The organism is Propioniciclava flava (assembly GCF_004126535.1).
Lineage (GTDB): Bacteria > Actinomycetota > Actinomycetes > Propionibacteriales > Propionibacteriaceae > Propioniciclava > Propioniciclava flava.
In genome coordinates this window covers 115343-171621 of sequence record NZ_PPCV01000001.1, presented here as the reverse complement: position 1 = coordinate 171621, position 56279 = coordinate 115343, and the positions used below count along the sequence as shown (strand labels likewise).

The window sequence follows — 56279 nt, the reverse complement described above, 5'->3', positions numbered from 1 at the left end:
TGTTTGCGACCATCGTTGTCGGCAGTATCGTCTTGGCCTTCATTCTCCTCGGCTGACGCGCCACCGATGCGCTGGGCGAGGGCTACGCCCAACGCTCCCGTGATCGTCATGGCCACCCCGATCCCTCGGAGCGGAAGGTCCGCGTCCGGGGACGCCTGGGTTGGCGTGCTGGGCTCCGGTGTCGAGGCTGAGCTGGGCAGTGGTGAGGCGCTGTCGGCAGGTGGCTCCTCGGGAGTTGCTGGGGGGCCAGCCAGCCGACGCTGAACATCGGGAAGCAGGCGGGTGGCCACAAGCGGGTACAGGGCGTCCCCGGGGCAGGCTGTGAGCGACATGTCGCGATGCCCGGCGATCGGTGCCGTGGTCACTGTCGCCCCGGCGGGCCAGCGATTCGACCCGCGCGAAACGAAGCTGACGGTCTCGTTCATGGCGAGCCCATCCCTGTTCGCCAACCAGGTCAGCAGGCTGGTCATCGCCTCCAGTGCGAGGTTCGTCGGAGCCTCGTGCGTGAAGTCCCCGACGAAGCACACCAACTCGGCGAAGCCTTGCGAACCACCGGTCGCGTCACCACGCACTGGCCCCGCGATACTCCCGGCCCGCCCCTCCCAGATCGTTCCGTAAGGGTCGACGAAGAAGTTGTACGCGACATCGGCCCATCCCCGTTCGCGCCCGGTGTGAAAGGCGTAGATGCTGCGGAGTCTGCGTGTGATCGCCTCCGGTGCATCCGCAGGAGTCTGCGTGTGATGGACCAGCAGGAATCGGACGTCACGCTCGGGCTCCAGGGCCCGGGTCGGCGCCAACCCCTGGGCCCACGCTTCCCGGGGTTGGATGTCGGGTGCGCGAGGTGCGGCACTCGCCGTCGGGGCGGCCCACAAGCTCAGCGGGAGGAGCGCTCCCGCGGCCAGGAGGTCGCGCCGTCGCATCGTCACCGCGCGCCTTGGATCTCCCGCGGGTAGCAACGGGCACCACGCGGGATGCCCATACGGTCACAGACGGTGTAGGCGTCCGCCTGCGACCCCAGCCCTGTCACAGCGATGGCGAAGAAACCTGGATTCAGGCCTGCCAGACCGTTGGTGTCCACAGCCGACACGGTGAAGCCTGCCTTGCTGAGATCGGAGGCCCGCGCCACGGCCGCCTCTGGCGCCGTCCCTTGCTGCGGCAACGAATCCAGCACCGTCACCCAACTACGTGCGGGCAGTTCGCGAACAATGCCGGGAACGTCAGCGCTCGGGGTGGCTGACGGCGTGGCGCTGGGGGTCGCCGACGGTGACGCCGACCCCTTCGTGGACGAGGGACGCGGCGTCGCCGAGGGGGCAGAAGCGGACGGGGAGGGTGCCGGACGAGCCGAAGCTGGACCGCCCAATGCGAACCATGCCAGGCCGAGCACGAGCACGCCGGTCAGCACGCCTAAGGCGCCGCCCAGCCACGCATTGCCTCGCGGTTGCGGCGGTACGGAGTAGGTCACGCCACCAATCTAGACGACACGCTGCAGCCAGCCGTACTCATCAGGCGTGCGGCCGTACTGCACGTCGAGGACCGCGTTGCGGATCTGCAGCGTCGTGGCGAATCCCTGACCCTGCGGACGGTACTCGCCCTTGTCGGTCACGAACCCCGAGATCGGGCTGATCACGGCCGCCGTCCCACAGCAGAAGGCCTCGACGAACGTTCCGTCCGCGATCCCCGAGAAGACCTCAGACGCCGACAACCGGCGCTGCTCTGGCTTGAGACCCAGGGACTCACCCACGGTCAGGATCGAGTCGCGGGTGATGCCGTCCAGGATGGTGCCGGTCAGTGCGGGCGTCACGAGTTCGCCGTTGGCTCCGACGAGGAAGACGTTCATGCCGCCCAGCTCCTCGACGCGGTCCTTTTCGGACGCCTCGATGAACATCACCTGATTGCAGCCGTGCTCATAACCCTCGTACTGGGCGATCAGGCTTGCCGCGTAGTTCCCGCCGCACTTGGCCGCCCCGGTACCGCCGATGCCTGCCCGAGCCCACCGGTCGGTGACCCAGATGTCGACGCCCGTCACGCCTTGCGCGAAGTAGGGGCCCACCGGCGACGCGATGACGTAGAAGGTGACTTCCTCGGCGGCGCGCACTCCCAAGAATGCTTCGGAGGCGATCATGAACGGACGCAGGTAGAGGCTGTGCTCGCCGGCTGCCGGAGGCACGTAGCGCGCGTCGATGGAAACCAGTTCGCGCGCCGCGTCGACAAACAGATCCGTGGGCAGTTCCGGCAGCATGAGCCGGGCGGCCGACGTCTGGAACCGCCGTGCGTTGCGCTCGGGTCGAAACAGCCACACCGAGTCGTCTTCGTGACGGTAGGCCTTCATTCCCTCGAAGATCTCTTGGCCGTAGTGGAGGACCGCCGCGGACGGGTCCAAGGCGATCGGGCCATACGGCACGATCTTGGCTGAATGCCAGCCCTGCCCCTTCGTCCACGCGATCTGGGCCATGTGGTCGGTGAAGTAGCGGCCAAAGCCCGGATCCTTGACGAGCTCGGCCACCTCCGCATCGGTGCGGGGCGAGGGATTGGGCGAGATCTCGAACGTCACGGACATGTCCGACAGGGTATCGCGCACGGCGTTTCCCGGGGCGGGAAGACCACCCTGCGACCCACGCGATGACGGCCCGAGCAGCGAGACAGATTCGTCCACGGACACTCTCCCTCCCTAGGCTGACTCCATGACCGACACCGTTGCCGCACCGCGTCCCACCATCGCCGTGATCGGGGGCGACGGCATCGGGCCCGAGGTCGTTGCCGAGGGCGTGAAGGTGCTCAAGGCCGCTGCAGGGGCCGACGCCTTCGAATACGTCGCCTACGATCTGGGCGCCGAGCGCTGGCAGCGCACCGGTGAGGTTCTCCCCGACAGCGTGTTGGCAGAACTGGCTGGGGTCGACGCGATCATCCTCGGGGCGGTCGGCGCCGCTCCCGGCAGCACCGCCATCCCGTCAGGTCTGCTGGAGCGCGGCCTCCTGCTCAAGCTCCGCTTCGCCTTCGACCACTACGTCAACCTGCGTCCCTCCAAGCTGTACCCCGGTGTCGTGACTCCGCTGTCTGACGCGGTCGTCGCGCGCGGGCCGATCGACTTCACCGTCGTCCGCGAAGGCACCGAAGGCCTCTACGCGGGCGTGGGGGGTTCTTTGGCCCGCGGCACGTCCGCCGAGGTCGCCAACGAGGTCTCGGTCAACACGGCCCGCGGTGTCGAGCGTGTCGTGCGCGACGCCTTCGAGCGAGCCATGCGCCGTCGTAAGAAGGTCACGCTCGTGCACAAGCACAACGTCTTGGTCAACGCTGGCGGCCTGTGGAACCGGATCTTCACCGAGATCGCCGCGCAGTACCCCGACGTCACCACCGACTACCTGCATGTGGACGCCACCATGATCATGCTCGTCCAAGACCCGCAGCGCTTCGACGTCATCGTCACCGACAACCTGTTCGGCGACATCATCACCGATCTGGCTGCGGCCGTGACCGGCGGCATCGGGCTGGCAGCCTCGGCCAACATCAACCCGACGGGAGCCTTCCCCTCGATGTTCGAGCCGGTTCATGGTTCCGCCCCGGACATCGCAGGCCAGGGCATCGCCGACCCGACCGCCACGATCTCCTCCATGGCGCTGTTGCTGGATCACCTGGGCCGTCCGGCCGAAGCGGCCGCCATCGAGCGGGCCGTGGACGCCGACGTTGCTCAGCGTGGCACCGCCGCTCGCAGCACCTCCCAGATTGGGGATGCGATCGCGGCCCGCGTCGCGGGCTGACCCTCGCAGGGCACGCGGTTCACCCCTGCGCGGGTGAACCGCCCTCGGGCGTGGTGGCCGCGTCTCGGGGGGCCCACAAGCGCGCGGGCGCCCCGAACACCTTCGCCCTGATCCACCACGACGCCTCCACGAGGACGGCGGCCACCAGCCCCATCACCAGGCCGGTGCTCATCATGGCGCTGTTCGAGGTGTCCAGTTGGAACAGGTGCGCCGTCCAGGGCATGAGGAAGATCGCGACATAGGCGGCGTAGGCGGCCGCCACGAGCGCGATACGGCTCCACTGGTAGGGGCGCGCCACCACGGACAAAACCCAGGTCGCCCCGACGATCAAGCAGGCCAAGGTCGCGGTCGACACCTGGGTGGACTCTGGGGTGCCAAGGTGGTGTCCACCGCCGAGGATCAGGTAGGTCACAAACGTCGTGACCGCGACGATTCCTCCGGCAGGCAGCCCGATCCGCATCACGCGCTGGACGAATCCGGGTCGCGCACGCTCGTTGTTCGGCGCCAAGGACAGCAGGAACGCCGGAATGCCGATCGTGAACCATCCCGTGATGGTCACGTGGATCGGTAGGAACGGGAAGGGCACGCGCCACAGCACGACCAACAGGGCAAGGATCGCGGAGTAGACCGTCTTGGTGAGGAACAGGTTCGCCACGCGCTCGATGTTGCCCAGCACGCGGCGCCCCTCCCCCACGACGCTGGGCAAGGTGGCGAAGCGATCGTCCAACAAGACAATCTTGGCGACCGCTCGCGTCGCTGGTGCACCCGAGCCCATCGCCACGCCGAGATCGGCGTCCTTGAGCGCGAGCACATCGTTGACGCCGTCGCCCGTCATCGCGACGGTGTGTCCACGTTGTTGCAGCGCAATCACCATGGCGCGCTTTTGATCGGGGGTGACGCGACCAAACACGTTGTGGTCGGCCACGGCCTCACTGAGCTTCTCCGGGGTGTCCAGCGTGCGGGCGTCGACCGGATCGCCGGTGATGACCCCCAGCGCCGAGGTCACCGCGCCGACGGATCGGGCGTTGTCCCCGGAGATGACCTTGACGGTGACGTCCTGGTCGCGGAAGTACTCCAGCGTCGCGCGGGCATCGGGGCGCACGCGCTGTTCCAGCCCCACCAAGGCGACCGCCTCCACGCCACCCGGGGCGTTCTCGCCGGTCACCGTGTCGCTCTTTCCCAGCAGCAGGACGCGCAGGCCGCCGGAGGCAAGCTCCTCGGCTTGTGAGGCCACCGCCCCCGTGGCGAGGATGTCGGGGGCCCCCAAGACCCAGCTTCCCTGGCCCTCGAACTCGACGCCGGACCACTTCTTGGCCGAGGTGAAGGGCGCCCGCTGCGTCGGCGTCCACCGCTGGCTCGGTTCCCCGACGGCGTCCCCGATCGCCGTCAAGGAGGCGTTGGGGTGCGGATCGGCGGCCATGAGGTTGGCCAACACGTTGTGCACGGCAGGTTCGGGCGTCTCCGCCAGCGGGATGATCCGCTGGCATCGCATCCCCTGCTCGGTGAGGGTGCCCGTCTTGTCGGCACACACGACGTCGACGCGAGCGAGACCTTCAATCGCCGCGAGTTCTTGGACGAGCACCTTTTGGCGTCCCAGCCGGATCACGCCCAGCGCGAAGGCCATGGAGGTGATCAACACGAGGCCCTCGGGCACCATCGGAACGAGGGCTCCTGCCATGCCCAGCAGCGCGTCGTTCCAGGCGACACCCGGCAGGGTCAGCTGCACGACGATGGTGGCCAGCCCGACGGGGATGAGCAGCCACGTGATGAAGCGGAGGATCTTGTTGATGCCTGCCTGGAGTTCGGAATGCACCAACGTGAACTTGGATGCCTCGGCGGCCAGTTGGGCCGCGTAGGCGTCCGCCCCCACCTTCGTGGCCCGATAAAGCCCGGAGCCAGCCACCGTGAAGCTCCCCGACATGACGGAGTCGCCGACATGCTTGGCCTCGGGGTCGGCTTCGCCGGTCAGAAGGCTTTCGTCGACTTCGAGGTAGTCGGCGCTGATGATCTCTCCATCGACGACCACTTGATCGCCGGGGGCGAGTTCGATGATGTCGTCCAAGACGACCTGCTCGCGCGGGAGACGTTGCGCACCCTCGGCTCGGTGCACCAAGGGTTGCGCCTCACCGACAACGGCGAGCGAATCGAGCGTCTGTTTGGCTCTCAGCTCTTGGATGATGCCGATGGCCGAGTTGGCGATGATCAGGAGCCCGAACGCCGCATTGATCCACGAACCGGTGGTCAACACCACGACAAGCAGCACCGCGAGGATGGCGTTGATCCGGGTGAAGACGTTGTCACGAACGATCTGGCCAACCGTGCGTCCGCTGCGGGAGGGAAGGGTGTTGACCCGTCCATCGGCGACGCGCTGGGCCACCTCGGCAGCCGTCAATCCTGGGGTCTGAGTATCTGGCACGCAGGCAAGAATGCCAGACCGCTCCCAGCCTCTCTGGGGCTCACCCACACCACTCTCTGAGAGAATCCCGAGAAGTTGCTTTGGTTTTTCTCAGACTTTGGCTTAGGCTGGCGCTGCAACCTCCTCTAGACGGCCTCGGCCGGGGGGATACCGCTCGAAAGGAAAACCATGAACCACACTCCGAAGCGTCTGCTCGCGATCATGGCCACCTCGGCCGTCGCTGTTGGCGGATCCGTCGCTCTGGCGGCCCCGGCTCACGCGGACGTCTGGGACTCGGTCGCCCAGTGCGAGTCCGGCGGCAACTGGGCCATCAGCACGGGCAACGGCTACTCCGGTGGTCTCCAGTTCAGCGCTTCCACCTGGCGCGCCTACGGCGGCACGGCCTACGCGCCGAGCGCTGCGCAGGCAACCAAGGCCCAGCAGATCGCCGTGGCGAAGAAGGTGCTGGCAGGCCAGGGCGCCAACGCGTGGCCCGTGTGCTCCAAGAAGGCTGGCCTCTCCAAGGGCAATGGTGGGGCCTCCGACGGCACGGCCGACGTCGCTGCCCCGCAGCAGGCTCGCCCGGCCGCGGTCGTCTCGACCCCCAAGAAGGCGCCCGCCAAGGCAGCCACCACCAAGCCGGCTGCTGTCAAGGCCACCACTGCCAAGCCTGCCGCTAGCACGAAGCAGACCAAGGCGACCACCGCCAAGCGCGCCACGACGGTCAAGGCGACCGCCACCGCGGGCAAGCGGTTCATCACGGTCAAGGCCGGGAATACGCTCAGCGAACTCGCCGCCGCGAACGGCATCGACGGTGGCTGGCGCGCCCTGTGGAGCCTGAACCAGGACGAGGTCTCCAACCCGCACCTCATCTTCGTTGGCCAGCAGTTGGCCATCGGCTGATCGATCTTTCGCGATGGCGGGTGCCCTGTGGGTGCCCGCCATCGGTGCGTCTGCGCAGTGATGATCTGCCTCGCACCGACGATGAAGGGGGCCCGGACAACGTGTCCGGGCCCCCTTCATCACACCAGTTCGACGCCTCAGCGAGCGGCGGTGCCTTCGACGTAGTCGTCATCGTGGCTCTTGACCCACGCCATGAGCTTGCGCAGTTCGCGACCCGTGGCCTCGATCGGGTGCTTCTCGGCCTGCTGACGGAACGCCGTGAACTCGGGGGCGCCCGCGTCCTGGTCGTCGATGAAGCGCTTCGCGAACGCGCCCGACTGGATGTCGGACAAGACGCCCTTCATGTTCTCCTTCACCTGCGCGTCGATGACCCGCGGGCCCGACACGTAGTCACCGAACTCAGCGGTGTCGGAGATGCTCCAGCGCTGCTTCGCGATGCCGCCCTCGTACATGAGGTCGACGATCAGCTTCAGCTCGTGGAGGCACTCAAAGTAGGCGACCTCGGGCTGGTAACCAGCCTCGACGAGGGTCTCAAAACCGGCCTCGACGAGCGCGGAGACGCCACCGCACAAGACGGCCTGCTCGCCGAACAGGTCAGTCTCGGTCTCCTCGGTGAAGGTGGTCTTGATGCCACCGGCACGCAGGCCACCGATCGCCTTGGCGTAGGACAGGGCCAGCGGCCACGCGTTGCCCGTCTCGTCCTTCTCCACAGCGACGATCACCGGGACGCCACGACCCTCGACGTACTCGCGGCGGACCAGGTGGCCCGGCCCCTTGGGGGCAACCATCGCGACATCCACACCGGCGGGCGGCGTGACGTAGCCGAAGCGGATGTTGAAGCCGTGGGCGAAGAACAGAGCATCGCCGGGCTGGAGGTGAGGCTCGATCGATTCGGTGTAGATCGAGCGCTGGTGCTGATCAGGGGCCAAGACCATGATGAGGTCGGCCTCGGCGGACGCCTCGGCGACCGTCAGGACGCGGAAGCCCTCAGCCTCGGCCTTGGCGCGGCTCTTGGAGCCCTCCTTGAGCCCGATGCGGACGTCGACGCCGGAGTCGCGCAGGTTCATCGCGTGCGCGTGACCCTGGGAGCCGTAGCCGATGACGGCGACCTTGCGCCCCTGGATGATCGACAGGTCGGCGTTGTCGTCGTAGAACATCTCTGCCATAGCGGGAACTCTTCTTTCCATTGTTGATGGGTCTTCGTGCGGGTGGCTCACCACCCAGGATGAGGCGTCGGCTCGCACCGGCGCCTCGGGGGTCAGTAGGCGGACGGCTTGAGCCGCTCCCCCCGGGTCGAGCGATCGGTCAGCGACTTCGACCCGCGCGCCATGGCCACGAGGCCTGACTGCACCAGTTCTCGGACGCCGTAGGGATCCAGCATCTCCAAGAGAGCTTCGAGCTTCTCGGGGCTTCCGGTCGCCTCGATGACCATCGACTCGTTGTGCACGTCCACCGTCTTACCGCGGAACAACTGCACGATATCGATGATCTGGCTGCGCGCGACCGGGTCGGCCTTCATCTTGATCAAGATCATCTCCCGGCGCACCGCAGTGTCCTCGAGTTCGACGATCTTGATCACTTCGACGAGCTTGTTGAGTTGCTTGGTGATCTGTTCCAAGACGGCGGGCGCGCTGGCACCCACCTGGACGGTGATCCGGCTGAGTTCGGGACGCTCGGTGGGGCCGACCGCCAGCGACTCGATGTTGTAGCCGCGTCGGGCAAACAGCCCGGAGATGCGGGCGAGCACGCCGGGCTTGTTCTCGACCAGGACGCTCAGGGTATGGGTCTTCACAGGATCTCTTCCTCCCACTCGGGCGCCAGATCCCTGGCGATCAGGATGTCGTCGTTGCTGGTGCCTGCGGGCACCATCGGCCAGACCATGGCGTCCTTATGGACGAGGAACTCCACCACGACGGGGCGATCGTTGATCTCCATCGCCTTCTTGATGACCTCATCCACTTCCTCGACGGTCTCCGCGCGCAGCCCGACAGCCCCCATCGCCTCGGCGAGCATCGGAAAGTCGGGAACCCGACGACTCTTCAGGTCAGTGTTGGAGTAGCGCGCGTCATAGAAGAGGGTCTGCCACTGGCGGACCATGCCGAGGCTCTCGTTGTTGATCACGGCGATCTTGATCGGGATGTTGTTCAGCGTGCAGGTGACCAGTTCCTGATTGGTCATCTGGAAGCACCCATCGCCGTCGATCCCCCACACCGTCTGCCCCGGAACGCCCACCTGGGCGCCCATGGCCGCAGGCACGCAGTAACCCATCGTCCCGGCGCCACCGCTGTTGAGCCAGCGCCCCGGCTTTTCGAAGGGCAGCATGTGCGCGGCCCACATCTGATGCTGGCCCACCCCCGCGACGTAGTAGGCGTCCCCGGCCAGTTGCCCGAGGCGCTGGATCACGTACTGAGGGCTCAGTTCGCCGTCCTTGGTGGGCTCCGGATGCGGCGCGTAGCGCTCTTTGAGGCCTTGCAGGTAGCTCACCCAGGGTGCGCGATCGGCCATGTCTTCGCCTCGTAGCACCCCGTTGAGGGCCCCGATCACGAGCTTGACGTCGCCCACGATCGGGACGTCCGCGTTGCGGTTCTTGCCGATCTCAGCCGGATCGATGTCGGCGTGGATGATCGTCGCTTCGGGCGCGAAGCTGTCGAGGCGTCCGGTCACGCGGTCATCGAACCGTGCACCCAGGGTGATCAGCAGGTCGGCTCGCTGCATCGCTGCCACCGCCGAGACTGTGCCGTGCATGCCCGGCATGCCCATGTGCAACGGGTCGCTGTCGGGGAAGGCGCCGCGCGCCATCAAGGTGGTGACCACGGGAATCCCGGTGATCTTCACCAACTCGGCCAGTTCGTCATAGGCCTGCGCCTTGACGACGCCGCCCCCCACGTACAGCACGGGACGGCGCGCCTCACGAATGAGCCGTGCGGCCTCGCGGATCTGCCGCGCGTGCGGGCGCACCGTGGGCTTGTAGCCGGGCAGGTCAATCTCGGCGGGCCACACGAACGGTGCGCTGGAGGCGAGTGCGTCCTTGGAGATGTCCACCAGGACTGGCCCGGGGCGCCCCGTGGCGGCAATGTGGAAGGCGGCCTTGACGGCCCCCGGGATGCCCGAGGGGTCGGTGACCAAGAAGGAGTGCTTGGTGATCGGGAAGGTGATTCCGCGAATGTCGGCTTCCTGGAAGGCGTCTGTGCCGATGGCGGCAGAAGCCACCTGCCCGGTGATAGCTACGATCGGGACCGAGTCAAGGTAGGCGTCGGCGATCCCGGTCACGAGGTTGGTCGCCCCGGGGCCCGAGGTGGCCATGCACACGCCCACCCGCCCCGTGGTCATCGCGTAGCCTTCGGCCGCGTGGGCGGCACCCTGCTCGTGACGCACCAGGATGTGCTGAATCAGCTCGCTTTGGCCCAGGGGATCGTAGGCCGGGAGGATCGCGCCACCCGGAATGCCGAACACGACCTCGACCCCGAGCCTCTCCAACGATTCGACCAGCGCTTGGGCGCCGGTCAGGATCTTGGGCTGCTGCTCTTGCGTCATCGTGATCATCCCTCCGATCGGTTCGGTGTGCTCAGTTGCCTCATTGCAAAGAAAAACCCCCGTCGCCGAAAGGCGTACGAGGGAGCGCGTCGTAGACGTTTCCGTCAGGCGACGCGCTTGCGAACTACGAGAGCCGACATATGCACGTGGTGAGCATAGCGCCGTCGGGGGTGCTATCCGAACCCCGGACGCCCGATGTCTCGCATCGTGGAAGCCGCACCGGGAAAGACCCTCGGATGGCGCGACGCGATCTGGCGCCGAAGCGCGGCCCGGGATCGCCCGGCCGGTGGAGCCTGACGGCCCGGTATGTGCCACTCCCCCTCGGCGGGCCAGGGCCCGCGTCAGTCAGTGAGCCGGGCGGCGACGGCGTCCAGGTCGGCGTCCCCGGTGCGCTTGAGAAGGGCCCCCATGCCCGGATCGTCGCCGTAGCGAGGGATCAGATGGACGTGGAGGTGAAACACCGACTGTCCCGCGTCCGCACCCACATTGGAGAGCACGTTCATCCCGGTGGCGCCCAGCTTGTGAGTGAGAAGGTCCCCGGTGGCCGCGATGGCCGGAGCAATCGCCGCCAGCACGTCAGGGGCGGCGAGGAGATCGGTGACGTGCGTGCGGGGCACGACGAGCGTGTGTCCCGTCTTCAAGGGCTCCATGTCCAAGAACGCGATCGCCGCGTCGTCGGCGTAGACCTGCCGACTCGGGATCTCACCCGCGACGATGCGGCAGAAAATGCAGGTCGGATCGATCATGACAACGCCCCCTGGGTACGCACCTCGAAACCGGCCTCGGCGAGACCGGCCTTGACCTCCGCGATACTGAGCGTGCCGTAGTGGAAGACGGACGCCGCCAGCACGGCGTCGGCGCCCGCCCGGGCGGCATCAACGAAATGCCCCACCGTTCCGGCACCACCCGACGCGATCAGCGGGACGCTGACGACCGAACGGACCGCGTCGATCATCTCCACATCGAACCCGGCGGTCGTGCCGTCCGCGTCCATGGAGTTCAGCAGGATCTCCCCCGCCCCCAGGTCGACGGCCTGCCGTACCCACTCCAGGGCGTCCAGGCCAGCGGAGCGGCGTCCGCCGTGGGTCGTCACGCCATAACCGGACGGCTGCCCGGCCTCTCGTCGAGCGTCCAAGCTGAGCACGAGCACCTGATTGCCGAACCGGTCGGCGATCTCCGCGATGGTCTGCGGGCGAGCGATCGCGCCCGTGTTGATGCCGATCTTGTCCGCCCCGCAACGCAGCAGCCTGTCGACATCGTCCGCGCTACGGACCCCTCCCCCGACGGTCAGCGGAATGAAGACCGTCTCGGCGGTTCGGGTCACCATCTCATCGGTGGTGGCTCGGCCCTGCGACGACGCGGAGATGTCGAGGAAAGTCACCTCGTCCGCACCCTGCTCTCCGTAGGCCCGAGCGAGGGCGACAGGGTCACCGGCGTCGCGCAGGTTGGCGAAGTTGACGCCCTTCACCACCCGACCTGCGTCCACGTCGAGGCAGGGAATCACGCGGATGGCAACGCTCATGGGCACTAGCCTATCGAGGCATGCGGCAACCCCCCCTGCATCGCGCCTCCGTGGTCCTTTGCGCCCCGCTCCAGTGCTGGGCCGACCCAGACGGTCAGGTGGCGCCCAGCCTGATCAATGGCGTCTACGTCGCCGATACCCGGGTGGTCTCGGCGCTGACCTATACCTGTGCTGGGCACGAGGTGGAGTTCCTCAGTTGCGAGGAACTCGGTGGGGCGCAGGCAACCTATCGGTTCGTGATCCGCACGCCTGAGTGGGGAGCGGACCCCGCACTTCTCCTGACTCTCGTACGGACGCTGAGCCCCACGGGATTACGTGATCGCCTCGTGCTCACCAACTCTGCGCCCGAGCCGATCAGCTTGCGCCTCGACCTCGCTCTCGTGGCGGACGCAACGGCCATGGTCGACATTCGGCAAGGCTTGCCGGGCGGGCGCCCCATCCTGGATGCCGCGGGTTGGTCCTGGCGCGAGGGGACAGGTGCCCGTCTCGACCCAGGCAGGGCTGAAGTGTCCAGGACAGATGGCCGGTTCTCCCTGCAGTGGGAGATGAACGTTCCCGCGCGCGGGCAGGTGCAGGAGGAATGGCATCTGGAGACCCGCGAGCCTGAGACGCCGTTTGGGCCCGCGTCCGTCACGTTGACCGCCCCCTCGGCGGGTGACGATGCCCTGGGACACCTGCTAGGGACGGCTTGGGCCGACATGAACGCTCTGCTGATGGCGGATCGGGACGCCCCCGGTGACGCCTTCTTGGCAGCGGGGGCGCCGTGGTATTTCACGTTGTTTGGGCGCGACTCCCTGATCGCAGCACGGATGCTGTTGCCGTATCACCCTGATCTCGCCTACGGCACGCTGCGAAGCCTGGCCCGCCGACAAGGGGTGATCGCCGAGGCGTCCTCGGCGCAGCAACCCGGCAAGATCCCCCACGAAGTGCGCCGCGAGGCACTGATCTTGAGTGAGTCCCATCGTGGCGAGGCGCCCACCATCGCGCTACCACCGGTCTACTACGGGACCATCGACGCCACCTGCTTGTGGATCATGCTGGTGGGTGATCTCTTCGACGCTGGTCACGCCATCGACGAGTTCACCCCCGGGCTCGAGGCCGCCTTGAGGTGGCTGGCCGACGACGCGGACGCCGACGGCGACGGCTTTGTGGAATACCGCGACCAGGCGGGAACCGGGTTGGTCAACCAGGGATGGAAGGACTCCTCGGATTCGATGCGGTTCCGGGACGGTTCTCAGGCACAGGCCCCCATCGCCCTCGCCGAAGTCCAGGGCTACGCGTATGCGGCGGCGCAGGCCGCAGCACGCATCCTCGAGCACAGGGGCGATACCGCGCGCTCCGAGCAGTGGCGATCCTGGGCGGGGGCGTTGGCGCAACGGTTCCGAGAACGCTTTTGGGTACGCGACGACCTTGGCCCCTACCCCGCGCTCGCCCTCGACAAAGACAAGCGACCCGTCGACGGTTGTGCCTCCAACATGGGTCATCTCTTGGGTACGGGCATGCTGAACTCACAGGAGGCCCGCCACGTCGTTGAACGGTTGCTCCATCCGCGCATGTTCACCGGCTACGGGATCAGGACGCTCTCCAGCGACAACCCCGGATATGCCCCTTTGGGCTATCACGTGGGCTCGGTCTGGGCGCACGACACGGCTCTTTGCGCCGACGGGATGCGGCGTGAGGGGTTCGTGACGCAAGCAGCGGTCGTCGCGTCAGGCCTGCTGCGGGCAGCAGAAGGCTTTCACTACCGGTTGCCTGAGCTGTTCGGCGGCCAACCGGCGCCTGGTCATGCGGTTCACGGGGAGCCCGGCGTGTGGCCGCCGGTCCCCTACCCCGCCGCGTGCCGCCCTCAGGCGTGGTCCGCGGCGTCAGCTGCGATCGTGTGGGGTCTGGTGAGCACGGCCCGCACACCCCACCCTCAGTCGTCCTCGTCGTAGGCGGCGCTGACGACCCCACGCCGCAACAGGTCGATGGCATCACGAGCGCGGGTGCGCACCACGCCCGCACCGGCCGCGTCGGCGAGTTGCCCCAGCAGGTCAATCACCATGCGCATCGACCGCACGAAGTCCCCGGCCGTGAGGTCGTTGTCCGCGAGGACGTCAGCCAGGTCGCGGCCCGACGCCCACGCGTAGGTGGCCTCCGCGAAGCCGATGTCGGGCTCGCGGGACGCGTCCAGCTTGTGATCACGCTCCATCAGCGACAAGTCTCGCCAGATGTGCCGCAGTGACGATTGGGCGATCTCGGTGGACCGGTTCGGCATCCGGGATGGACGCTTGGCATCCGCCCCGCGCGACTCATAGGTGAGGCTGCTCGCCACCGCCGCGAGTTCCGCGGGATCCAGTTCGTCGAAGAGCCCGGCGCGCATGCTTTCCGCAGCCACCAGGTCAAGCTCGGAGTAGATGCGCGCCAGCATCGACCCTGCCGGGGTCACCTGCTCCGCGTCGTCGGTCAGGTACCCCAGCCCGGTCAGCACGGAACAGATCTTGTCGAAGCGCACCGCGATGGTGGTGGAGCGACGTTCGACTTGGCGGCGAAGATCGGCGGTATCGCGTTCGAGTCGCAGAGCCTTCTCCGCAGCCCTGGCGTGTTCCTCCCGGTCGGGACAGGTGTGACACGGGTGGGCCTGCAGGGCCGAGCGAAGCTGCGTGATCCGCTCCTGCGCCTCCGCGTCCATGGCTGCGGCCACATAGCGCGAGGGCCGGGTGTCCATCCCCGCCAACTTCGCCAGGAAGGCCGCCCCGAGATTGCGTCGATCCTTCGCCTGGCGCGGATCGAAGTGCTTGGGGATACGCATGCGGGCTGCGACCACCGGCGGTGAGGGGAAGTCGTGCACGCTGAGCTTCTTCAACTGCCGTTCCTGCGTCATCACGGTCGGGCTCGGGTTCGCTCGATCACGGCGGACCCCTGGATCAACAACGACAGCCCACCCCTCATGTCGCCCGGCGGGGATCCCGATGATGTCTCCAGGGGCCAACTCCAACAAGGCGGAGAGGGATTCGGCCCGTCGATCGGTCCGTCGGCTACGTGCAGCGTCCGCCTGGACCTGGCTCACGTCGGCGCGCAGACGGGCGTACTCCTCAAAGTCGCCCTGCTCGCACGAGGCGTCGGCCCACAAGGCGGCGATCTTGTCGTTGTTGCGGGCGATCGCCCGAGCGACCCCGACGACGGAGCGGTCGGTCTGATACTGCGCAAACGATTGCTCCAGCAGCCCGCGGGCGCGCTCGCGCCCCACCCGCCCGATCATGTTGACGGTCATGTTGTAGGTCGGGGTGAAGGACGACCGCAGCGGGTAGGTGCGGCGCGAAGCCAGCCCCGCGACGTGCCGCGGGTCGATATCTCGTTGCCACAGCACGACAGCATGACCTTCGACGTCGATGCCGCGACGCCCCGCCCTGCCGGTGAGCTGGGTGTATTCCCCGGGGGTGATGTCGACGTGCGCCTCGCCGTTGTATTTGACGAGTTTCTCCAGCACGACACTGCGCGCGGGCATGTTGATGCCCAAAGCAAGCGTCTCGGTAGCGAACACCACCTTGACCAAGCCTTCGACGAACCCCTGCTCCACTGCCTCCTTGAAGGCGGGCAGCATGCCCGCGTGGTGGGCGGCGATCCCCCGCCTCAGGCCCTCACGGAAGGTCGCGAAGTCCAATGCTGCGAGATCCTCGGCGCTCAGGTTCGTCGCCACGGTGTCGGCGATGGCATCGAGACGCGCCCGCTCGGCGGCTGACGTCAGGCGAAGGCCCGAGTGCAGGAGTTGACCCACGGCCTGATCGCAGCCAGCCCTGCTGAAAATGAAGTAGATCGCTGGCAGGAGCCCTTCGGCTTCGAGCTTTTCGACCGCCCCGTCGCGGCGTGGGACCAGATTCGGGCCTCGATCACCGCGTTGCGCCGCGTTGCGTTCGATGCGATCCCGGGTCCGGCGCCCTCGGCGATGGCGGCTGTCGTCACGAACGAATCTGCTGTCTTGCTTGGCCAACTGCACCAGTTCGGGGTTGACCTCGCCTGCCACCGGGACGTCGGAGGCCGTGGGGGCCTCCTCGCTGAAGAGGTCGTAGAGCCGTCGACCGGCCATGACATGCTGAAACAGCGGGACCGGTCGGCGTTCACTCAAGACGACACGGACGTCACCGCGAACCTCCGCCAGCCAGTCACCGAACTCCTCGGCGTTCGACACGGTCGCGGACAGGGACACGAGTTGGACATCGGGTGCGAGCCCGATGATGACCTCCTCCCAGACCGCCCCGCGGAAGCGATCAGCGAGGTAATGCACCTCGTCCATGACGACGAATCCCAGATTGCGTAAAGCCGCGGACCGCGCGTAGATCATATTGCGCAGTACCTCGGTAGTCATCACGACGACATCGGCATCAGGATTGATCGAGGTGTCACCGGTGAGCAACCCGACATGCGAGGGACCGAACCGCTCGACGAGGTCATGGAACTTCTGGTTGCTGAGTGCCTTAATGGGGGTGGTGTAGAAGCAGCGTCGCCCCTGGCGCAAGGCCAGGAATACGGCGAACTCCCCCACGACCGTCTTTCCCGCACCGGTCGGAGCAGCAATCAAGACCCCGGCACCGTCCTCGACGACCGCGCAGCCGTCGCGCTGGTAGGGATCCAACGTGAAGGAGAATCCGCGCGCGAACTCCGCGAAGGCGGGGCCGGGCCCGGGGATGAGCGGTGCCGCGGAGTCGTTCTTCCCCCGACTCATGCGCTACCACCACGCTGAACGGCGCCGGTACCGAAAACCCTGAGTGCCCCCGGTGCCGCCGTGCAGGTCAGGGGTGGACGCCCCAACGGTTCCCCGTCGGCCATCCCGTGCAACTCGGGTGCATCCACCACAACGGAGGTGGCGCGAAGGTACTCCAGCGCCGGATGCTTGACGAAGTTTCGGCCTCGCAGCCGAGGGAAGAGCGTCAGCAGTCGCCCACGCGACACGGGATGCACGATGGTGACGTCCAACAGGCCGTCCGTGAGGTCAAAGCGCGGGGCGATGCGAATGCCTCCCCCGAAGTAGCCCGCATTCGCCACGGCAACCAACATGGCATCCAAGACCCGCTCACGCCCGTCGATCACCAGCCGGTAGCGCAACGGACGAAACTGCCGAAGCTCCGCCAGGACCGCACCCAGATACGACAACGCCCCCAGATCCACGCCCGCGTTGTTGGCCCGGAAGTTGACCCGCTCGTCAAAGCCCGTCGAGACAACACAGCCGACGAATCGGCGTCCGCCACCGTAGAGCGCCCCCGTGACCTCGGTGAGGTCGATCGCTCGAGTGTGACCGCCGATGATCGCGGCCAGCCCGTCACGCCAGTGCCGAATCCCCAAGCTGCGAGCAAAATCGTTGCCGGTCCCCGCGGGCAGGATCCCCACAGGAACGTCGGTCATCGCGGCCGCGTTGAGGCCGATATGCGCCATTCCGTCGCCCCCGACCACGGCGAGGCCTTCAGCACCATCGGCCACGGCGGCTGCACACGCCTGGGCCGCGTGTTCGGCAGACTCAGCCAAGATGGTGCGCGGTGTGATGCCCGCCTGGGTGAGGCTGGCCTCCAACCGAGGGGTGAGGAGGCGTCCGCTGCCGTGCCCGGCCTCGGGGTTGACCACCAGGGTCAGCGTCCTCATGCGGTAACCAGATCTGATCCCAGCCGCTTGGCTCGCCGCTTGTCATTGCCCCGGCAGATCGCCTCGGCGATGACGTACAAGAGCATCATCGGCAAAGCCAGTGCCAGCATGGAGAAGGGGTCGCCGCCGGGGGTCGCTGCGGCGCCGAAGACCGCACACCCAAACAGCGCGTACGGCCTGGCCGAGGCCAGCGCCTTGGCTGAGAGAACACCCATGAGGTTGAGCGTGACCAAAATCACCGGCAGCAGGAACCCGATCCCGAACACCAGCATGAGTTGCATCATCAACTTCAAGAAGTCGTCGATGTAGACCAAGTTGAGTGCCTGGATCGTGTCCGGCATGAAGCCCAGCATGACGATCACCGCTTGCGGCAAGATGAAGTAGCCCAAGACGACCCCGGCCAGGAACAACGGAACCGACGCGCCCAGGAACAGCAGCGCGAACTTCTTCTCCTTGGCCAAGAGCGCCGGCGCCAGGTAGGCCCAAACCTGGTAGAGCCAGATTGGGCTGGTGAGCACCAGCCCGCCCACGGCGCTCACCATCAACTGGAGCATCAGGGGCGCGACCACACCGGACAGCGCAGCCTGGACCTCCAGCCGAGGATGCGACTCGTTGATGGCGAGCCGTGCCTGCTCGTAGGGCTGCAGCAAGAAGGTGTAAAGGGGCAGATAGAAGATCCAGCACACGATCAACCCCACGGTGATCACCAGGGCGCAAACGATGATCCGATAGCGCAGTTCGCGCAGGTGATCGGCGAGCGACATCACCCCGTCAGGCGTTGCCTTCGGGGGTTTCAGCCAGCCCAGACTCAGGCGGGCCATGGAACCTTAGGCCTGGTCGCGCTTCTCGACCTGAACCGGCTCAACGACTTCCGCGTCCACGACGTCGGCGGACGCGGTGGGCGTCGCGGTGGCCGTTGGCAGGCTCCCCTGCGCAGCGGCGTCACGCTTGGCCTTCTCTTCATCGACCTTGATCTGTCGCGTTTCGTCCTTGAACTCGCGCAGCGCGCGTCCAGCGTTCTTTCCGGCCCCGGCGAGGCGAGAACCGCCGAAGATCAAGAGCGCCAAGACGATCAGGATGACCCACTCCCAGCCCTGCATGTTGAACGGCATAGCTTCTCCTTGTTAAGTGACGAGCCCAGTCTAGGCGTTGGTGGCGGCTGTGCCAGGGATGCGTTGCGCATCGCGTGGCCCGGATTTCAGACGCGATGATTCCGCGGTGAGTGCGGCGGCGTTCCTTGTCAGCAAGGAAACCTCTGCCTGGAGCGCGGCGGCTCGACGGCGTAGTGCGCGCGCAAAGGCGAATACCCCCACCCCCGCAAGCACCGTGGTGGCGACCACGATCCACAGCCACATCACCGCTGCACCTTATACCCCGCCGATGGCCATCACGCGTCCTCGACATCACCGCCGCGACCCTGGCCATCCAGCGCCTCACGGGCCGCCTCGATAGCCGACCTTGCCGCCTGGGGTGGGTCCACCCTCACCACCGCAGGCCCCAAGCGCAGGAGAAGGCGGCGAAGCCAAGCCGGGTCGGCCACCAGAAGCTGCACCCGGGTGATGCCATCGTCTCGTTCCTCGACCGCCACAGTGGGGTGGTACTCCACGATCCACCGGCCGGCCGGAGTCACATCCACGACAACGCGAGCGGCCTCGGGGCGGTCATCGAGCCACCCGCTGCCCAACGCCGGAGGTTCCCCGTGGTCGCCGACCGGGTCGGACATCAACGTCACCTCGGAGACGCGATCCAGGCGATAGGTCCGCCAATCGTTCCGATCCCGCGACCATGCCGTCAGATATCCGTATCCGTCCCGGGTCGCCAAACTGGCTGGCTCCACCACCGGATGCGTCGTTGAACCTCGGGAGGCACCGTGATAGGTCAGGCGCACCGTCTGACCTGCACCCAGAGCGCCCGCCAGGGCCGCACGCACGGCCTCCTCGCCCGCTTGAAGGCTGACACCAATCCGGTGATTCGCCCCGAAGACCGCCTCCAATTTCGCCCGCGCGGAGGAGACCGCGGGAGCCAGATCGGAACCCGCCATGTCTTGGATAGCGCCCAACGCGACGATGAGACTCATCGCTTCCTCCACACTCAGCCGCAGCGGCCGGGACAGGAAGTCCGCGTTGTCGAGCCTGATGCGTCCCTCGGCCAGGGCATCCATGTCGACCTCGATCAGGTCACCGGGCATTCCGCCCGGCAACCCGCAAAACCAGAGCACCTTCAAGTCAGCCACAAGCTGCCGTGCCGGAACATGAAACACCTGGGCGGTTTGCTCAAGGTCGGCGTCGGGGTGCGCTTGAAGGTACGGCACCAAGGCCAGCAGCCGGGCGACCTGACTAGAGGAGGTCATCGCCATGACGCCACCGCTTCCAGGTGCGCCGTGACGGCTGCGACGAGCGAGGCCGGTTCCAGCACGATCACGTCGGATCCGTAGGAGGCGATCTCCCCCGCGTCCGAACTCGTCTTGATCCGCCAGCCGGAGAATCCCGCAGGCACGTCGACGGTGACCGGTTCGGCGAAGCGGACCAGCTCGTGGGCGGCCCCGTCGCGCACGGCCACGATCGCTTCCTTGTCTCGCTTGGCGGCCAGCGAGGCCACATGCCGGGCGACCTCGGCCGGATCGGGGGCGCTCACCTGCCCCGATGCCGTCGAGGGCACACCGTCGATGCGCGACACCTTGAAGGACCGCCCCGCAGCCCGGGTGCGGTCATAACCGATCAAATACCAGGCCCCGTGGTGGGACAGCAACCGCCAGGGCTCCACCACGCGCGCGACGCCCTTGTAGACGAAGGTGACGGGGCGAGCGGCCACCGTGGCCCGCCACAGCGACTCGAAAGCAGGCTCACGCGCGGCTACGGACGGCGCGAAGCCCGCCACGCGCTCCACATCGGGGTCGAGCCCCGCCGCACGGAGCTTGGCCAGCGCGGTCACCGCGTCGCCCTCGCGGCGGGCGTCGTCCCACACGCTGGAAGCCACACCGAGCGCAGCGAGTTCTGCTGGCGAGAAGTCGATTTCGGGCAGTTCGAAGTCACGGCGGCGGATCCGGTAGCCGAGTTCGTCGGGGAACAGGGTGGAGTTGGATCCCGTCTCCACGGGAACCCCCAAAGCGCGCAACTCGTCCTTGTCGCGTTCGAAGGTGCGTTCAAAGGCCGCGTCGGAGAGGCCGTGGTAGCCGGTCACCATCTCCCGGATCTGCTCACGCTCGACGAAACGGCGCGCCATCAGCAGGCAGATGGTGAGGTTCATGATCCTCTCGGACTTCCGCGCTGACACGTGATTAGGCTACTCAACCCGACGCCGCCCGTGCGGTGGACGCGCCACGACCAGTGGCGAGGCGGGGGTCACGGTGGACTAGATTCCCCCTCGGATCAAGCTGAAGGCGAGGGAAAGGGGATCCATGTCCGGGAGGTTTGCCCCCAGCCCCACCTCGAACCTGCACCTGGGGAACCTGCGCACGGCGCTCGTGGCCGCCCTGATGGCCCAGGCGTCCGACGTCGGGTTCCTGGTCCGCATCGAAGATCTTGACGTCACCCGCGTCGCCGCGGCGGGTGACATCGCCACGCGACAGGTGGAGGATCTGGCCGCGCTCGGTCTCCGTTGGGACGGCCCTGTCGTTCGTCAGTCGGCGCGGCTGGAGTTGTATCGCGCGGCCATCGACTCGCTGCCTACCTATGAGTGCTTTTGCACGCGTCGCGAGATCGCCGAAGCGGCGTCGGCCCCGCATGCCGACGGGTACCGCCCCTACCCAGGGACCTGTCGCAATCTGAGCGCCTCGGAGCGCGCCGCTCGTCGCGACGTTAGGCCACCCGCTCTCCGCGTGGATGCACAGGGGGCGTGCGTCACCGTGCACGATCAGTGGGCTGGAGCGGTGTCGGGGCTCGTCGATGATTTCGTGGTCCGCCGCAACGACGGCGTCTACGCCTACAACCTGGCCGTCGTCGTGGACGACCTGGCCCAGGGCGTCACCCAGGTCGTGCGGGGAGAGGATCTCTTGACCAGTTCCCCTCGCCAGGCGTGGCTGGCTCGACGGCTGGGGGGTAGGGAGCCTCTCTACGGGCATGTGGGGCTGGTCGTGAACGCGGCCGGGCACCGGCTCGCCAAGCGCGATGGTGCCGTGACGTTGGAGGATCTCGCCGCGCGAGGCATCTCAGCCTCGGATGTCCTGAGCCTGCTGGGAGCATCGCTGGGGCTGAACCACCCCGGGGAGCCGGTGACGTTGCTGGAACTCAACCGTCGGTTCGACCCCGCGGTGAAACCCCCCACCTGGGTGTGGTCACGCGACGCCTGAGCCTCGCCGAACCATAGTTCTAGATGCCGTCCCAGTCGGCAGGCGCTTCCATGCGCGCGCGCAGACCGGCGCGCTGGATGACGCGCTGGATCGTCAGATCGCGCTGCTCGATGCGCGGGACGAAGTTGATTTGTTTGAGGCCTTGATCCTGGGCGGCCGACTCGAAGACGAAGTGACCGTAGCCGAGCAACTGCCCCGGCAATGTTTGCCGCACCGAGATGTCGAGGATGCGGGCGATCGGCATGGTGGCCATGTGCTGGTCCACGATCCCGTGGACGCGGAACACGCGCATGTTGGTGATGAGGAACCGGTCCATGAACTCGGCGTGGATGCGATAGAACCCCACGGATGCGGCCCCCAACGCGGCCACCAGCGCCACCCACCACCCGGGGCCCAGCAGCGGCATCAGCAGCGAGAACCCGATCCCGGCCACGACGAGCAGGCTGGGTAGGACGTAACACACCCAATGCTTGCTGACCTCATCGACGATGAACTCACCCTCGTCGACCAGAAGCCGCCGCGACGCCTCCGGACGCAGGAAGCGCGACAGCGACACCATGTCAGCGCGCCAGTGAGTCGAAGAACCGCCCGATCGAGTCGAAGATCCCCAACAGGAACCGGACGAACTCGGCGGCCGCCTCGGGTCGGGTGTACAGGTAGAAGATCGCGAACATGGCGATGAGCGCGAGCAGGATCGTCTTGATCCATTTGCCCATGGGTCCTCCAGGGGGAAGTTCTGGCTTCAGCAGTGCTGGACGCGACCTAGTGTGCCGCACCCGCACCGACACGGCCCAGCGGCACGCCGGGAACGTCACCTTCCCGGGGACATCCCTCGCTGCCCCGGGCGGGAGACCTCCCGGGCGCCAGCGCCTGAGAATTGGCCTGAGCAAACGGGCGAGGTGTGCCCGAAACGGTCTGGTCTGTGCCACGCTTGAGGTATGGAAAACACCGACCTTTTCGTCTGTATCGATCACGTCGGTCTCGCCGTCCCCAACCTCGACGAGGCCATCGAGTTTCACACCAACGTCCTCGGCTGGCGGCTTCTGCACCGCGAAAGCAACGAGGAGCAGGGTGTGGAGGAGGCCATGATCGGCACCGGCGAGCAGCTCTCCCAAAACGCGCAGATCCAGCTCCTGGCACCGCTGAACGAGAACTCCACCATTGCCAAGTTCCTCGACCGCAATGGTCCGGGCATGCAGCAGCTCGCCTACCGTGTCTCCGACCTGGACAAGGTGTGCGCCACGCTGCGCGAGCGCGGCGTGCGTCTCCTGTTCCCGGAGGCCCGGCGTGGCACCAACGACAGCCGCATCAACTTCTGCCACCCCAAGGACACCGGCGGCGTGCTGCTGGAGCTCGTCGAGCCGAACAAGAACGCTGCTCACTGACGAACGTCCCCGATACGGGCCCGTCCGCACTAGCCTTGTGTGCGGGCGGGCCCGTCGCAGGCCTGGACGATCAGGGGCGGCAGTAGCATCGGCCCCAACACGACACGCACTTCCCGCGGAGAGGATGGACCGTGACCCAGCAGCAAGAACCGCACGGCCTGGATTTGTTCGATGACAACGCCAGCGCAGTGCGCGGCTTCCCCAACGCCATGCTCGGCTACGACAAGAAGGCCGTCGACGACTACATCCGCGACATGGAGCGGCAGCTCACGCTGGCCCGCCATCAGTTGCGCGAGGTGCAGCACGAGTTGACCGCCGCCAATCTCCGGGTGGACGACACGGATTTCAGCAAGCTGGGGGCACACACCGCCAACCTGCTCAAGGTTGCCGAGGCACAGGCCTCCGACCTCATGGAGCGCGCCCACTCTCGCTCGGCCGCGCTGATTGAGCAGGCGAAAGCCGAAGCGGATCGGATGCGGGATGAGGCGTCGGCCACCGCCGAGGACGCGCGGCAGGAGGGCATCGCGTCGCTGCGCGTCCTGCGTGAGGATCTTGACCGGCAGACCACTGAGGAACTGAAGGCAGCGCGAGTGGAGGCCGAGGGTCTGCGCGAAGCCGCTGACCGTCACCGCGAGGCAGTGCTGGCAGACGCCTCGAATCAGGCCTCCGCACTCCTGGCGGACGCACGGCGCGAGATTGACCAACTCCTGGCCCAGGCACATCGCGAGGCTGCCGACGTCCGCGCCGCCGCGGCCCAGGAGCGCGAGAGTGTCTTGTCCGGGCTCCAAGAGGAGCAGGCAGCGTTGACCGAGCGCCTTCGCGTGACGTCGGGCGACGCGGCGCGCGCCTCTGAGGAGCTGCAAGATTCACTGCGCCAGGCCTCCGAAGATCTCAGGGGGCGCCAGCAGGCCGCCTACGCCCAGGCGGAGGAAACCAAGGCTGCCGCCATCTCGGAGGCTGCTGGGATTATCGCCCGCGCCAAGGTCGAGGCAGAGGCGCGGCTGGCGTCCGCCGACAATGAGATGGCCGCCCGCAACGAGCGGCTCAAGCGAGAGCAGCGTCACCTTCGTCAACGCAAGCAAGCGCTGCTTTCTCAGCTCGCTCAGCTGTCCACCTTGGCGATCGAGACGGCGGAGGAGTTCCCCGAGGACGAGGCCACTGGCCCCATCCCCGAACTCGTCGCAACCACCTCCACCGAGACGTCGCTGGAGCCCATCGTTTTGGGTGAGGGCATTCCCGCCGAGGGGATTGCCGAAGGCGGCACGTCCCCCGATACCGGCGAGGGCGATCCCGCCGTGGTGGAGGTCGAAGGCACCGTCGAAACATGGTCGGATGACACCCACGAGCACTCAGGCTCGTGACCCCGGCCCCCGACGACAGCTCCGTCCCCGCAGCAGGCTCCTCCGAATCTGAGCCTGCTGCGACCCGGCCGGTTCCGCCCCGTAGCGCGGCCTCAGCACCCGAGGCGCCACGCACCCCTCCTGGGGATGCTCCCCGACGCTGGTGGCGTCGCCTCCGGCGTGGGTCGCAGGCCACCCCACCAGACCCACGACCGGATCCTGCGCTGGATCAGGCGCCACCGCCGCTCAGCCTGCAGTACCGCAACCCCTTCCAGATTGGCTTCCTCGTCACCTTGGGCGGCCTGCTCGCCTTCGGGATGCTGGCGGCGCTGTCGGCGCTGCAGAGTGTCGTCCTCATGGGGGTCTTGTCCCTGTTCCTGGCCCTGGGCCTCAACCCGGCTGTGGAGTGGTTCACGCGTCGGGGCGCTCCCCGTGGCCTCGCGGTCGCCATCGTGGCCCTGACGCTGGTCGCCTTGCTGGTGCTGGGCGCCTGGGCGGTCTTGCCTTTGCTGACCGAGCAGGTCAACGCGCTGGTGCTGAGCTTCCCCGCCTACCTCCAAGGCCTCCGGGAGAACCCCTCCGTCGCGGATCTCGACGCGCAGTTCCAACTGATCAACCGCGCCAGCCAGGCACTCACCTCAGGCGCGTGGGTTGAGGGCATGTTCGGCGGGATCCTCGGTGCGGGCGTGGCGATCGTCAACGTGCTGTTCAGCGCCTTCGTCACTCTCGTGCTGACCTTGTGGTTCCTCGCCTTCCTGCCGGGTATCAAGAACACGATCTATCAGCTCGCTCCGGCATCGCGTCGCCCCCGCGTCCGCTACCTGGCCGGTGAGGTCTTTCGCCGCATCGGCGGCTACATGTCGGGATTGTTCCTCGTTGTGTCGCTTGCGGCCGGCTCAGCCTTCATTTTCCTCAACCTGGTCGGCTTAGGGTCCTACTCCCTCGCGCTGGCTGTGGTGGTGGCGGGCTTCGCCTTCATCCCGCTAGTCGGGCCGACGATCGCCATGCTCATCGTGGCGGTGGTCGCGTTTTCCACGAGTGTCACCACCGGTGTCATCACCGTCGTCTTCTTCCTGGTGTACCAGCAGATCGACGCGTACTTGATCCAGCCTCGCATCTTCCAGCGATCGGTAAACGTACCGGGCCCGCTCATCGTGATCGCGGCCCTATCGGGCGGGATCTTGTTCGGCATTCCTGGCGCGCTGATCGCGATCCCGACGGTGGCCTCAGCACTGCTGATCTACCGCGAAGTGCTGATCCCGGCGCTCGATCGGGCGTAGGTGTCCAGCGGGGCACGCCACGCCGAGGCACGCCTCAGAAGAGCCGGTCCTCGGCGTGGTCGATGCCGCGCAGGGCGTCATAATCCACGGTGACGCAGCGGATCCCCCGGGCTATGGCGAGAACCTTCGCCTGAGGCTTGATCTGCTGCGCCGCAAAGATGCCCTGCACCGGACGCAGATGCGGATCGGCGTTGAGGAGTTCCAGATAGCGCGTCAACTGCTCGACGCCGTCGATCTCGCCGCGCCGTTTCACCTCGACGGCAACGTGGGCGCCTTCGGCGTCGCGTAGGAGAAGATCCACCGGCCCGATGGCCGTCATGTATTCGCGACGGACCAACTGCCAGCCTTCACCGAAGGTGCCGGGGTTCTCGGCCAGCAACACCTGCAGGTGCGCCTCCACACCGTCCTTGACCAGCCCGGGATCGATCCCGAGCTCATGGCTGGAGTCATGCAGAACCTCCGCCACCGAGATGCGGAGGGTGTCGCCGTCCTTGTTCTCCACTTCCCACACTTGCGCGAGTTGCTCCTCGCGTGGGTCGTCCTCGTCCGCATCGCGCATCACGATCGTGCACGGCGGATTCATCCAGTTCAGCGGCTTGTAGGCCCGATCATCGGCATGGATGGAGATCGACCCATCCGCCTTCAACAAGATCAGACGCGTCGCCATGGGGAGATGGGCCGACAGTCGTCCGGCGTAGTCAACTTGGCAGCGGGCAATCATCAGACGCACCGCGCCACCTTACCCCCTGTAAACTGGCCTCCGTGGCCAAGCGACCCTCCAAGCATCTGCGTCCCGCGCGGCCGCTCTCAGCAAGCTTTGCGCGGACCGAAACCAAACGGGACGGTTCCTGGACGGTCCAGTCCGTCCCCTCCGGTCGCTCCGAGAAGCAGTACCTTTGCCCCGGGTGCCAGCGGGCCGTCGCCGTCGGGGCGTCACACCTTGTCACGTGGCCCACTCAAAGCCCGATTGGCAGCGTGAGCGGCCTCGATCATCGTCGGCACTGGCACACGGGCTGTTGGGCACGGCGAGGCTGACATGGCGTTGCACACGATGCGCATCGGCTCTGGTGTCCCCCGGGTCGCGTACCTCCACGGGTTGCTTGGCCAGGGAAAGAACCTCGCCACGATCGCCAAGGCCGTCTCAGCAACGGACCCGGGCGTCCTCATTGATCTGCCTAACCACGGGCGCAGCCCTTGGACGTCGACGTTCGGCTACGCCGACTGGGCCGACGATGTCGCGGCCGAGCTTCGCGCCCTTCTGCCCCCCGGCGTTCCCATCACGGTTTTCGGGCACTCCATGGGCGGGAAGACGGCGATGGCCTTGGCGTTGCGGCACCCGACGCTGGTCCGAGCCCTGGTGGTGGCGGACATCGCCCCCGATGACTCCTCGCATGGCTATGGCTTCGCCCGCCTCGTCAACGGCCTGCGCACGCTGCCGTTGGATCAGGTGTCGACCCGCGAGGATGCCGATGCGCTCTTGGCACCGACCGTCCCCGATCCGGGCGTGCGCGCCTTTCTCCTGCAGAACCTTCACCGGGCCAAACCCGAGGGATGGCGATGGCTCCCCCATCTCGACCTGCTCGCGCGCTCGTTGCCGCTCATCAGTGGCTGGCCTGCCGGCTTGCGCGGCCCCTATCTCGGCCCCGTGCTGTGGCTGCGTGGCGGTGAGTCTGGCTATGTCACCGACGATCACGTGCCCGCCATGCGGGCACTCTTCCCTCGCACACGGCTGGTAACCATCAAGGGCGCCGGGCATTGGCTCCACGCCGACCAGCCAGACGCGGTTGCCGCGACCCTGCAGGCGTTCTTGGACACGCTTCGACCCCAACTGGGCCGCTGACTCGCGCCTTATCCCAGCGTCACCGATACGAACTCGGTCGGCACCAAAGGACGCCCCGTCCCATCGGGATTGCTGGCGTCGTGCCCCTGGTAGGCGCGATCCGCCACGGCGTCGGTGGACGCCTGGTCGAGGTGCCCAAAGACGGTGTAGTTGGCCGGCAGCGGGCTGTCCTCATAGACGAAGAAGAACTGCGAACCGTTGGTATCCCGCCCGGAGTTCGCCATCGCGATGGTGCCAGCGGGGTAGAGCGTGCCGGGCTTCACCTCATCGTTGAACGTGTACCCGGGGCCGCCTCGGCCCGTTCCGGACGGGTCGCCGCACTGCAGGATGAAGATCCCCGACGTCGACAATCGATGGCACGAAGTACCGGCGTAGAAGCCTTGCGTGGCGAGGCTCTCAAAAGAGTTGACCGTGCAGGGTGCAGCACCCCGGTCCAGTTCACCCTGCAAAGCGACATCGCCGAGATCGAAGGTCACCGGGACCGTTCCTGTCGCGGGGACGTTTTGCCAGTCCGGTGGGTCGACCGGCTTCGCCGGAGCCCCGCTGGGCCGATAATCGCAGGTCACCGTCCCCGGAGAGGCCGTACTGCTCACGGGCCTGATGGCGCATGCGGTCGTTGACGCGGCCAGCGCGCAAGCAAGCAGCAACGGAATCGTCCTACGCAAGTTCACCTGGTCAGGTTCACATTAGGGTGGTGACATGGTCAACTTGACGCGCATTTACACCCGTACCGGGGACGCCGGGGAAACCCGACTGTCGGACCTTTCGGCCACCACGAAGACCGACCCCCGTGTGGCGGCCTACGGCGACGTCGATGAAGCCAACAGCATCTTGGGTATCGTCACGGCCTTGGACGCCCTCCCCCAGCCGCTGATCGTGACGCTCCGCACCATCCAAAATGAGTTGTTCGACGTGGGTGCGGACCTGTCCAACCCTGTCGTGCCCGATCCCACGTGGGAGCCGCTGCGGATCACGCAACCCAGCATTGACCGCCTCGAAGCCTGGTGCGACGAATACACCGAAGGCCTGTCCAGTCTCGCCAGCTTCATCTTGCCTGGAGGGACGCAGAGTTCCGCCTACCTGCACCTTGCCCGGACTGTCGTCCGCCGAGCCGAACGGTCAGCGTGGGCGGCCGCGCAGGCGTACGGCCTCGACGACGACGTCACCGTGGCCAGCGGGGGTTTGAACCCGCTCGCTATCGCGTACCTGAATCGGTTGTCGGACCTGTTGTTCATTCTCGCCCGAGTGGCGAACTCCGGCCATGACGTGATGTGGGTTCCGGGCAAGGACCGGGAGCCCGCCGGAGAGCGCGCCCGCAAGCATCGTGCCCGCATTGAGGCGACCCAGCAGAGCGACTCCTGATCCAGCCCTCAGGGCTGGCCTTTCCGCCTAGCCGATCAGCCGACCGTCCGACATTCCGGGCGGGCTCGCTTCGGCCCAACTGGTAAACGCCGTCAGGTCGGGGCGTGCCATCGCGAGGGACACCCCGACTTGCTCCCCACCCAACTCAACCATGACGTGTCCGGGGAAGACGCCAGCCCCCTCTCCGCCGCGCGCGGGGTGCACGTGGAGGACCACGGTGTCTTGACGGCGCAAGGTCACCTTGGGACGCAAGGACAAGCTCAAGACGCGGTACCACTGGAAGTCATCCCCGTGGAAACGCGCAACCCCGACCTTCCATACGGAGGTCGGGTTGCGTTGGAGTGAGCAGGCGAACACGCGTCCGTGCCCCATCGAGAGCCAGGAACGTCGAAACAACAGCCAGGCGATGGGGGCCAGCAGACAGATGAGCACCAAGGCGGCGACACCGGCCGAGACGCTCCCCCAATCTGCCATGCTCACCCTCGCCCGTCAGTGCTTTTCCGCAGCCCGCTTCGCGGCACGCACCTGAGCACTGGCTCGGTGAACGTGCTGCATCGTCTCGGTGCTGGCGTCCCCGCCCTCCAGCGCCTTCTGCGCTGCTGCGAGTTCGCGCTCCGCTTCAGGCAACGAGATCTCATGCGCCAAGCGCGCATACGAGCTCAGCAAGGAGACCCGATTGTCCGCAACCGACAGGAATCCCCCATCGACAGCGACGACTTCACGCGTCCCCTCCGTGGAGAGCACCTCGGCGGCAGAAGGAACCAGGATGGCCAGCAGCGGCTCGTGGTTGGCCATGATGCCGATGTCGCCCTCCATCGTCCGGGCGACGACCGACAAGGCGTCGCCTTGCCAGATCAGCCCGTCCGCGCTGACCACCTCCACATGGAGGGGGCTGGAGTCGAACGCCATGCTCAGCCTTCCTTCTGGATGCGGTCCCAGTTCTCCATGACCATGTCCATACCGCCCACGTTGAAGAACGCCTGCTCGGCGATGTGATCGACCTCGCCGTCGCAGATCATCTTGAACGAGGTGATGGTGTCGGCCAGCGGAACCGTCGATCCTTCAATCTGGGTGAACTTGGTCGCCATGTAGGTGTTCTGGCTCAGGAACTGCTGAATGCGACGAGCCCGCGCCACGATGATTTTGTCCTCTTCGGACAACTCGTCCACGCCAAGGATCGCGATGATGTCTTGGAGTTCCTTGTTGCGCTGCAGGATCTGCTTGACCCGCGTCGCGACCTCGTAGTGCTCGCGGCCCACGTACTGGGGATCCAGAATCCGGGAGCTGGAGCTCAACGGATCCACGGCCGGGTACAGGCCACGGGAGGCAATGTCGCGGCTGAGCTCGGTCGTCGCGTCCAGGTGGGCGAACGTGGTGGCCGGAGCGGGGTCGGTGTAGTCGTCGGCGGGCACGTAGATGGCCTGCATGGAGGTGATCGAGTGTCCGCGCGTCGAAGTGATGCGCTCCTGCAACTGCCCCATTTCATCGGCCAGGTTCGGTTGGTAGCCCACCGCGGAGGGCATCCGGCCCAGCAGGGTGGAGACCTCGGAGCCCGCCTGGGTGAACCGGAAGATGTTGTCGATGAACAGCAACACATCCTGCTTCTCGACGTCACGGAAGTACTCCGCCATCGTCAACGCGGTCAGTGCCACGCGCAACCGGGTGCCCGGCGGCTCATCCATCTGACCGAACACCAAGGCGGTGTCCTTCATGACGCCTGCCTCGATCATCTCGTGGATCAGGTCGTTGCCTTCACGGGTGCGCTCGCCCACCCCGGCAAACACCGAGGTGCCGCCGAAGTTGTGCGCAATGCGGAAGATCATCTCCTGGATGAGGACCGTCTTGCCGACGCCTGCACCACCGAACAGGCCGATCTTGCCGCCCTTGACGTAAGGGGTCAGCAGATCTAGCACCTTGATGCCGGTCTCCAGCATCTCGGTCTTCGGCTCGAGTTGGTCAAACTTCGGCGCCTGCCGGTGGATCGGCCACCGCTCCTCGATGACGACGCCCGAAGGGTCCTCGTTCAAGACGTCACCGGTCACGTTCCACACGCGGCCCTTGGTCACCATGCCGACGGGCACGGAGATGGGGGCGCCGGTGTCGAATACCTCGGTGCCGCGGCGCATGCCGTCGGTCGGCTTGAGTGAGATGGCGCGCACGATGTTGTCACCGACGTGCAGGGCGACCTCTGCGGTGATCTCGCGGCTCAGCTCACCCGCATCGATCTTGATCTTGAGGGCGTTGAGGATGTTGGGCATCTGGTCGGCGGGGAACTCCACGTCCACCACCGGGCCGATGACGCGCGCAACGCGCCCCACGCCGGGGACGGCCTGCGCCTGGGTCGGGTTCTCAGCAGTCACGGTCATGTTGCTTCTCGCTTCCTTTGCCTCAGTCGGCGCTCGCCTCGGCGAGCGCGCTGGCTCCACCGACGATCTCAGTGATTTCCTGGGTGATTTCCGCCTGGCGCGCCTGGTTTGCCTCGCGCGTCAGGGTTTCGATGAGCTGGTTGGCGTTGTCCGTCGCGGACTTCATCGCCCGCTGCTGGCTGGCCAGCTGGGACGCCGCCGACTGCAGCAGGTAGAACCACACCCGGCTGCGGACGTACAACGGCATCAGCTCATCCAGCACCGTCTCCGGGTCCGGTTCGAACTCGTATTGCGGGATGACCTCGTGGGCACCGGTGGCGGTCGTGCCCGCGATGACCTCCAACGGCAGCAACCGCCGGGCGCGGGGCACCTGGGTCAGCATCGACTCCATCCGGGTGTACACCGCATGGATCTCGTCGACGCCCCCTTCCTCGTACGGCTTCAGGAAGTCAGCGATCAGCGCGTCAGCGATCTCGTGCGCGTCAGCGTAGGTCGGCGCATCGCTAAAGCCCTCCCACGTGCGCTCCAGGGGAAGCTGGCGGAAGTTGCAGTAGTTGATGATCTTTCGCCCCACCGCATATCGCTTCACCTCCACGCCTTGCTCCTCGAGGCGCGTCCGCATGCGGGCGGCCGTCTTGATGGCGTTCGAGCTGTACGCACCGTTCATCCCTCGGTCGGAGGTGATGATCAGCAGGGCTGCGCGACGCACGGTCGTGGCGGGTGTCGTCAACGGATGGTCCACACTCGCGTGCGTCGCCAAAGCGGACACCGCGCGATTGAGTTCCCGGGTGTACGGCAAGGCCCGCTGGGCCGTTTGCCGCGCACGGATCACCTTCGAAGCGGCAATGAGCTCCATTGCCTTGGTGATCTTCATGGTCGCCGACACCGACTTTCGCCGCTGCCGAAGCTCCCTCAGACTCGAAGCCATACCGTGCCTCAGCCCTTCTTGACGACGATCTGTTCGGCGTCCACGTCCTCGTCACCCAGCGCCTTCGTCGGATCTTCACCCTCGACGTGGTGGCCCTGCCCTGCGACGAACTGCTCCTTCACGACCGCAATCTCGGCGGCCACGGCGGCGGCAGTATCGTCATCGAACTTCTGGGTGGCGGCGATGGTGGCCAGGATCGGCGTGTTCAATCGCAGGTGCTCCAGCAACTCGCTCTCGAAGCGAAGCACGTCTTCCACGGGGACATCGTCGAAGTAGCCGTTGGTGCCCGCCCACACGCTGACGACCTGCTCCTCGACCGGGTAGGGCTGGTACTGCCCTTGGCGCAGGAGTTCGGTCAACCGAGCGCCGCGGTCGAGCTGACGGCGAGACGCCGCGTCGAGATCCGAGGCGAACATGGCGAAGGCTTGCATGTCGCGATACTGGGCCAGGCTGATCTTCAGGGTGCCAGCGACGCCCTTCATGGCCTTGATCTGTGCGGCACCGCCCACGCGAGACACCGAAATGCCGACGTCGATGGCGGGGCGCTGGTTGGCGTTGAAGAGATCCGACTGCAAGAAGATCTGGCCATCGGTGATGGAGATCACGTTGGTGGGGATGTAGGCCGAAACGTCGTTGGCCTTGGTTTCGATGATCGGCAGACCGGTCATCGACCCACCGCCGAGTTCATCGGACAGCTTCGCGCAACGCTCCAGGAGACGGGAGTGCAAGTAGAAGACATCGCCGGGGTACGCCTCGCGGCCCGGGGGGCGACGCAGCAGCAGCGACATCGCTCGATAGGCCTCGGCCTGCTTGGTGAGGTCATCGAAAACGATGAGGACGTGCTTGCCCTCATACATCCAGTGCTGCCCAATAGCGGAGCCCGAGTACGGCGCGATGTACTTGAAGCCGGCGGGATCAGAGGCGGGGGCGTGGACGATCGTCGTGTAGTCCATGGCACCGGCGTCTTCCAGCGTCTTGCGCAGCGCCGCGATCGTGGAACCCTTCTGGCCGATGGCGACGTAGATGCAGCGCACCTGCTTGGTCGGGTCGCCGGACTCCCAGTTGGACTTCTGGTTGATGATCGTGTCGATCGCGATCGCCGTCTTACCGGTCTTGCGGTCGCCAATGATGAGCTGACGCTGGCCGCGACCGATCGGGATCATCGCGTCAACGGCCTTGATGCCCGTCTGCAACGGCTCGCGCACCTCTTGGCGATCCATGACGCCCGCAGCCTGCAGTTCGAGGACGCGACGGCCGGTGATGTTGGCGATCTCCCCCAGCCCATCGATCGGGTTGCCCATCGCATCGATGGTGCGACCCAGATATCCCTCGCCGACAGGCACCGACAGCACCTCGCCGGTGCGGCGAACCGTGGAGCCCTCTTCGATGCCTTCGGACTCACCCAAGACGACGACGCCGATCTCGCGCACGTCGAGGTTCAGCGCGATGCCGAGCGTCCCGTTGGCGAACTCCAGCAACTCGTTGGCCATGGCGGACGGCAAGCCCTCCACCTTGGCGATGCCATCGCCCGACGTCACGACGACGCCGATTTCTTCGCGCGTGGACGCTCCGGGGGTGTATTCCTGGACAAACCGGTCGAGGGCGTCCCGAATCTCATCGGGACGAATGGTCAATTCCGCCATGGGATGCGTCCTTCGCTTGCCTGCATTAAGTGTTCTGTCTTCGAGTGCTGGATCAGACCAGCTTGCGTCGGGCGTCGTGGAGTCGCCCGGCCACGGTGCCTTCGATGATTTCGTCACCGATGGCCACCCGTACCCCGCCGAGCACGTGGGGATCGACCACGACTCGAAGGGTGAGCGCTCGCCCCACCTGAGCTGTCAGGGCTACGCGCATCCGGCTCTCTTGCTCTGCCGTGAGGGGCCGAGCCACGGTCACTGTCACGACGGCGCGAGCACGTAACTCAGCGGCCGCCGCCAGGTAGCTCTCCACGGTGAGGTCGAACGTGCGCTTGCGGGCGACGACCGCCCGCAACGCCAGTTCCCTGGTCGCGGGCAAGACCTTGCCTGTCAGCAAGTCGCCCAGGAGACGCTGACGGGCCTCCACCGGCGCCTGACGATCAGCCAAAGCGCTGCGCAGAGCCGGCGTCGCATCCACGAGTCGCTCGACCTTGAACAGTTCGTCCTCGAGCGTGTCCAAGGCACCGTCGCTTTCGGCGACCCGCAGAAGCGTTCGCACGCCCTGCCGCTCCAAGGCGTCAACGAAAGCACCTGAGCCGCTCCAGCGCACCCTGGCCGCCTGGCTCACCACCGCGACCCCTGCCGCCCCGATCCGCGACCCCAGCAGCGCCTCGGCGAGGGCCTGTCGGGCCTCGTCGGGTGTCGAGGGATCCGTCAGCGCGCGCCGCAGCGCCGGCTGACTCGCCACGGCATCCGCGACGGCAAACAGGTCGGCAGCTAGCTCGGCGGAGACGGGCTGTGTGTCCGCCACTGCGTCGAGGGCCGTGAGGCGTGCCTCGGCGGCGGCGCTCATGCCCGCCCCGCCGGCTGCGTTTCGAGATCGGCGATAAAGCGATCGACGGTGCGGGCCGCGCGAGCGTCATCGTCCAACGACTCACCGATGATCCGCCCAGCCAGCGTGATCGCCAGACCACCGACTTCGGCGCGCAGTTGCGTCACCGCGGTCGCACGCTCGGCATCGATTTGTGCCTTGGCGTTGGAGAGGAGTCGGCTGCTCTCCTCGATCGCCTGCTGGCGCATGTCGGCGATGATCGCCGCGCCTTGCGCCTTGGCGTCCTCACGAACGCGGGCTGCCTCATCGCGTGCCGTCGCCAGCTGCGCGCGGTACTCATCGCGAGCCGCGTCAGCTTCAGCCTGGGCAGCTTCGGCTTTCTCGATCCCGCCTTGGATCTCCTCGGTGCGTTCGGCGTACATCTCCTCGAAACGAGGGACGACCACCTTCCACGCAACGAACCAGATGATCAAGAACAGGACGATCCCGATGACCAGTTCTTCGGGATGCTCCGGCAGGAGCGGCCCGAGAGCACCTTCGAGGGGCAACATAGATATGCCCCAGGTCAGCGCAGGACGAAGGCCAGCGCGATACCGATGATCGCCAGGGCCTCCACCACGGCGAAGCCGATCCAGGCGGTGCCCATCATGGCTCCGCGGGCCTCAGGCTGGCGTGCCGTGCCGTTGATGACCGAGGCGAAGATCCAGGCCACGCCCAGAGCCGGGCCCAGCGTCGCCAGCGCGTAGCCGATCATGTTGATCGAGCCGTTGATGGTGATCTCCAGGAAGGGGAGCATTGGGATTTCCTTTCGGATGGTTTCTTTCAGGCGAAAGCGAGCGGGATATCAGTGATCGTCGGAGATGGCCGACGCCACGTACTGCGCGGTCAAGACGGTGAAGATGTAGGCCTGGATCGCCCCAACGAGCAGTTCCAGAGCGAAGATGGCGAAGCTGAACAGCAAGGACACCACGCCAGCGGTCTTCAGCAGCGGCACAGCGAAGCCCTCCAGGGGCGCTGTAGCGGTCAGCAGCATGGTGCCGCCCACCACGAAGACCATGATGACCAGGTGCCCCGCGAACAGGTTCGCGAAGAGACGAAGCCCGAGCGTCAGCGGTCGAACGATGATGTTGGAGAGAAACTCCAAGGGGATGATCAAGATCCACAAGAACTTCGGCACTCCAGCGGGAAGCGTCGCATGCTTGAGGTATCCGAAGAACCCCTTCTTGCGGATGCCCGCGAGGTTGTAGAGCAGCCATGCGCACAACGCCAGCCCCCAGGCGTACCCGATCTTGGAGAACGTCGGGAACATGAAGAGCGCGAACTCACCGAAGAGGTTGTTCACCAAGATGAAGGAGAACAACGCGAGCAGGAAGGGGAGGTAGCGACGGAAGTCGTGCCCCAAGATGTCGCGGGCGATGCTGTTGCGCACCAGGCTGTACAGCGTCTCGCCGACGAACTGCTTGCGCGTGGGGACCGTCTTGAGGTTGCGTGACATCCACCACCAAAAGAGGATCACCAGCAGCGCGCCGATGAGGGCTTGCGCAGCATGGTTGTTGACCCAGTCGGGCAGAACTCCGGGGAACAGCGGTCGGGAGTCGAAGCTGTGCTCGCCCGGTGGCCACGATTCGCCCTCCAACGGAAGAAGAAGCAACCCGTTGGTACCGCCCATTGCGCCTCCTTGTGCGGTCGGTCATTCCATCAACGCCGCCAGCCCCAAAAGGCGAGGTCCGGTGCGCCAGGAACTCTAGCAACCCGGCACGGCTGAGTCACATCGAGCCGTGACCAGGTGAGGAGTCGGGCGGGTCGAACACGGGAATGCGCAGTTTGGAGTAGGCATGCAGTTCGAAACCGATCCATCCCAGCACCACGGCGATGGTCGTCACGACGAGGGCTACGGGGTCGAGCCAGGCGAAGCGATCGGCCTGGGTGAGCGTCACCGCCAAGGCGAGACCCAGCACTGTCACCCGTGCCAGATACGAGGCCAACCAGGCGAACAGCACGACCTTTGGCGCTGCGTCCGCGACCATGACCTGGGCGCCGAGCGCGACGGTATAGAAGGCGAGGGTGACGGCGGCGGCGATCGCGGAGGTTGCCCCAGCGTTGGCCCCTCGGAGCGCCCACATGAGCCCTACGGCCGTCAGCGCTGCGGCGTGCCCGCCGATCAAACCACCCACCAGGAGGCGTTGTGCCCGGACAACCTGGGCGCTCGGCGCCTTGCGCTCACGCATGGCTGATCCGACTGCGCCACCGGGGCCACCACGTGAGGACGATCGCCAGCACCACCCCTGCACCCGTCGCATAGGCGGGCCAGGTGGCATTCACGATGCCGAGCCCCACCATCCCAAAGGAAATGACTGCGGCCCACAACCACAGCAAGGCAACCGCCCCGGCGTGGCTGTGCCCCAGTTGGAGCATCCGATGATGCAGGTGTTGCTTGTCTGCTTCGAACCACAGCTTTCCCGCCAGCGTCCGGCGCGTATAGGCGCTGACGAGGTCGATGAAGGGCAGGGCGATGACCGCGAAGGGCAGCAACAGCGGGAGGTAGGCCGCCCACGGCGATCCGGTGTTCAGGTTCAGGCGAGACGGGTCCAACTGCCCCGTGAGGCTGATCACCGAGGTCGCGAGGAGGAACCCGAGAAGGAGCGCGCCCGAGTCGCCCATGAACATGCGGGCCTTGTGGACGTTGTGTGGCAGGAACCCCAAGCAGATCCCGACCAGGGCCACGGTGATCAACGAACTGGTGGTGGCCCGCACGAGATCCTGCTCAAAGCTCAGCAGGTAGGCGTACACGAAGTAGGAGGCGGCACCGATGGCCACCACGCCCGCCGCAAGCCCGTCGAGGCCGTCCATCAAGTTGACGGCATTGGTGCAAAACAAGATGACGAAGACGGCGAGCGCGATCGAGGCAATGTTGTCCAGGGCAATGATCCGGTCCGGAAAGGGGATCCAGTAGAACTTGACGCCGTTGAGGACCACGATCCCGGCAGCGAGCACCTCACCGGACAGTTTGGCTGCGGCCCCCAACTCGAACAGATCATCCACTACACCGACGACGCAGATCACCGCGCAGCCAGCCAGGATGACCCACGCATCGCGCTGAACCAGTTCATAGCGCCCCAACCAGGGCAGGTGCGTCGCCACGATGAGCGCGGCCGCCACCCCGGCGAGCATAGCGACGCCACCGAAGTACGGCACCGGCTTGGTGTGGACGTCGCGGACGCGCACCAGCGCAACGGCGTTGTAGCGAAACGCCAATCGCCGCGCGAGGCTGGCCATCACGTACGTCACCCCGGCGGCGACGAACAGGACCAGGAGGTACTCGCGCACTGCTCAGACCTCGTCGTGGCCCGGAGCAGCAGGTTCGACGCGCGCGTCCCGTCCATCCTTGGCAGGCTCATCCTCGGCAGGCCCGTCGTCGGCAGGGTCGCTGATGGACTCTTCCGCCGGCGCTGGATCGGTGATCGGGTCGCTCGATGGCACCTCGATCAGCCCAGGGACGGCCGCGTTGAGTTCACTGACGCTGATGCGACCTTCTCGAAGCACGGTGGCCTGCTCGCTCGTCAGATCCACGATGGTGGAAGGTACCGGATCGTTGACGACCCCCGCATCCAGGTAGACGCTGCACCGCTCCCCTAGCTGCTCGACAGCCTCGGCGATCGTCGTCGCTGCGGCATGCCCATGCACATTGGCGCTGCTCACGGCGAGCGGACCGGTACGCCGCAGCAGTTCTCGAGTGAACGCCTGATCGGGCACCCTCACCGCGATGGTGTCCCCGCGGTCCCCCAGGTCCATCCGCAACGAGTCTCGCGCCGTCACGACGATCGTCAACGCGCCGGGCCAGAATGCGTCCGCCAATGCCGTCAAGCGCTCATCGACGCCCGCGGCCAGCGCGCGCACCATGGCCACCTCGGCAACCAGGACGGGGGGCGGCATGTCCCTGCCGCGCTCTTTCGCGTCCAGCAGTCGCTGCACCGCAGCACCCGACGTGGCCAGCGCCCCGACACCGTAGATGGTGTCCGTCGGCACAACGATCACCTCACCGGTGGCCACAGCGGCCTGTGCCGCGTCGAAGGCCGCCTCTTCATCGCCGACGGCGATCACGGAATACGTCACGCGTCCATCCTGCCAGCACGTACCGCGGTCACGAACCGTGGCCGGTCGGTGAGGTCACAATGATCCTGAATCCGGCTGAACAACCCACTGTCGGAGAAGATGGCCGGGGCGGTGTGCTCTTGCACTTCGGCATGCTCGGCGCATACCACGCCACCGGGACGCAGCAGCCGTGCCGCCACCGCGGCGACGACATGCATAGCGTCGAGGCCATCATGCCCCGAGACGAGTGCCATCCAGGGATCGTGATCGCGCACCTCAGCGGGGACGTCGGCCCAATGCTCCAACGGAACGTAGGGCGGATTGGCAATCACGACATCGACCGACGCATCGAGGTCAGGAAACGCCTCGCGCATGTCCTCATGCCGAAGATCGACCCTGAACCCCTCGAGGTTGCGCTGCAGGTAGGGCCACGCCTCGTCGGAGAGTTCGACCGCCGCGTAGCAGGCTTGGGGTGCCTCGGTGGCGAGTGCCTTGGTGATAGCCCCCGAGCCTGCGCACAACTCCACCACCGTCGCGGTACGTCCCCCAGCGGTGAGGGCGGCGATCCTCTCCAACGCCCAACCGGTCATCACCTCGGTCTCGGGGCGAGGGATAAAGACCCCTGGCCCCACTTCCACGGTCGTGGTGCGGAACGGGGCGAGGCCCGTGATGTGCTGGATTGGCTCCCCTGACTCCCGCCGGCGGAGCATCTCCTCCAGCCGCGAGGAGGCCTCACCTGACAGCGGTGGGGCGAGCACCAGGGCGGATGGTTCGACTCCCAGGACGTGACACAGCAACAGGCGCGCTTCTGCCACTGATCCCAGGCGCGCCGCGGTGGCAGCGACGACGCGCGAGATGGGCATCTCAGGCACCTCCGGACGCCAATCGTTCCGCCAGGTCCGCGGCCTGCAGGGCCTCGATCACACCGGACATATCGCCTGCCAGCACCGCGTCCAGGTTGTAAGCCTTGTAACCGATCCGATGGTCGGCAATGCGGTTCTCGGGAAAGTTGTAGGTGCGGATCCGCTCAGAGCGGTCCACGGTGCGCACCTGGGAGCGGCGCGTGGCTGCGGCCTCCTGAGCTGCCTGCTCCTCCCCCAAAGCCGCCAGGCGGGCGCGCAGGATCCTCATCGCGGAGGCCTTGTTTTGCAACTGGCTTCGCTCGTTTTGGCAGGTCACCACCACGCCCGTCGGGAGGTGGGTGATCCGGACGGCCGAGTCGGTCGTGTTCACGCCCTGCCCTCCCTTGCCCGAACTGCGATAGACGTCGATGCGCAGGTCGTCGGGATCGATCTCAATCTCGGTGTCGTCTTCGATGTCGGGCATCACCAAGACCCCGGCTGCGGAGGTATGGATGCGTCCCTGGGTTTCCGTCACCGGGACGCGCTGAACCCGGTGCACGCCTCCCTCGAACTTCAAGACGCCATACGGCATTGCGTCTGGGGAGGAGTGGCTGCCGGCCTTGACCGCCATCGTCAGGGACTTGAAGCCGCCAAGATCGGTCTCGGCGGACTCCAGCACCTCGACTTTCCAGCCGCGATGCTCGGCGTAACGGCTGTACATCCGAACCAGATCCCCCGCAAAGAGGGCGGACTCTTCCCCGCCCTCCCCCGACTTGATCTCCAGCAGCGCATCGGCGCTGTCGTGCGGATCGCGGGGCGCCAACAGTTCGGCCAGCTTCTCCTCCTGATCTCCCAGCCGTTCGGCCAAGGCGTCGGCCTCAGCGCCGAACGCGGGATCCTCGGCGGCCAGTTCCCTTGCCGCCTCCAGATCGGCCACGAGCGCCTCGTGCTCGGCCAGGCCCTTGATGATGGGCGTCAACTCGGCGTAGCGGCGCCCGACACGCCGCGATAGTGCCGTGTCGGCGTGGGTGGCAGGATCAGCGAGCTGACGGGTCAACTCGTCGAACTCGGCAACGAGTTCGTGGGCGTGACCAAACATTGAGGTCCTCTCGAGACGACGGTGAGGGCGGACAACGACGACGCCGGGTGCCAGGAAACATGTCCTGACACCCGGCGTCGAGAGGAACTAGCCGTTCCGCTTGCCGTACCGCTTCTCGAAGCGGGCAACGCGGCCGCCCGTGTCGAGAATCTTCTGCTTGCCCGTGTAGAACGGGTGGCAGGCCGCGCACACCTCGGCGCGGATGACGCCGCTCGGTGCGGTGGAGTGCGTGGTGAACGTGTTGCCACAGGTACAGGTGACCGTGGTCTCAACGTACTCGGGGTGAATACCCTGCTTCATGGATTCTCCTATTCGTAAGGGACCGGGTCGCCGAAGAATGATGAGCGTGCGCTCAGGCGTGAACCGGTACCGACGCCCCATTCTGCCGTACGAGGCTCACGACATCAAACGCGCTCGGGGGCCCCGGCATTCCCGCGACCCCGGCCGCCCGGTGTCACTCGGCGCTGGGCGTCGTCCGGCTGATGACGTGCAGGAACTCCAAGTTGGTCTGGGTCTTGCGCAGGCGGTTGATGAGCATCTCCAAGGCAGCCTGATCCTCCAGACCAGACAGGACGCGGCGGAGCTTCCACATGATCGCCAACTCTTCGCGGGTCATGAGTTGTTCCTCACGGCGTGTGCCCGACGCCACGGCGTCGATCGCGGGGAAGATCCGCTTGTCGGCCATCTCACGGCGCAGGCGCAGTTCCATGTTGCCGGTGCCCTTGAACTCCTCGAAGATGACGTCGTCCATCTTGGAGCCAGTTTCGACCAGCGCCGTCGCCAAGATGGTGAGGGAGCCACCGTTCTCGACGTTGCGGGCGGCACCGAAGAACTTCTTCGGCGGGTAGAGCGCTGCGGAGTCCACGCCACCAGACAGGATGCGCCCTGAGGCGGGCGCCGCGAGGTTGTAGGCACGCGACAAACGGGTGATGCCGTCCAACAGGATCACGACGTCATGCCCTTGCTCCACGAGGCGCTTGGCTCGCTCGATGGCGAGTTCGGCGACGGTCGTGTGATCGTCGGCGGGGCGATCGAATGTCGAGGCGATGACCTCGCCCTTCACCGAACGCTGGAAGTCGGTGACTTCCTCGGGGCGCTCGTCCACGAGGACGACCATCAGGTGCACCTCGGGGTTGTTCGCGACGATCGCGTTCGCGATGGACTGCATGACCATCGTCTTGCCGGCCTTGGGGGGCGAGACGATCAGGCCACGCTGACCCTTGCCGATCGGGGCCACCAGATCGATGATGCGGCCTGTCATGTTGGTGGGTGTCGTCTCCAGGCGGAGCCGGTCTTGGGGGTAGAGCGGTGTGAGCTTGTTGAACTCGGGACGATCCTTCGCCAGTGCCGGATCGGCCGCGTTGATGGTGTCGATGCGGACGAGCGGGCTGAACTTCTGCCGTTCGCCCTCGCGGTGGGCACGCATGGCACCGGTGACGATGTCGCCCTTGCGCAGCCCCCACTTCTTCACCATGGAGAGCGCGACGTAGGCGTCATTGTTGCCCGGCAAGTAGCCCGACGTCCTGACGAAGGCGTAGTTGTCCAGGACGTCCAAAATGCCGCTGACTTCGGTGAGGACGTCGTCGTCGTTGACCGTGGGCTCCACGTCGAGCTTGTCCAGCCCGGCGTTACGCCCACCGGAGCCGCCCGAGCGGCGATTGTTGCGGTCGCGGTTGCGGCGGCGCCGGTTGCGGCGTCCCCCCTGGGAATCGTCGTCGTAGGGGTTTTCGGCGGAGCGGGACGCGTTGTGTGTGTTCGCCCCGGCGCTGGATGCAGTGCGCGATTCGTCGGTGCTGGCCGGGGCGGATGCGGTGGAGCGCTGTTCGTTTGCGTCGTTGTTGCGGTTCCGGTTGCGATTGCGGCGCGGTCCCTCGGCCGCCAGGGCCTCCAGCCGTGAGGCGACGTCATCGCCCCCCGCGGTGGCGTCGGAGCGCTCCTGTGTTTCGGTGGCGGCAGGCGAAGTGGAGGGCTGGGACGCGCGCTGCTCGTCGCGTGTACCGGACGTCTGCGGGGTGCTGCTCGCCTGGGCGGAGCGCTGGCGTCGGGGACGTTCCACGGCAGTCGCCTCAGCGGTCGGCGCGGACGCCTCGAGCGGCAGGGCGGCCTCCGTGCGGCTGGGACGGCGGGCGCCCTTGCCCTGCCCCGCCTGCGTCGCCTTGACTGCAGCGGCCAACTCCGCCTTGCGCAAACCAGTGGACTTGACGCCCAGCGAGCTGGCCAGTTTCTTCAGGTCAGGGAGAAGCATCGAATCGATGTCTGACACGTGGATCCTCTCGGGTTCCCTCCGGGCACTCTGCCATGAGGGCGGGGCGTCAGCGGGCCGGTCGCAGACCAGCGGTGACACTCGGGAAAATGGGGAGCAGGCTTTACCGAATCAGCTCGGTGCCCCACCTGCAGGGCCACGCAACGTGGTGCGCTAAAGCAAGCCTAGCACGGCTCTGCTCAGGACTGGGCTCGCAAAGAACGCCAGGCGGAGACCCCGCACAGCAGCACAAACACCAACCCCATGGCGATGCCCAGGTTGACCACGAGCTGTTCCACGGGCGTGTAGGTCAACTCCGCACCGTCACCGCCCGGAAGGACCTTGAACGGCGCGACCCACACCCACGCCGCATAGGCGAGCCCGAACCAGCGCACCGGGGCGGACAGGTCTTTGCCCTTCAGCAGGATCACGGTGAGCGGCACAATCCAGACGTAGTGGTGCGACCAACTGATCGGCGACGCCAGCAAGCTGGTCAGGCCCGCCACGCAGATCGCCAGGCTCACCTGCCCCGTCCGGTGAACCATCACGGCCACGGCGATACCCACCACAGCGACGAGGGCACTCACGACGAGCCCGCCGCGCGAGAGTTCCCCGAAAAGCCGCGCCCACGCACCCATGATCGACTGGTTGGTCTTAAAGATGATGCCGCTGTTGATTCCTGAATTCCCCGACAGGAGTCCGCTCCAGTAGTGCAGGGAACCGGCGGGTAGCAGGAGCACTCCCAGGCCGGTCGCGGCCACGAATGTGAAGAAGGCGACCAGACCCGAACGCCGACGCCCCGCAAAGAACTGGTAGGCGGCCACCGTCGCAGGGGTCAGCTTCACGGCCGTAGCAAGACCGATCCACGTTCCTTCCGGCAGGATCCGCCGCGGCAGGATTCGTCGGCCGGGGAGGGAATCCAGCACCGCCGCCGCCACCAGCAAAACCCCCAACTGCCCAAAGCCGAGCGTCTCACGCACCGGCTCGGCACACACGACGGCCACCGTGGTCGCCAGGCTCAAAACCCACCCGGACAGCCCCAGGCGATAGAGCATCGCCATGAGAAGCGTGACGGTGAGGGCGATCCATGCCACCTGAGCGACCGCGAGTGGGACGACCGCCAAGGGGATGGTGAACAGCGCGGCAAACGGCGGATAGATCCAGGGCAGGCCGTCGGCAACATAGAAGTCCTGCCCGGCGAGGAGCATCGATCCCGTGCGTCGGTAGACATCCAGGTCGATCATCGCGGGCGCCCATGGGAACAGGCTCCCGCCGGGGATGGTGATGGCGGCGATCACGAGTGCGGCCACCATCGGGGGGAGGAACCACCCCACCTGGATCAGCGCTGAGCGCCACGTCCACGGCGCGGGCTGGGCTGCGCCCTCCGTCGCGCTGTTAGCCGACACGCTGAGCCGCCTGGGAGAAAGCCTCCCGCAGTTGTTCGTAGTCACGTGCCACCGGGAACTGGGGGAACTCCTCGATCACCGAGGTCGGGGGGTCGAACAAGATCCCCGCATCGGCCTGGGTGAGCATGCCGGTGTCGTTGTAGGAGTCGCCGCTGGCCACCACGCGCAGATTCAGCGACTGCAAGGCCGCGACGGCCTTCGTCTTTTGGTCCCGTTGCCGCAACGTGTACCCGACGATGCGATCATCGCGGACGTCGAGCCGGTGACACAGCAGCGTCGGATGGCCCAACTGTGCCATCAACGGCATACCGAACTCGTAGAAGGTGTCCGACAAGATCACCACCTGGAAGCGCTCCCGCAGCCAGTCCAGGAAGGCGGGAGCTCCCGGCAGCGACGACAACGACGCGATCACGTCCTGGATCTGGCTGAGCCCGATGCCATGGGCGTCCAAGACGGACAGCCGATGGGTCATCAGTTCGTCGTAGTCGGCAATGTCACGCGTCGTGAGCCGCAGTTCATCGATCCCCGTGCGCTCGGCCACCCCGATCCAGATCTCAGGAACCAGGACGCCTTCCAAGTCCAAGCACGCCATCAGCATGTCAGGCCCCTTCCACCCGCAACACGCGGACGCCGCCGTGCACGTCGTCCGTACTCATCAAATGCGTCACCACAGCCCGCACAGCATCGTGCGTCGCCTCGTGCGTCGTAATCCCCAGGTGGGCCCGGCCGCCTTCATCGCCCTGCTCTTGCCGCACAGCCGCGATGGAGACCTGCTGGCGAGCCATGGCCTCGGCGACGCGGGCCAAGACGCCCGGTTCGTCCCGCACGGTCACCGACAGGTAGTACCGCGAGCGAACTGCACCCGGGGGGGTGATCCCGGGCGTGCTGTAGGCCGACTCCCCCGGACCGGCGACGCCGCGAACGCGGTTGCGTGCCGCCGTGACGATGTCACCCAGCACAGCCGAGGCCGTGGGGGAACCGCCCGCACCGGGCCCCATGAACATCAGTCGTCCCGCGTTCACCGACTCGACAAAGACGGCGTTGTAGGCACCGCGGATCCCCGCCAACGGGTGCTCGAGAGGGACCATGGTGGGGTGAACGCCCACCGCGACGGTCCCGTCGGCAGAAACCGTGCAGCGGGCCAGGAGCTTCACCACGCACCCGAGGCGCTCGGCTGCGGCGATGTCCTGCACGTCGATCTCCGTGATCCCTTCACGGTCGACATCATCGAGGTGCACGCGGGTGTGGAAGGCGAGCGACGCCAGGATCGCCGCCTTGGCAGCCGCGTCGTACCCTTCGACGTCAGCCGTCGGATCCGCCTCGGCGTACCCGAGCGACTGAGCCTCGGCCAAAGCGTCAGCGAACGTCGACTTGCGCGTGTGCATCTGGTCGAGGATGTAGTTCGTGGTGCCATTGACGATCCCGAGCACGCTCGTGATCGCGTCCCCGACCAAGGATTCACGCAAGGGACGGATGATCGGAATGGCGCCCGCCACCGCCGCCTCGTAATAGACGTCGACGTCGGAATCGCGGGCCGCGTCAAAGACGGCGTCACCATGCTGGGCCAGTAGGGCCTTGTTCGCGGTGACCACCGACTTACCCGCAGCGATGGCATCCAGCAGGTACGTCAGAGTCGGTTCGATGCCGCCGACCATCTCGACGACGATGTCCACATCCTCACGACGCACCAGCGAAGCGACGTCGGTCGTCAGGAGGGCCGGATCGATCCCGGGACGCGGAATGTCTCGGCGCACCCCGATCCCCACCAGTTCCAGCGGCCGACCGACACGCTCACGCAGGTCGTCGGCCTGCTCCACCAGAATCCGCGCCACCTGTGAACCCACGACGCCGCAGCCCAGCAGCGCCACCCGCACAGGGGCGTCCCCGATCGTCATCATGGTCCTCGTCGTCCTCGCAGTCCGTCAGTCCAGGCCGGCGTCGAGGGCCAGCAGATCGTCCAGCGTCTCGCGCCGAAGGATGACCGACACTTTACCGTCCCGGACCCCCACCACTGCCGGGCGCGGGGTGTGGTTGTAGTTGCTCGCCATCGACCTGCTGTAGGCGCCCGCGGCGGGCACGGCAATGACATCGCCAATCGCAATGTCCGAGGGCAAGAACACATCGCGCACGAGGATGTCTCCGCCTTCACAGTGCAGACCCACCACCCGCGAGAGCGTGGGCGGTGCGGTGGTGACGCGGTTGGCGACGACGGCGGAGTACTCGGCGGCGTAGAGGGCCGGACGGATGTTGTCGCTCATCCCCCCGTCCACGCTGATGTAGCGGCGGGATTGCCCCCCGCCCAGTTCGACGTCCTTGATCGTGCCCACCGTGTAGAGCGCCGTTCCCGGAGGGCCGCTGATGGCGCGTCCGGGCTCCAGCGAGAGGAGCGGCTTGTCGAGTCCGAAGGCGCGGCACTCGTGCTCGATGATGTCGGACAGTCCCCTGGCGAGGTCGGCGGGCGTCGCGGGCGAATCATCAATGGTGTAGGCGATACCGAAACCGCCCCCCAGATCCAGTTCCGGCAGGGTGACGCCGGTGGCTTCCTTGAACTGACTCATCAACCGCAGGGTGCGGCGCGCGGCGACCTCGAACCCGTTGGTGTCGAAGATCTGGGAGCCGATATGGCTGTGAAGACCCACGAGGTCCAGGTGGGGGCTGCCTTGGCAGCGCACCAACGCGACGAGCGCCTGCCCGCCCGCGATGGAGAATCCGAACTTTTGATCCTCGTGCGCGGTTGCGATGTATTCATGGGTGTGCGCTTCCACGCCGGTGGTAACACGGATGAGCACCGGAGGCCGCACCCCCAGTTCCGCTCCGATCCGCTCAAGCCTGGTGATCTCATCGGAACTGTCGATGATGATGCGTCCCACTCCTGTGCTCAGCGCGAGCCGCAGGAGTTCCTCGGACTTGTTGTTGCCGTGGAGACCGATGCGTGCGGGATCGAATCCGGCGCGCAGCGCGACGGTCAGCTCACCGAGTGAGCACACGTCCAGGTTGAGGCCTTCCTCGCTGACCCAGCGAGCGATGGTGCCGCTGAGGAAGCTCTTGCCGGCGTAGTAGACCTTCCATCCGGAGAATGCCTGCGCCCAGGTGAGAGCCCTGCCACGAAAGTCGATCTCATCAATCGCATAGACCGGCGATCCGGCCTGCGCCATGATCTCGCTCACCGGCAAGCCGCCCACGTGCATTTCGCCACCCTGACCGCGCACGGCAGTGCCGCTCCACAGCCCGTCGACGAGGACATTGGCGTCAACCGGCTTCTCCAACCACACGGGTGCGGCGGAACTGGCGTCGGCATGGATGGATCCGGCAACGTGCATGTGAGTCACGACGCTCAACTCTGCCATGTCTCACCTCGGGCATCCTGCGCACCTCACCGCTCGGACACCTTTCGCGCATCACGGCCGCGCGGAGACCCGGCAAGGAGGTGCTAGAGTCGTCTCCGGCCTTCACGGCCATGGATGGCCCCCATAGCTCAGGGGATAGAGCACCGCCCTCCGGAGGCGGGAGCGCAGGTTCGAATCCTGCTGGGGGCGCCACCACTATCACCACACCTCCCCGTCGCGGCCCGAAGGAAACTGACGAGGGCCCGCTTGCTTGTCACCTCATCGCCGACGCCTCGCGCTCATTCCCGGGCGCGTGTCCGGGTTCGTCCCCATCGCCCATCGCGGCTAAGCTCGCAGCGGGCGGCCGCTGACGGACAGGTCGCCCGTGCGCGAGCGAATGGAAGAAGGCAATGGTGGCGACGGCGCCCGGCAACAACTCCAGCGACCTCACGGACTTCGGGGCCAATGATTGGCTCATCGAGGAGACGTACGAGGCCTATTCCACCGACCCCGACTCGGTTGATCCGGCGTGGCGTGAGTTTTTCGCCTCGCGCGCTGAGCAGACTCCCCCGGGGGCATCGACAACGGCCCCTCCCCCTCAGGTGGCCGCACCCGCTCCCGTAGAGCACGCCCCCGCCCCAGCTGAACCGTCGGCCAAGGTCGCGCTAGCCAAGCCAGCAGCCGCGCCCACGCCGCCCCCCGCACCGGCGGCGGCGCCTGTGCCTGCAGCGGGCCCCGCGGCACCTGCCCCCGCCGCACCTTCGGCGCCGAGCGCTCCCGCAACCCCCGCCGTGGCACCCCATGCCGCCAATGGGCCCAGCCCCGCAGTGGTGGCTTCGCGTTCGGGTTCCTCCGCCACGGGGGCACCCCGCAACCCGGGCAGCGCCGGTGGCTTGTCGGCCAACAGGCCCTCCGCAATTCGACCGATCCAAGAAAAGCCCGAGCCCACCGAGGTCACCCTGCGCGGGACGCCGATGCGGACCGCGAAGAACATGGATCTCTCCTTGGCCGTCCCCACGGCCACGAGCGTGCGCAACATCCCCGTCAAACTGCTGTTCGACAACCGCGAGATCATCAATCAGCACCTCGCCAAGACCACGGGCGGCAAGGTCTCCTTCACCCACCTGCTCGGGTACGCCATGGTGCAGGCGCTCAAGCTCGTGCCGGACATGAACAACTCCTACAAGGTCGTCAACGGCAAGCCGACGCTGGTGGTCCCCAACCAGGTGAACCTCGGGCTGGCCATCGACCTCAAGGAGCCCGACGGTTCCCGCCGCCTCTTGGTCCCCAACATCACCGGCGCGGACCAGATGAACTTCCGCGAGTTCTGGCAGGCCTATGAGGCCATGGTCAAGAAGGCGCGCACCAACACCTTGACCGTGGACGACTTCGCTGGGACGACCGCCTCCCTCACCAATCCCGGCGGGATCGGCACCAGCCATTCGGTGCCCCGCCTCATGCCAGGTCAGGGCGTCATCTTGGGCGTCGGCTCGCTGGATTACCCGCCGGAGTTCCAGGCGGCCTCTGACCAGCGCTTGCGCGAACTAGCCGTCTCGAAGATCACCACGCTGACCTCGACCTATGACCATCGCGTCATCCAAGGGGCCACCTCGGGTGAGTTCCTCAAGGTGATGCACGAGTTGATCCTGGGGCAGCACGGCTTCTACGACGAGGTCTTCTTGTCGCTGCGTGTCCCCTATCTCCCCCTTCGGTGGGCCTCCGATGATTCGGCTCACCGAACCTTCGAGCTCTCCAAGGGCGCACGCGTGGTGCAACTCATCAACGCGTACCGCATGTGGGGCCACCTCATGGCCGACATCGACCCACTGGAGTACGAGCAGCGCACCCATCCCGAACTGGAGCTCGAAGCCCACGGTCTGACGATTTGGGATCTCGACCGCGAGTTCCCCGTCGGGGAGTTCGGCGGCCACGCCAAGGAGACGATGACGCTGCGGGAGGTCCTGCGCCAACTGCGCACCGCCTACTCCAGCCACGTCGGCGTGGAGTTCATGCACATCCAAGAGCCCGAGAAGCGGCGGTGGATCGAAAGCTACTTCGAGCGCCCCTACACCAAGTGGACGCGGGATGAGCACCTGCGGATCCTGGACAAGCTCAACGAGTCCGAGATCTTCGAGACGTTCCTGCAGACCAAGTTCGTGGGCCAAAAGCGTTTCTCGCTGGAAGGCGCCGAGTCGACCATCGTCCTGCTCGACGAGGTCTGCGACGTCGCCGCGAACGCGGGCCTGTCCGAAGTCACGATCGGCATGCCTCACCGAGGACGCCTCAACGTCTTGGCCAACATCGTCGGCAAGAGTTATGGCCAGATCTTCCGTGAGTTCGAGGGAAGCATCGACCCCCATCAGAACATGGGGACCGGCGATGTGAAGTACCACCTCGGCGCCGAAGGTGAGTTCACCTCGCTGGAGGGCAACGTCATCAAGACGTCGGTTGCGGCGAACCCGAGCCATCTCGAAGCCGTTAACCCGGTCGTGGAAGGGATCGCCCGGGCCAAGATGGATGCCACCGGCAACCTCGAGGCCTACTCCGTCTTACCCGTCTTGTTGCACGGTGACGCCTCGTTCTCGGGCCAGGGCATCGTGTACGAGACGCTGCAGATGAGCCGGCTGCGCGGCTACAAGACCGGCGGCACGATCCACATCGTCGTCAACAACCAGGTCGGATTCACCACCGCGCCCAGCGAGTCGCGGTCCTCGGTCTACTCCACCGACGTCGGCAAGGTCGTTCAAGCGCCCATCTTCCACGTCAACGGCGATGACCCTGAAGCGGTCGCCCGCGTCGGATGCCTGGCCTTCGAGTACCGTCAAGCCTTCCATACCGACGTTGTGATCGACCTGGTGGCCTACCGGCGCCGGGGCCACAACGAGGGTGACGACCCCAGCTTCACCCAGCCCAAGATGTACGACCTCATCGAGCAAAAGCGCAGCGTGCGTCGGATCTACACCGAGTCTCTGATTGGCCGCGGTGACATCTCTACCGAGGACGCGGACGCGGTGATGGAGCGGTTCCGCAGTCGCCTTGAGGGAGTCTTCAAGGACGTCAAGGGCAATGAGGAGGAGGACGACTCCTACAGCCGGGTCCCCTTCTATCCGGTCAAGTTGGGTCGCGAGCAAGGTACGGCCATCACCACCGAGGCCATGCACCGCATCGCCGAGGCCCAGGTGACCTTCCCCGCCGGATTCGCGGTCCATCCCAAGGTGCTGCCCCAGATGCAGCGCCGCGCTCACGCCATCGAGAACGGCCCCATCGACTGGGCCACCGGCGAGATCTTGGCGCTGGGGTCGCTGTTGTTGGAAGGCCGCACCGTGCGGTTGACCGGCCAAGACAGCAGGCGGGGCACCTTTAGCCAGCGTTTCGCTGCGGTGGTGGATCGCCGGACGAACGACGAATACGTCCCGCTGAAGCATCTCAGCGAGACCCAGGGCACCTTCCACATCTACGACTCGTTGTTGAGTGAGTACGCGGTGATGGGCTTCGAGTACGGGTACTCCGTGGCCTCTCCGCAGTCGCTCGTGCTGTGGGAGGCCCAGTTCGGCGACTTCGCCAATGGGGCGCAGACCGTCGCCGATGAGTTCATCTCCTCGGGCGCGGCCAAGTGGACTCAAAAGTCTGGCGTCGTGCTGCTGCTGCCCCACGGCTATGAGGGCCAGGGGCCCGATCACAGTTCGGCCCGCATTGAGCGCTGGCTGCAGTTGTGCTCTGAGGACGCGCTGGCGGTGTGCCAGCCGTCCACCCCGGCGTCCCATTTCCACCTGCTGCGGACCCACACCTACGTCAACTGGCACCGACCGCTGGTGATCCTGACGCCCAAGTCGATGCTGCGCAGCAAGGCGGCCGTCTCACAGCCCGAGGAGTTCATCCATGGACGGTGGCGTCCGGCGATCGGGGACGACTCGATCACCGATCCGTCCGCGGTGACGACGGTGCTGTTGTGCTCGGGCAAGCTCCGCTGGGATCTCGTGGCCGAACGGGCCAAGCGGGGCCTGGAATCTCAGGTGGCCATCGTGAGCCTGGAGCGGCTCTACCCCCTGCCCATCGAGGATCTAGTCGCCGAACTTCGGCGCTACCCCGACGTCACCGATGTCCGTTTCGTCCAGGATGAGCCGCTGAATCAGGGCGCGTGGCCCTTCATGGCACTGCATCTGCCCGCTGCGGTCGACGAGGCCATGGGCGGGGGCTATCACCTGGATCTCACTGTCGTCGCTCGTCCCGAGGCGTCTTCGCCGTCGGTGGGCCTGCACAAGGTCCACGTGGCGCAGGAGGCGGACTTGTTGCAGCGCGCCTTCGAAGGGGCCTGATGTACTTCACTGACCGTGGGATCGAAGAGTTGGAGACCCGTCGCGGCGATGATGACGTCACGATGGCCTGGCTCGCTGAGCAGTTTCGGACGTTCGTTGATCTCAACCCAGAGTTCGAGATCCCGGTGGAACGCCTAGCCACATGGCTGGCGAGATTGGATGACCTCGATGACGAGTGAGGCAGTGGGGGTCTCTCCTGGCCGTGTGAACCTGATCGGTGAACACACCGACTACAACGACGGCTACGTGCTCCCCATCGCGCTCGACAAGACCGCGCGGATCTCCGCGTCCCGAGGCGGGGAGGGAGACGTGGTAACGATCTCCTCGGCGCAACTGGGTACGTCGGTCGTCTTGGACGTTCTGGAGCCCGGCGAGCGGGCCTGGTGGGGCTACATCGCCGGTGTGGTGTGGGCGTTGCGCGATGCAGGTCACCCCATCGGTGCGATCGATCTGGCACTCGACAGCGATGTGCCCTTAGGTGGGGGCCTCTCAAGTTCGGCGGCGATCGAATGCGCAACCGCGCTGGCGCTGGATCAACTCGCGTCCCTCGACCTGACCCCCGAGCAGTTGGCCTCGGTGTCACAGGCGGCAGAGAATCGTTTCCTGGGTATCCCCACGGGGCCAATGGATCAGCGAGCCAGCCTGTGGTGCGAAGCCGAGCATGCGTTGCTGCTGGATTGCCGCACCCTGACGGCCCGCCAGATTCCGTTCGCGCTGCCGACGGACCTGACCCTGGCGCTGGTCGATACGCGTAGCCCTCACGTTCTAGCTGATGGCCACTATGCGCGACGGCGAGCATCCTGCGAGGCCGCAGCCGCCGTCCTCGGGGTCACGGCTCTGCGGGACGTGACGATCGACGAGTTGCCTGCCGCCCTCGCACGGCTCTCCGATGAGGAGCACGTCCGCCGCGTGCGGCACGTCGTCACGGAGAACGCGCGCGTCCTTGCCACGGTCGCAGCCCTCGAAGCCAACGACTGGGCGGCCGTGGGAGAACTCCTCACGGCCTCGCACGCGTCGATGCGCGATGACTACGAGATCACCGTCCCCACGGTGGATCTTGCCGTTGAGGTCGCCGTGGCCTCCGGAGCGCTGGGAGCCCGGATGACCGGGGGCGGGTTCGGTGGCACCGTGATCGCTCTGCTTCCGACCCGGGAACTGCAAGCCTTCACCACGGCGCTCACCCAGGCCTACGCTCGCCACGGTTTCGATACGCCTCAGGTGACGACGACCCGCGCCTGTGCCGGGGGGATCGCGCTCAGTCTTCGCCGCTGAGCGCGGCCCGGCTGCCCGGCAGAAGCGGACCGACCACACAGGCCAACCCCGCAACAGCGCCGACGACGGCGAGGCCGTTGCTGGGAATCATCTGCCCGAACGCGAACAGGTTCATCAGCCCGGCGGCCACGACGACGCCACGAAGTCGGCCTGCCCCGCGCCAAAGGAGCAGGCCGCTCCCGGCGACGACGAGGGCCCACACCACCAGGGCAGCCGCGACGCCGTAGCTGAAACCGCCGTGCGCTGCTGCGAGCGACAGGCCAGCCAAGACGATGAGGAACGCCCCCAAGGCCACGCTGGCCACGGCGACGGCGATCAGGCCTGGTTCTCGGGTACAGCGACGGGGATGCATCCCCCTCATGGTAGAGGATTCACCGCATGAACTCGTGCCTGACAGTGCCAAGGTCTTGTCTTCCGACCGATATGTTGGCAAAGTGTTCGGGTACGCCTGGATGACACCCAAACCCCGACGTGCCCTCTCGTTTCCCAACGCATTAGGAGTGGTTTCCGCATGGATTGGCGCCATCAGGCGGCGTGCCTGACCGAGGATCCCGAGCTGTTCTTCCCCGTCGGGAACACTGGTCCGGCCATCATGCAGATCGCGGAAGCCAAGAAGGTGTGCGCGCGCTGTGACGTCCGGGCCGAATGCCTGCAATGGGCGTTGGAAGCCGGGCAAGATCACGGTGTGTGGGGCGGCCTGTCCGAAGATGAGCGTCGCGCGATGAAGCGTCGCAACGCCCGCGCCCGCAACCGCGCCTGATTGCGTTCACCAAATCCTGGGGCGCCGAACGGCGCAGAACGGCAGACTGTAGGTGTGAAGCGCGATCGATGGAGTCTGGATCCCACCTCGTTGCGCGTCACGCTCGGGGTCTTACGACACGGCCCGATCTCCCGCGCAGAGTTGGGCCGCATGCTCGGATTGTCGTCGGCAAGCCTGACGCGCATCACCGAACCCTTGGTGCGCTCCGGGCTGCTGATCGAAGGTGCCCCCCAGCCCCGCTCACCCGGACGTCCCTCCCTGCCCTTGGAGATCGCCGCGGGTGCGGCGACGTTCATCGGCATCAAGTTGGCTCGCGACGCCGTCTATGGCGCGCTGACCGACCTCAAGGGCACCATCATGCGGTCGGGTTCAACCCCCCTTCACGAGGCGACTCCAGAAGCCGTCACGGCGGCCATCGCTTCCCTGACTGACACGCTGCGTGGTCGGCGTCGACCACGTGCCATTGGGGTGTCCCTGGCGGGCACCGTGGCGGAGGACGGGCTTGTGCGCGGCACGTATCTACTCGGCTGGGCCGATCCGGTCGACCTCGCTGGCCCGATCGGAGAAGCCACGGGGATGCCGGTGGTCATCGACAACGACGTGAATGCGTTCACGGTCGCCGAGCATTGGTTCGGGGCGGGTCGCGGCGCCGACGACTTCGCCGTCATCACCTTGGGTGCTGGGGTGGGGATGGGACTGGTGTGCGGCGACGAACTCGTGCGCGGTCACGGCGGCGCGGCGGGAATGGTGGGCCCTGTTCTTCTACGCGAAGGGCGTCCGGCCTGGCGTGCTGCCGGGGTCCCCTATGTGATGGAAGCCGCTCAGGCCCTCCTCGGGCGGGAGGTCTCCCCGGCAGAACTCCCCACGCTGGCCCTCGCGAATCCCGGCCTGGCTGAACTGCTGGACGACCTCGCCGACGCCACGGGAGAGTTGGCGGGCACTGTGTGCTCCATCACGGCTCCCGAACGGATCCTGGTGGCCGGTGAGGGTGCGGTCTTGCTCGCTGGCCGCGAGGCCCGCGTCGCCGCCCGGTTGGCAGACATGGGTCCCTACGGCCTGCCTGCCCCCGCGCTCATCGTGGAGGCCGTCGGCGATCAGGAATGGGCACGAGGAGCAGCCGCTTTGGCTATCCGCTCCCGCATGCGCGCCTCCTGAACTCCGCCGCAGGGGTGCCAGCCCGACCGAACTGCGACGCGAGGAAGGGCCGAGCCACACTCCCACGCGGGTCTCAGTCGAGCCGAACTCCTAGGCAGGGTCAGTCAAGCGGGATCTCGATGCGTGCTGTGGTGCCTTCCCCGCCCGGACCAGGCTCGATCTCAAACGTGCCATGGAGGTCGGCGACGAGCGTGATCACGATCGACAAGCCCAGGCTCCGTGTGCTGGCCAGTTCGAAGTCGGGCGGCAACGACGCTCCGTCGTTGCGGACCTCGACACTCAGCATGCTGTCTGCCTGCCCCGCCGTGACCACCACATGCCCGGGACGGTCCCCCAGGCCGTGCTCCAGGGCGTTCTGCACCACTTCGGTGAAGACCAACGAGAGGTTCGTCGCGACGTCGGCGGGGATGTTCCCGAACGACCCGATCCGGCTCATCGTCACCTTGGTTCGAGTCGTGGCGACATCGCGCACCATGGTCATCAACCGGTCGGCGACCTCGTCAAAACTCACCGAGGTATCAAAGCCCTGCGACAAGATCTCGTGGACCACCGCGATCGCCGCGACCCGCTTTTGCGCGTCGGCCAGGGCGTGGGACGCCTCTTCGGAGGAACTGCGCCGTGCTTGGAGACGCAGCAGCGCCGCCACCGTCTGCAGATTGTTCTTGACCCGGTGATGGATCTCCCGGATGGTCGCGTCCTTGGTCACCAGTTCTCGCTCCCGTGTGCGCAGGTCGGTGACATCCCGGCAGGTCACGAACCACCCTGCAGGCTCCTCCTCGCTCCACAGCG

57 protein-coding genes and 1 tRNA gene (3 of these 58 only partly in view) are annotated in these 56279 nt (G+C 66.5%); 17 read left to right on the top strand and 41 right to left on the bottom strand.

The features are described from left to right. Window positions 1-56 carry the end of a hypothetical protein gene (locus C1706_RS00790; RefSeq protein ID WP_129457306.1) on the top strand. It extends 1030 nt beyond the left edge of the window, so the window shows 56 of its 1086 coding nt (coding positions 1031-1086); the start codon falls outside the window, past its left edge; the stop codon is at window positions 54-56. On the opposite strand, the gene C1706_RS00785 is transcribed toward C1706_RS00790, so the two are convergent. The 3 genes in view from C1706_RS00785 to C1706_RS00775 are tightly spaced (at most 9 nt apart) and all read right to left on the bottom strand, a layout consistent with a single transcriptional unit that may run on beyond the window. Beyond that, window positions 1-920, bottom strand: the 5' portion of a protein-coding gene (locus tag C1706_RS00785) for an N-acetylmuramoyl-L-alanine amidase (protein WP_241653389.1). Its footprint begins 22 nt before the window's first position; only the first 920 of its 942 coding nucleotides appear in the window; it begins with the start codon at window positions 918-920; its stop codon lies beyond the left edge, outside the window. The genes C1706_RS00790 and C1706_RS00785 overlap by 78 nt on opposite strands. Window positions 921-922: 2 nt before the next feature. Beyond that, window positions 923-1462, bottom strand: coding sequence for a hypothetical protein (locus C1706_RS00780; RefSeq protein ID WP_129457304.1), 540 nt, complete (start codon window positions 1460-1462; stop codon window positions 923-925). 9 nt (window positions 1463-1471) lie between these two features. Next, window positions 1472-2557 carry a branched-chain amino acid aminotransferase gene (locus C1706_RS00775; RefSeq protein ID WP_129457303.1) on the bottom strand — a complete coding sequence of 362 codons (1086 nt, stop codon included), beginning with the start codon at window positions 2555-2557 and terminating at the stop codon, window positions 1472-1474. A gap of 124 nt (window positions 2558-2681) precedes the next feature. Between C1706_RS00775 and C1706_RS00770 the strand changes: the two genes are divergently transcribed. Continuing rightward, entirely contained in the window at window positions 2682-3755 is a 1074-nt protein-coding gene (locus C1706_RS00770) for a 3-isopropylmalate dehydrogenase (protein ID WP_129457302.1), read from the top strand. A 19-nt stretch (window positions 3756-3774) separates the two neighbouring features. Here the strand turns inward: C1706_RS00770 and C1706_RS00765 are convergent, their stop codons facing one another. Next, complete coding sequence (locus C1706_RS00765) at window positions 3775-6171, bottom strand: HAD-IC family P-type ATPase (RefSeq protein ID WP_129457301.1); 2397 nt, start codon at window positions 6169-6171, stop codon at window positions 3775-3777. A 168-nt stretch (window positions 6172-6339) separates the two neighbouring features. On the opposite strand from C1706_RS00765, the gene C1706_RS14760 reads away from it, so the two are divergent. Beyond that, complete coding sequence (locus tag C1706_RS14760) at window positions 6340-7053, top strand: LysM peptidoglycan-binding domain-containing protein (RefSeq protein ID WP_129457300.1); 714 nt, start codon at window positions 6340-6342, stop codon at window positions 7051-7053. 137 nt (window positions 7054-7190) lie between these two features. Here C1706_RS14760 and ilvC read toward each other — a convergent pair whose 3' ends face one another. The 5 genes from ilvC to hisF form a co-directional block, all read right to left on the bottom strand. Beyond that, a complete protein-coding gene (ilvC, locus tag C1706_RS00755; RefSeq protein ID WP_129457299.1) occupies window positions 7191-8219 on the bottom strand; it encodes a ketol-acid reductoisomerase in 1029 nt (342 codons plus the stop codon). Between the two features lie 92 nt (window positions 8220-8311). After that, window positions 8312-8845 (bottom strand): acetolactate synthase small subunit, encoded by a 534-nt coding sequence (gene ilvN / locus C1706_RS00750; protein WP_129457298.1) that lies wholly within the window; start codon window positions 8843-8845, stop codon window positions 8312-8314. Then, complete coding sequence (locus C1706_RS00745) at window positions 8842-10587, bottom strand: acetolactate synthase large subunit (RefSeq protein ID WP_129457297.1); 1746 nt, start codon at window positions 10585-10587, stop codon at window positions 8842-8844. Before C1706_RS00745 ends, ilvN begins: the two co-directional genes overlap by 4 nt. A gap of 341 nt (window positions 10588-10928) precedes the next feature. After that, window positions 10929-11333, bottom strand: a complete 405-nt coding sequence (locus C1706_RS00740) for an HIT family protein (protein ID WP_129457296.1) — start codon at window positions 11331-11333, stop codon at window positions 10929-10931. After that, a complete protein-coding gene (gene hisF / locus C1706_RS00735; RefSeq protein ID WP_129457295.1) occupies window positions 11330-12109 on the bottom strand; it encodes an imidazole glycerol phosphate synthase subunit HisF in 780 nt (259 codons plus the stop codon). The genes C1706_RS00740 and hisF overlap by 4 nt, the downstream gene beginning before the upstream one ends. A 20-nt stretch (window positions 12110-12129) precedes the next feature. Between hisF and C1706_RS00730 the strand changes: the two genes are divergently transcribed. Continuing rightward, the gene (locus C1706_RS00730) at window positions 12130-14043 is read left to right on the top strand and encodes a glycogen debranching N-terminal domain-containing protein (RefSeq protein ID WP_129457294.1); all 1914 of its coding nucleotides are present in this window, start codon (window positions 12130-12132) and stop codon (window positions 14041-14043) included. On the opposite strand, the gene C1706_RS00725 is transcribed toward C1706_RS00730, so the two are convergent. The 6 genes from C1706_RS00725 to C1706_RS00700 form a co-directional block, all read right to left on the bottom strand. Further along, window positions 14025-16811, bottom strand: coding sequence for a DEAD/DEAH box helicase (locus C1706_RS00725; RefSeq protein ID WP_129457293.1), 2787 nt, complete (start codon window positions 16809-16811; stop codon window positions 14025-14027). The two genes, C1706_RS00730 and C1706_RS00725, sit on opposite strands and share 19 nt — an antisense overlap. Then, a complete protein-coding gene (locus C1706_RS00720) occupies window positions 16808-17722 on the bottom strand; it encodes a diacylglycerol/lipid kinase family protein (RefSeq protein ID WP_129457292.1) in 915 nt (304 codons plus the stop codon). The genes C1706_RS00725 and C1706_RS00720 overlap by 4 nt, the downstream gene beginning before the upstream one ends. Further along, a complete protein-coding gene (gene tatC / locus C1706_RS00715; protein ID WP_129457291.1) occupies window positions 17719-18543 on the bottom strand; it encodes a twin-arginine translocase subunit TatC in 825 nt (274 codons plus the stop codon). Before tatC ends, C1706_RS00720 begins: the two co-directional genes overlap by 4 nt. A gap of 6 nt (window positions 18544-18549) precedes the next feature. Beyond that, the gene (locus C1706_RS14900; RefSeq protein ID WP_129457290.1) at window positions 18550-18834 is read right to left on the bottom strand and encodes a twin-arginine translocase TatA/TatE family subunit; all 285 of its coding nucleotides are present in this window, start codon (window positions 18832-18834) and stop codon (window positions 18550-18552) included. Window positions 18835-19109: 275 nt separating this feature from the next. Next, entirely contained in the window at window positions 19110-20078 is a 969-nt protein-coding gene (locus tag C1706_RS00705) for a helix-turn-helix transcriptional regulator (protein ID WP_129457289.1), read from the bottom strand. Next, the gene (locus tag C1706_RS00700) at window positions 20069-20995 is read right to left on the bottom strand and encodes a helix-turn-helix transcriptional regulator (protein ID WP_129457288.1); all 927 of its coding nucleotides are present in this window, start codon (window positions 20993-20995) and stop codon (window positions 20069-20071) included. Before C1706_RS00700 ends, C1706_RS00705 begins: the two co-directional genes overlap by 10 nt. Before the next feature lie 124 nt (window positions 20996-21119). Here C1706_RS00700 and gluQRS point away from each other — a divergent pair, with 124 nt between their 5' ends. Next, the gene (gene gluQRS / locus C1706_RS00695; RefSeq protein ID WP_129457287.1) at window positions 21120-22010 is read left to right on the top strand and encodes a tRNA glutamyl-Q(34) synthetase GluQRS; all 891 of its coding nucleotides are present in this window, start codon (window positions 21120-21122) and stop codon (window positions 22008-22010) included. 19 nt (window positions 22011-22029) lie between these two features. On the opposite strand, the gene C1706_RS00690 is transcribed toward gluQRS, so the two are convergent. Both C1706_RS00690 and C1706_RS13915 read right to left on the bottom strand, forming a co-directional pair. Then, window positions 22030-22569, bottom strand: a complete 540-nt coding sequence (locus C1706_RS00690) for a PH domain-containing protein (RefSeq protein WP_129457286.1) — start codon at window positions 22567-22569, stop codon at window positions 22030-22032. Window position 22570: 1 nt separating this feature from the next. Continuing rightward, window positions 22571-22726 carry a hypothetical protein gene (locus C1706_RS13915; protein WP_164987369.1) on the bottom strand — a complete coding sequence of 52 codons (156 nt, stop codon included), beginning with the start codon at window positions 22724-22726 and terminating at the stop codon, window positions 22571-22573. Between the two features lie 222 nt (window positions 22727-22948). Here C1706_RS13915 and mce point away from each other — a divergent pair, with 222 nt between their 5' ends. The 3 genes from mce (at window position 22949) to C1706_RS00675 (ending at window position 26015) form a co-directional block, all read left to right on the top strand. Continuing rightward, window positions 22949-23395, top strand: coding sequence for a methylmalonyl-CoA epimerase (mce, locus tag C1706_RS00685; RefSeq protein WP_129457285.1), 447 nt, complete (start codon window positions 22949-22951; stop codon window positions 23393-23395). A 131-nt stretch (window positions 23396-23526) separates the two neighbouring features. Beyond that, entirely contained in the window at window positions 23527-24756 is a 1230-nt protein-coding gene (locus C1706_RS00680; protein WP_129457284.1) for a DivIVA domain-containing protein, read from the top strand. Further along, a complete protein-coding gene (locus C1706_RS00675) occupies window positions 24753-26015 on the top strand; it encodes an AI-2E family transporter (protein ID WP_129457283.1) in 1263 nt (420 codons plus the stop codon). The genes C1706_RS00680 and C1706_RS00675 overlap by 4 nt, the downstream gene beginning before the upstream one ends. A 34-nt stretch (window positions 26016-26049) precedes the next feature. Here the strand turns inward: C1706_RS00675 and nucS are convergent, their stop codons facing one another. Further along, the gene (gene nucS, locus C1706_RS00670) at window positions 26050-26736 is read right to left on the bottom strand and encodes an endonuclease NucS (RefSeq protein WP_241653387.1); all 687 of its coding nucleotides are present in this window, start codon (window positions 26734-26736) and stop codon (window positions 26050-26052) included. A 41-nt stretch (window positions 26737-26777) separates the two neighbouring features. Between nucS and C1706_RS15035 the strand changes: the two genes are divergently transcribed. Continuing rightward, the gene (locus C1706_RS15035) at window positions 26778-27050 is read left to right on the top strand and encodes an Rv1322 family protein (protein WP_129457281.1); all 273 of its coding nucleotides are present in this window, start codon (window positions 26778-26780) and stop codon (window positions 27048-27050) included. Between the two features lies 1 nt (window position 27051). Next, window positions 27052-27855, top strand: coding sequence for an alpha/beta fold hydrolase (locus C1706_RS00660; protein ID WP_129457280.1), 804 nt, complete (start codon window positions 27052-27054; stop codon window positions 27853-27855). A gap of 8 nt (window positions 27856-27863) precedes the next feature. Here the strand turns inward: C1706_RS00660 and C1706_RS14755 are convergent, their stop codons facing one another. Then, window positions 27864-28331: a peptidylprolyl isomerase gene (locus C1706_RS14755; protein ID WP_284690540.1), complete on the bottom strand. Its 468-nt coding sequence runs from the start codon at window positions 28329-28331 to the stop codon at window positions 27864-27866. Between the two features lie 223 nt (window positions 28332-28554). On the opposite strand from C1706_RS14755, the gene C1706_RS00650 reads away from it, so the two are divergent. After that, window positions 28555-29217, top strand: a complete 663-nt coding sequence (locus C1706_RS00650; protein WP_129457278.1) for a cob(I)yrinic acid a,c-diamide adenosyltransferase — start codon at window positions 28555-28557, stop codon at window positions 29215-29217. Window positions 29218-29244: 27 nt separating this feature from the next. Here C1706_RS00650 and C1706_RS00645 read toward each other — a convergent pair whose 3' ends face one another. The 20 genes from C1706_RS00645 to lysA form a co-directional block, all read right to left on the bottom strand. Further along, the gene (locus C1706_RS00645) at window positions 29245-29691 is read right to left on the bottom strand and encodes a DUF2550 domain-containing protein (RefSeq protein ID WP_129457277.1); all 447 of its coding nucleotides are present in this window, start codon (window positions 29689-29691) and stop codon (window positions 29245-29247) included. Between the two features lie 15 nt (window positions 29692-29706). After that, on the bottom strand, window positions 29707-30126 hold the full coding sequence (locus tag C1706_RS00640; RefSeq protein WP_129457276.1) for a F0F1 ATP synthase subunit epsilon: 420 nt from the start codon (window positions 30124-30126) through the stop codon (window positions 29707-29709). A 2-nt stretch (window positions 30127-30128) separates the two neighbouring features. Next, entirely contained in the window at window positions 30129-31583 is a 1455-nt protein-coding gene (gene atpD, locus C1706_RS00635) for a F0F1 ATP synthase subunit beta (protein ID WP_129457275.1), read from the bottom strand. A 22-nt stretch (window positions 31584-31605) separates the two neighbouring features. Continuing rightward, complete coding sequence (locus tag C1706_RS00630; protein WP_129457274.1) at window positions 31606-32511, bottom strand: F0F1 ATP synthase subunit gamma; 906 nt, start codon at window positions 32509-32511, stop codon at window positions 31606-31608. A gap of 8 nt (window positions 32512-32519) precedes the next feature. Next, complete coding sequence (gene atpA / locus C1706_RS00625; RefSeq protein ID WP_129457273.1) at window positions 32520-34154, bottom strand: F0F1 ATP synthase subunit alpha; 1635 nt, start codon at window positions 34152-34154, stop codon at window positions 32520-32522. A 52-nt stretch (window positions 34155-34206) separates the two neighbouring features. Next, a complete protein-coding gene (locus C1706_RS00620; protein WP_129457272.1) occupies window positions 34207-35001 on the bottom strand; it encodes a F0F1 ATP synthase subunit delta in 795 nt (264 codons plus the stop codon). Next, window positions 34998-35531 carry a F0F1 ATP synthase subunit B gene (locus tag C1706_RS00615; protein ID WP_129457271.1) on the bottom strand — a complete coding sequence of 178 codons (534 nt, stop codon included), beginning with the start codon at window positions 35529-35531 and terminating at the stop codon, window positions 34998-35000. The genes C1706_RS00620 and C1706_RS00615 overlap by 4 nt, the downstream gene beginning before the upstream one ends. A 14-nt stretch (window positions 35532-35545) precedes the next feature. Beyond that, window positions 35546-35776, bottom strand: coding sequence for an ATP synthase F0 subunit c (locus C1706_RS00610; protein WP_129457270.1), 231 nt, complete (start codon window positions 35774-35776; stop codon window positions 35546-35548). A gap of 48 nt (window positions 35777-35824) precedes the next feature. Further along, window positions 35825-36649 carry a F0F1 ATP synthase subunit A gene (gene atpB, locus C1706_RS00605; protein WP_129457269.1) on the bottom strand — a complete coding sequence of 275 codons (825 nt, stop codon included), beginning with the start codon at window positions 36647-36649 and terminating at the stop codon, window positions 35825-35827. Between the two features lie 97 nt (window positions 36650-36746). Then, entirely contained in the window at window positions 36747-37208 is a 462-nt protein-coding gene (locus C1706_RS00600) for a hypothetical protein (protein WP_129457268.1), read from the bottom strand. Next, window positions 37201-38307, bottom strand: a complete 1107-nt coding sequence (locus C1706_RS00595; RefSeq protein WP_129457267.1) for a glycosyltransferase family 4 protein — start codon at window positions 38305-38307, stop codon at window positions 37201-37203. The genes C1706_RS00600 and C1706_RS00595 overlap by 8 nt, the downstream gene beginning before the upstream one ends. Window positions 38308-38310: 3 nt before the next feature. Next, window positions 38311-39093, bottom strand: coding sequence for an L-threonylcarbamoyladenylate synthase (locus tag C1706_RS00590; protein ID WP_129457266.1), 783 nt, complete (start codon window positions 39091-39093; stop codon window positions 38311-38313). Further along, on the bottom strand, window positions 39090-39935 hold the full coding sequence (gene prmC / locus C1706_RS00585) for a peptide chain release factor N(5)-glutamine methyltransferase (RefSeq protein ID WP_129457265.1): 846 nt from the start codon (window positions 39933-39935) through the stop codon (window positions 39090-39092). Before prmC ends, C1706_RS00590 begins: the two co-directional genes overlap by 4 nt. Window position 39936: 1 nt before the next feature. Beyond that, window positions 39937-41013, bottom strand: coding sequence for a peptide chain release factor 1 (gene prfA, locus C1706_RS00580; protein ID WP_129457264.1), 1077 nt, complete (start codon window positions 41011-41013; stop codon window positions 39937-39939). A gap of 87 nt (window positions 41014-41100) precedes the next feature. Continuing rightward, entirely contained in the window at window positions 41101-41313 is a 213-nt protein-coding gene (gene rpmE, locus C1706_RS00575; protein WP_129457263.1) for a 50S ribosomal protein L31, read from the bottom strand. A 154-nt stretch (window positions 41314-41467) separates the two neighbouring features. Beyond that, a complete protein-coding gene (rho, locus tag C1706_RS00570; protein WP_284690539.1) occupies window positions 41468-43276 on the bottom strand; it encodes a transcription termination factor Rho in 1809 nt (602 codons plus the stop codon). A gap of 179 nt (window positions 43277-43455) precedes the next feature. Beyond that, window positions 43456-44661, bottom strand: a complete 1206-nt coding sequence (locus C1706_RS00565; protein ID WP_129457261.1) for a glycosyltransferase 87 family protein — start codon at window positions 44659-44661, stop codon at window positions 43456-43458. Beyond that, complete coding sequence (gene thrH, locus C1706_RS00560; protein WP_129457260.1) at window positions 44651-45259, bottom strand: bifunctional phosphoserine phosphatase/homoserine phosphotransferase ThrH; 609 nt, start codon at window positions 45257-45259, stop codon at window positions 44651-44653. Before thrH ends, C1706_RS00565 begins: the two co-directional genes overlap by 11 nt. A 1-nt stretch (window position 45260) precedes the next feature. Next, window positions 45261-46556 carry a homoserine dehydrogenase gene (locus tag C1706_RS00555; protein ID WP_129457652.1) on the bottom strand — a complete coding sequence of 432 codons (1296 nt, stop codon included), beginning with the start codon at window positions 46554-46556 and terminating at the stop codon, window positions 45261-45263. A 27-nt stretch (window positions 46557-46583) separates the two neighbouring features. Beyond that, window positions 46584-47990 (bottom strand): diaminopimelate decarboxylase, encoded by a 1407-nt coding sequence (gene lysA, locus C1706_RS00550; protein WP_129457651.1) that lies wholly within the window; start codon window positions 47988-47990, stop codon window positions 46584-46586. Window positions 47991-48125: 135 nt separating this feature from the next. Between lysA and C1706_RS00545 the strand changes: the two genes are divergently transcribed. From C1706_RS00545 to galK, 4 genes are all read left to right on the top strand, one after another. Beyond that, window positions 48126-48200 (top strand) — tRNA-Arg (locus C1706_RS00545). A 200-nt stretch (window positions 48201-48400) separates the two neighbouring features. Continuing rightward, complete coding sequence (locus C1706_RS00540; RefSeq protein ID WP_431830668.1) at window positions 48401-52303, top strand: multifunctional oxoglutarate decarboxylase/oxoglutarate dehydrogenase thiamine pyrophosphate-binding subunit/dihydrolipoyllysine-residue succinyltransferase subunit; 3903 nt, start codon at window positions 48401-48403, stop codon at window positions 52301-52303. Beyond that, complete coding sequence (locus C1706_RS00535; protein WP_129457258.1) at window positions 52303-52482, top strand: DUF6104 family protein; 180 nt, start codon at window positions 52303-52305, stop codon at window positions 52480-52482. The genes C1706_RS00540 and C1706_RS00535 overlap by 1 nt, the downstream gene beginning before the upstream one ends. Continuing rightward, entirely contained in the window at window positions 52472-53575 is a 1104-nt protein-coding gene (gene galK / locus C1706_RS00530) for a galactokinase (RefSeq protein ID WP_164987368.1), read from the top strand. Before C1706_RS00535 ends, galK begins: the two co-directional genes overlap by 11 nt. Here the strand turns inward: galK and C1706_RS00525 are convergent. Continuing rightward, window positions 53559-53927 carry a hypothetical protein gene (locus tag C1706_RS00525; protein WP_129457256.1) on the bottom strand — a complete coding sequence of 123 codons (369 nt, stop codon included), beginning with the start codon at window positions 53925-53927 and terminating at the stop codon, window positions 53559-53561. The genes galK and C1706_RS00525 overlap by 17 nt on opposite strands. A 159-nt stretch (window positions 53928-54086) precedes the next feature. On the opposite strand from C1706_RS00525, the gene C1706_RS00520 reads away from it, so the two are divergent. Both C1706_RS00520 and C1706_RS00515 read left to right on the top strand, forming a co-directional pair. Then, window positions 54087-54335: a WhiB family transcriptional regulator gene (locus tag C1706_RS00520; protein ID WP_129457255.1), complete on the top strand. Its 249-nt coding sequence runs from the start codon at window positions 54087-54089 to the stop codon at window positions 54333-54335. Window positions 54336-54389: 54 nt separating this feature from the next. Further along, on the top strand, window positions 54390-55490 hold the full coding sequence (locus C1706_RS00515; RefSeq protein WP_129457254.1) for an ROK family transcriptional regulator: 1101 nt from the start codon (window positions 54390-54392) through the stop codon (window positions 55488-55490). Window positions 55491-55590: 100 nt separating this feature from the next. On the opposite strand, the gene C1706_RS00510 is transcribed toward C1706_RS00515, so the two are convergent. Then, window positions 55591-56279, bottom strand: the 3' end of a protein-coding gene (locus C1706_RS00510) for a sensor histidine kinase (protein ID WP_129457253.1). It continues 772 nt past the right edge of the window; the window shows 689 of its 1461 coding nt (coding positions 773-1461); the start codon falls outside the window, past its right edge; the stop codon is at window positions 55591-55593.

Excerpts from the sequence above, each read along its gene's own strand:
- atpA (WP_129457273.1), bottom strand. The coding sequence starts at position 34,154 with ATGGCGGAATTGACCATTCGTCCCGATGAGATTCGGGACGCCCTCGAC.
- C1706_RS00725 (WP_129457293.1), bottom strand. The coding sequence starts at position 16,811 with ATGAGTCGGGGGAAGAACGACTCCGCGGCACCGCTCATCCCCGGGCCC.
- rpmE (WP_129457263.1), bottom strand. The coding sequence starts at position 41,313 with ATGAAGCAGGGTATTCACCCCGAGTACGTTGAGACCACGGTCACCTGT.
- C1706_RS00600 (WP_129457268.1), bottom strand. The coding sequence starts at position 37,208 with ATGCGTGAGCGCAAGGCGCCGAGCGCCCAGGTTGTCCGGGCACAACGC.
- atpD (WP_129457275.1), bottom strand. The coding sequence starts at position 31,583 with ATGACCGTGACTGCTGAGAACCCGACCCAGGCGCAGGCCGTCCCCGGC.
- C1706_RS00720 (WP_129457292.1), bottom strand. The coding sequence starts at position 17,722 with ATGAGGACGCTGACCCTGGTGGTCAACCCCGAGGCCGGGCACGGCAGC.
- hisF (WP_129457295.1), bottom strand. The coding sequence starts at position 12,109 with ATGAGCGTTGCCATCCGCGTGATTCCCTGCCTCGACGTGGACGCAGGT.
- atpB (WP_129457269.1), bottom strand. The coding sequence starts at position 36,649 with ATGGGCGGTACCAACGGGTTGCTTCTTCTTCCGTTGGAGGGCGAATCG.
- C1706_RS00705 (WP_129457289.1), bottom strand. The coding sequence starts at position 20,078 with ATGGCGATGACCTCCTCTAGTCAGGTCGCCCGGCTGCTGGCCTTGGTG.
- C1706_RS00740 (WP_129457296.1), bottom strand. The coding sequence starts at position 11,333 with ATGATCGATCCGACCTGCATTTTCTGCCGCATCGTCGCGGGTGAGATC.
- C1706_RS00615 (WP_129457271.1), bottom strand. The coding sequence starts at position 35,531 with ATGTTGCCCCTCGAAGGTGCTCTCGGGCCGCTCCTGCCGGAGCATCCC.
- C1706_RS00745 (WP_129457297.1), bottom strand. The coding sequence starts at position 10,587 with ATGACGCAAGAGCAGCAGCCCAAGATCCTGACCGGCGCCCAAGCGCTG.
- C1706_RS00525 (WP_129457256.1), bottom strand. The coding sequence starts at position 53,927 with ATGCATCCCCGTCGCTGTACCCGAGAACCAGGCCTGATCGCCGTCGCC.
- C1706_RS00520 (WP_129457255.1), top strand. The coding sequence starts at position 54,087 with ATGGATTGGCGCCATCAGGCGGCGTGCCTGACCGAGGATCCCGAGCTG.
- gluQRS (WP_129457287.1), top strand. The coding sequence starts at position 21,120 with ATGTCCGGGAGGTTTGCCCCCAGCCCCACCTCGAACCTGCACCTGGGG.
- mce (WP_129457285.1), top strand. The coding sequence starts at position 22,949 with ATGGAAAACACCGACCTTTTCGTCTGTATCGATCACGTCGGTCTCGCC.
- C1706_RS00535 (WP_129457258.1), top strand. The coding sequence starts at position 52,303 with ATGTACTTCACTGACCGTGGGATCGAAGAGTTGGAGACCCGTCGCGGC.
- C1706_RS00775 (WP_129457303.1), bottom strand. The coding sequence starts at position 2,557 with ATGTCCGTGACGTTCGAGATCTCGCCCAATCCCTCGCCCCGCACCGAT.
- prmC (WP_129457265.1), bottom strand. The coding sequence starts at position 39,935 with ATGCCCATCTCGCGCGTCGTCGCTGCCACCGCGGCGCGCCTGGGATCA.
- C1706_RS00630 (WP_129457274.1), bottom strand. The coding sequence starts at position 32,511 with ATGGCTTCGAGTCTGAGGGAGCTTCGGCAGCGGCGAAAGTCGGTGTCG.
- tatC (WP_129457291.1), bottom strand. The coding sequence starts at position 18,543 with ATGGCCCGCCTGAGTCTGGGCTGGCTGAAACCCCCGAAGGCAACGCCT.
- C1706_RS00555 (WP_129457652.1), bottom strand. The coding sequence starts at position 46,556 with ATGACGATCGGGGACGCCCCTGTGCGGGTGGCGCTGCTGGGCTGCGGC.
- C1706_RS00690 (WP_129457286.1), bottom strand. The coding sequence starts at position 22,569 with ATGGTGTCGCTGTCGCGCTTCCTGCGTCCGGAGGCGTCGCGGCGGCTT.
- C1706_RS00730 (WP_129457294.1), top strand. The coding sequence starts at position 12,130 with ATGCGGCAACCCCCCCTGCATCGCGCCTCCGTGGTCCTTTGCGCCCCG.
- nucS (WP_241653387.1), bottom strand. The coding sequence starts at position 26,736 with ATGATTGCCCGCTGCCAAGTTGACTACGCCGGACGACTGTCGGCCCAT.
- C1706_RS00640 (WP_129457276.1), bottom strand. The coding sequence starts at position 30,126 with ATGGCGTTCGACTCCAGCCCCCTCCATGTGGAGGTGGTCAGCGCGGAC.
- C1706_RS00660 (WP_129457280.1), top strand. The coding sequence starts at position 27,052 with ATGGCGTTGCACACGATGCGCATCGGCTCTGGTGTCCCCCGGGTCGCG.
- galK (WP_164987368.1), top strand. The coding sequence starts at position 52,472 with ATGACGAGTGAGGCAGTGGGGGTCTCTCCTGGCCGTGTGAACCTGATC.
- ilvC (WP_129457299.1), bottom strand. The coding sequence starts at position 8,219 with ATGGCAGAGATGTTCTACGACGACAACGCCGACCTGTCGATCATCCAG.
- C1706_RS00650 (WP_129457278.1), top strand. The coding sequence starts at position 28,555 with ATGGTCAACTTGACGCGCATTTACACCCGTACCGGGGACGCCGGGGAA.
- C1706_RS00620 (WP_129457272.1), bottom strand. The coding sequence starts at position 35,001 with ATGAGCGCCGCCGCCGAGGCACGCCTCACGGCCCTCGACGCAGTGGCG.
- C1706_RS00610 (WP_129457270.1), bottom strand. The coding sequence starts at position 35,776 with ATGCTCCCCTTCCTGGAGATCACCATCAACGGCTCGATCAACATGATC.
- C1706_RS14900 (WP_129457290.1), bottom strand. The coding sequence starts at position 18,834 with ATGCCGTTCAACATGCAGGGCTGGGAGTGGGTCATCCTGATCGTCTTG.
- C1706_RS00770 (WP_129457302.1), top strand. The coding sequence starts at position 2,682 with ATGACCGACACCGTTGCCGCACCGCGTCCCACCATCGCCGTGATCGGG.
- C1706_RS13915 (WP_164987369.1), bottom strand. The coding sequence starts at position 22,726 with ATGGGCAAATGGATCAAGACGATCCTGCTCGCGCTCATCGCCATGTTC.
- thrH (WP_129457260.1), bottom strand. The coding sequence starts at position 45,259 with ATGCTGATGGCGTGCTTGGACTTGGAAGGCGTCCTGGTTCCTGAGATC.
- C1706_RS14760 (WP_129457300.1), top strand. The coding sequence starts at position 6,340 with ATGAACCACACTCCGAAGCGTCTGCTCGCGATCATGGCCACCTCGGCC.
- prfA (WP_129457264.1), bottom strand. The coding sequence starts at position 41,013 with ATGTTTGGTCACGCCCACGAACTCGTTGCCGAGTTCGACGAGTTGACC.
- C1706_RS00645 (WP_129457277.1), bottom strand. The coding sequence starts at position 29,691 with ATGGCAGATTGGGGGAGCGTCTCGGCCGGTGTCGCCGCCTTGGTGCTC.